Origin of the sequence: Paractinoplanes polyasparticus (assembly GCF_019710575.1) — a bacterium.
Lineage (GTDB): Bacteria > Actinomycetota > Actinomycetes > Mycobacteriales > Micromonosporaceae > Actinoplanes > Actinoplanes polyasparticus.
In genome coordinates this window covers 1-54981 of sequence record NZ_JAHWFK010000020.1, presented here as the reverse complement: position 1 = coordinate 54981, position 54981 = coordinate 1, and the positions used below count along the sequence as shown (strand labels likewise).

The following is a 54981-nucleotide window of genomic DNA, read 5'->3' as shown; positions in this document are numbered from 1 at the left end:
CTATGCCTCGCCCGCCGCGCCCTACGATGAGTCGTGGACTGGCTCGACCAACTACTCTCCGCGTTCTACCACGCCAAGTGGCAGGTGACGGCGGACCAGGCGATCTACTACCGCGAGATCGTCGGCAACGCCTTCGGGCTGGGCTCGGCGCTGTTCGGCATGCGCCGCAACGTCTGGGCGTGGCCGGTCGGCATCGTCGGCAACGTGCTGCTGTTCACCGTCTTCGCGGGCCAGGCCATCGGCAACGACCAGGGCACGCCCCTGTTCGGCCAGGCCGCGCGGCAGGTCTTCTTCGTCGTGGCCAGCGTGTACGGCTGGTGGCGGTGGAACCAGAACCGCAAGCGCAACTCCGACGGCGTGGCCGTGAAGCCGCACTGGGCCACCGCCCGCCAGCGCGTCGTCTACGGCAGCCTGGCCCTGTTCGCGGTGGTCCTGTGCTTCTACGTGTTCCAGGCGGTCGGCGCCGGCTTCGAGGTCCCGTGGTGGTACTACCTGGCCGACTCGTGGATCTTCGTCGGGTCCATGCTGGCCACCTACGCGCTGGCCCGCGGCTGGGTCGAGTTCTGGCTCTGCTGGATCGCCGTCGACCTGGTCGGCGTGCCCGAGTTGCTGCACTTCCGCTACTACCCGTCGGCGATCCTCTACGGCGTCTACGCCGTGTTCGTGATCTGGGGTTTCGTGGTGTGGCTGCGCATCTCCCGGGCCGAGCAGGAAACGCCCGCCGGGCAGGCGGCCCCGTCGGCTCAGACCTCCGCCGTCAGCTCGTAGACCCCTACGAGCGGGCCGTGACCTCGTGGCCTCGGGCCCGGTCGCAGCGGTCCAGCTCCCGCGACAACGCCGCGATGTCCAGGCGGTCCTTCGACCGACGCAGCGTCTTCTTGTAGCGCAGAACGTCGTCGAGCCGCGCGAAGGGCAGCCCCTCGAAGTGCTCGGCGTGGTCGATCAGCTCATCGGCGTCGTACTCGTCGGAGATCCACCCACGCGAGAACTGGATGTGGCCGCCGCAGAACTCGACCACGCTGGCGCCGTTGATGTTTCCGGGTCGCGGCTTGCCCTCCTGGTGGACCCGGACCCGGTCCCAGGTCTCGCCGCGTGCGACGACGTCCAGGTCCCGTACTTCGTCGCGCAGCCCATGGGCCAGAAGCGGACCGCTGCCGAAGATGACGAAGTCGCGGCTGTCGAGCCCGAGTTCCTTCTTGAGCTCGAGGAAACGACGAATCAGCTTGTCCTCGGACAACGCCTTTCGCCGCTGCGCCACGCTCATCGTCAGTCCAGCCCCTATTCGCTGCGGCACCCGGTCGAGATCATACGCGCCGTCGACCCGCCTACCGCCTCCTCAGCCAGGAGCGAGGCCTTTCCATCGGGAGCTTTTTCTTCTCGAGTTTCCGCAGGGCACGAATGATCTTCGCTCGTTGCTTCGGTGTAGCGCCCTCGAGCGCGCGTCCGAAACGCCGCGTCAGCCACCTCTGCTCGATCCACGCACAGCACACCGGTGCGATCGCCCTCACCCCCACGGCCACGGCCAACGCGGCGGCGGCGAAACCTGACCCGTGATCCGCGAGGACAGCGACCAGATCCGAGGACATCGCAGGCTCCCCGTCACGTGACCGTCAGATTGCCGTCGGCGATGTCACGCAACGCCGACGGCTGGCTGATGGTCACCGTCTGACGCCCGGTGGCGACGACGTCCGCCGCCTTCAACCGGGCGATGATCTTCTTGACCGAGTCGAGCTTCTTCGCGCCCACCAGGGTCGCGATGTCCTGTTGATTGAATCGGAGCAGGACGCTCCCGTCGTCGGCCGGCTCACCCAGCCCGCTGTCGATCAGCTCGACCAGCCTCTTGGCGAGCTGCTGCTCAATCGCCAGTTCCGACTCGACGTTACGTCTGGTGGCGCGGTCGGCCAGATCGTCGGTCATCGCCAGCAGCGCGTGCATGGCTCGGGGGTGGTCATAGAGGAATCTGAGCCAGACCGGCCCGGGCAGATAAAGCGCCTCGACGTCGCTGAACGCGATGATGCTGGCCATCCGGGCCTGTCCCCGGATGACCGCCATCTCGCCGACGATCGCCCCCGGCCCCCGGATGTCGATGATCCTGGGTGGGCTGCCCCGCATGGCCTTCACGTGCCCCTTGGTGATCAGCAGCGCGAAATCGCCCGGCTCGCCCTCCAAAAAGAACGGCTGACCTGCGGAGCGGCTCACGGGGCGCCCGAAGCTTTTCAGCTCGTCGGACTCCTCCACGCTGAGAAGAGGCATCCTTACCATGTGCAGAGTGTAAAACTACCCTCAACATGAGGGGATGAATCATCCGAGCAAGCACAGATAGTGGAAATTGGACGTGCCGCCGAGCAAGCACCCGTGCGGGAGCCCTGCACGGTCGAGGCCGAGGAAGCCCCTGGCCAAAGCCAGGAAAGGGCACCCTCGGCCTCGGCCGTCCAAGCGCGGGGAAAGCGGCTACCCAGCAGAAGGCCCGACGTTGGTACGGGAGCGAACGATCTCGGCCACGTGGGCGACGGCCTCGTCGACCGGGACGCCGTTGCGCTGTGAGCCGTCGCGGTAGCGGAAGGACACCGTTCCGGCGGCCACGTCGTCGTCGCCGGCGATGGCCATGAACGGGATCTTCTGCTGCTGCGCGGTTCGGATCTTCTTCTGCATGCGGTCGTCCGAGTAGTCGACCTCGGCGCGGATGCCGGCGGCCCGCAGCTTCGCCACGAACTCGGCCAGATAGCCCGCGTGGTCGTCGCGGATCGGGATGCCCACGACCTGGACGGGGGCCAGCCAGGCCGGGAAGGCGCCGGCGTAGTGCTCCACGAGCACGCCGAAGAAGCGCTCGATCGAGCCGAACTTCGCCGAGTGGATCATGACGGGCTCTTGCCGGGTGCCGTCGGCGGCCTGGAATTCCAGGCCGAAGCGGGCGGGCTGGTTGAAGTCGTACTGGATGGTCGACATCTGCCAGGTGCGGCCGATCGCGTCCTTGGCCTGGACGCTGATCTTCGGGCCGTAGAAGGCGGCGCCGCCCGGGTCGAGGACGAGCTCGAGTCCGGATTCGACGGCCACGTCCTCGAGGACCTTGGTGGCGACGGCCCACTGCTCGTCCGTACCGATGAACTTGTCGCTCTTCGGGTCGCGGGTCGACAGCTCGAGGTAGTAGTCGTCGAGGCCGAAGTCGCGCAGCAGGGAGAGCACGAAGTTCAGCAGGTGCTTGATCTCGCCCGGGGCCTGCTCGGCCGTCACGTACGAGTGGGAGTCGTCCTGGGTGAGGCCGCGGACCCGGGTGAGGCCGTGGACCACGCCGCTCTTCTCGTAGCGGTAGACCGTGCCGAACTCGAAGAAGCGCAGCGGCAGCTCACGGTAGGACCGCCCGCGCGACTTGAAGATCAAGTTGTGCATCGGGCAGTTCATGGCCTTGAGGTAGTAGTCGGCCCCCTCCAGCTGCATCGGAGGGAACATCGTGTCCTTGTAGTACGGCAGGTGCCCGGAGGTGTGGAACAACCCCTCCTTGGTGATGTGCGGCGAGCTGACGTACTGGAAGCCCTCCTCGATGTGGCGGGCGCGGACGTAGTCCTCCATCTCGCGCTTGATGATGCCGCCCTTGGGGTGGAAGACGACCAGCCCGGAGCCGATCTCGTCGGGGAACGAGAACAGGTCGAGCTCGGTGCCGAGCTTGCGGTGGTCGCGGCGCTCGGCCTCGGCCAGGCGGTTCAGGTACGCCTTGAGCTCGTCGCGCGACGGCCAGGCGGTGCCGTAGATGCGCTGGAGCTGCGGGTTCTTCTCGGAGCCGCGCCAGTAGGCGGCGGCCGAGCGCATCAGCTTGAACGCGGGGATGAAGCGGGTGGTCGGCAGGTGAGGGCCGCGGCACAGGTCGCCCCAGACGCGCTTGCCCTCCTTGTCGAGGTTGTCGTAATGGGTCAGCTCGCCGGCGCCGACCGTGCTCAGCTCGGCGTCGTCGACGTCGCCCTTGATGTCGACCAGCTCGAGCTTGTACGGCTCGCCGGCCAGCTCGACCTTGGCCTCGTCGAGCGACTTGTACTCGCGACGACGGAACGTCTGCCCGGCCTTGACGATCTCCTGCATCCGCTTCTCGAGCTTCGTGAGGTCTTCCGGCTGGAACGGCTTCGGCACGTCGAAGTCGTAGTAGAAGCCGTTGTCGATGGGCGGGCCGATGCCCAGCTTGGCCTCGGGGAAGATGTCCTGCACGGCCTGGGCCAGCACGTGCGCGGCCGAGTGGCGCAGCACGTTCAGTCCGTCGGGTTCGTCGATCGCGACCGGCGTGGCGTCGGTGTCGAGCTCGGGCCGCCAGTCGAGGTCACGCAGGCGGCCACCGGCGTCGCGGACGACGACGATCGCCTTGGGGCCGGTCGTCGGCAGGCCGGCTGCGGCCACCGCATCGGCGGCCGTAGTCCCGGCCGGGACGACGAGAGGGTCGGCCACAGCGGGGGTACGGGTTGCGGACACGGTGATCTCCTTCTGGTACGGGACAGCCCATCAGAACCTTGACGATGCTATCCGCCCGGAAATTCCCCCGGCCCCGCGCGACCCGGTTTTCACCGCTGGGCGAGTTGCGCCTGGAGTTCCGAGCCCGGTTCGTACGCCAGCAGGTGCCGCCCCTCGGACCGGCGTTCCAGGTCGGTGATGGCGGCCAGCCGCCGGTCGAGGTCGAGCTGGGCCCGGTTCATCGCGCCGTCGTGCTGCTCCTCCTGACGGGCGCGGGTGGCCAGCAGGTCGTCCTTGGCCCGGCGCAGCAGGATGCGGTTGGCGGTGTCGCGGTCGCTCGGCGGCAGGCCCCGCGCGGCCCCGATGATCGTGGGGAACTCGGCGATCGCCCGCTCCTGGTGCAGGGAGTGCAGGCCCTTCCAGTAGTCGGCCTGGCTGGTGTCGATCCAGTTGGCCAGGGCCAGGATCGAGACGTCGTCGAACCGCGACTGCTCGGCGTCGGGCAGTACGTCCTCACGAAACGTGTGCTCGCCGAGTGCGGCGGCCGCCTTCCGATCGATGTCGTTGACCGCCGCCAGGACTTCGCCGATCTGCCGGGCGTACGCGTCGACGGCCCCCGCCCCGGCGGCGACCGCGATCGGCGCGGTGATCACGCCCGCCTCCAGGTCGACCCGCAACCCGGCCGCCCGCGCCTCCTCGACCAGTTCCAGCAGCCGGCGCCGCCCCTGCCCCAGATCGAGCGCGAAGTCACGGATGATCCAGGCGATCGCGGCGCAGTGCGTCTGCCCGTTGCCGACCTGCACGCGAAGCTCGGCCGCCCTGTCCTGCGCGGCCTGCGAGCTAGGCCCGGCCGGCCAGTGGTTCGGCAGCTCACGAGTGTCCCGGCCGAGGTCTTCCACGGCGGCGTCGAGCGTACGGGCCAACCGGTCCCAGTGCCGGGCCACCGTCTCGAGCCGTCCGGTGTCAGCGTCGAGCAGCCCCCGCAGCGTGATCGTCATGACGTCATCCCGGCTTCCCGGCGACCTGGATGCGGTCGGCCGCGCCCTGATCGGTGGCCACGAAATCCCCGGCCGCCGCGCGCAGCTCGCCGCCGTAGTCGCGGACCAGCCCGGCCAGCCCTTCGACCGTGATCTGCCAGAAACGGGCCGCGTGGGCCATCGAGTTCTCACACACCTCGGCGCCCTCGACAGCGCCCTGCCCCGCGTACTCCCACCCGGGAATCAGCGCGGCCGCCCCGGCGATCTCGTCGCCGATCTCCGTCACCGCCACGCCCATCGCCCGCACCGCAGGCGCATCGATGCTGGTCATGTCATCCATCGATCAACCGCCATCCCATCGAGCTCCGACTCCGCAACCTACACGGCGCCATCACGCCTCCTGGTTCACCCGACGCGGGCCGATGCGCTGTCCGTCTACCGTGTGGTGATGATCGGAGCGCCCGACCCGACCGAGGTCCTGGCGGCCCTGCTGGATCGGTCGGTGGCCCGGATCGCGGAGTTGACGGCGGACGGCCCTTCCTTCGATCGAACCGGGGTCGTGCAGGTCGCGGATGTGTGGTGCAACAACTCCGGGCCGCTCTTCGGGGCGTTGACTGCTCCGCGGCGGCAACGGGCCGCATGCGGACGGACCGCCCTCGAGTGGATGGCCGCGCTCGGGTCGGAGCGCCGGCAGTGGGTGGTCGAGCAGGCGGCCGTTGCCGGCTACTCGCTCGAGACGTTGCCGCCGGCCGCGCCGGAGCGTCATCGCGACTGTCGCGGCCTCGTGCACCCGGGTGTGCAGCCGCTGAGCGCGAGTCTCGGGGAGGACTACGACCTCGGACGGGCGTGCATCGACTCCATCCGCGTCGAGCGAGCCGGGGCGGGGCTCCGCGGCTATGTCGGGTTCGAGGTTCCGCGGCGGTACGGCGTGCCCGGCGCGGCGAAGGTGCAGCTGTATCTGACCGGCGTGGGTGACTGCCGGTTCGACGACGGCGACGGGGACGGGGTCGCCCTGACGGTCGGCGAGGACGGTGCAGACGTGAAGTTCGGCCACCGCGGATTCGCGCGCGCGGCTTCGGCCGAGGTCACGATCGAGGACAGTTCGTGGCATCTGTCGCGGGCCGGGCGGGTGGCCGACGCGACGACGCCACCGTGGCAGCCGCAGGAGGAGACCGGGCTGCGCCAGCCGTCCGGGGCGGCCTACAGCGCCGCGTTCGCCCTGTACGAGGTGATGCTGCGGATCAGGATGGTTCGGTACGCGAAGATGGTCGGCGCTGTTCCGCTGGCGGAGCTGGCCGAGCTGCTGGCCGACGCCGGTTCGGCGGCGAGAAGCGCGGCCCGCCGGCCGTGGGGGTTTCGCGAGCGTGCCTTCGCCCGGCTGGCGGAGCGGTGGAGCCGCCGGGTCGAGCGACCGCATCGGCCACCGGCGGCGCCCGGCGACCATCTCACCCTGGCGGGCTTCGGCACGGGCGTCATGCTCAACTCCGCCGTACGCAATGAGAAGGGGACCTGGGAGCTGCGCTCAGCCGAGCTGCCTCGCCCCGAACGGTTCAGCCTGACCGTGCGGGATCACTGCATCGCCGTGGACGGCGAGTGGTCGAACGAGGCCGGGCACCGGAACACGTGAAGGCGTAGCCGCGGCCTCAGGTGGTGAGCACGGCGGCGAGGCCGTCGGCGCGCGGGTCGCTGCCCGCGTCGAGGGTTCCGGAGCGCAGCCGGGCGAGCTGCACGTGGCCCGCGTCGTCGTGCGGGCCCGCGGTGGTCGTGACCGTGAGGCCGGCCGGGTCGAGCGGGGGCAGGCCGGGCTCGACGATCAGGTCGTCGCCGCGGACGATCCATCGTGGACGGCTGACCAGTTCGGCGGCGTCCGCGGTGAGCACGTCGGGGGCCAGCTGGGCCAGGATCCAGGGCTGGGCCCGGCCACCCTGGCAGCCCAGCGCGACCACGCCGCCCGGGGTCAGCGCGATCGTCGGGCACAGGGTGTGCGGCGGGCGCAGACCGCCGCCGAAGTGCGCGGGATGGGCCGGGTCGAGGCTGAAGGACGTGCCACGGTTGTGCAGCACCACACCGGTCGCCGGTTCGAGCAGGCCCGCGCCGAAGCTCTCGAAGACGCTCTGGATGATCGTCACCGCGTTGCCCTCGTCGTCGGTGGCGGTGACGGCCACCGTGTCGCCGGTGGGTTTCGGGGGCTCGGGTCGAGGGTCGAAGGCTTCCCGCGTACGCAGGAGAAGCCCGTCGATCGAGACCGGCCCGCCGCGGGGGTCGCCGAGCAGCGCGTTGCGAGCGGCCTGAGCGCGACGGCTGTCGGCCACCAGTGACCGCGAGCCGACGACCGCGAGGAACGTGGCGCCCTGCACCGGCGGCGGCGCGGCATGCCAGGCCACGTCCCCGACCGTACGGCTCAGCGGCGCCCCCACCTCGGCCGCGTGCGCGGCGAAGTCAGCTGCCGACAGCGCGCTGCCCAGCGATCGCAGCCCGGCGACCAGCCTGCGGTTGAGCGGACCGGCATAGAAGGACCGCCAGTCCCGGGCGATCCCGGTCAGGGTCTCGGCCAGCGCCGGCTGCACGAGAGTGGGCCCGAGCAGCACCGCGGCCAGACCGGGGTCGGCCCGGATGACGTCGAGGCCCTGGCTGATCGCCGTACGCAATCCCTTGCTCTTCTCGACGCCGCCGGCCGCGAACCCGATGGCCGGGGCGAGCAACGCGCCGAGCGGAAGCCGGGCGCCCAGCGACTGCACCGCGGCCCAGCCCGCGACCACTCCCGGCACGGTCACCGTCTGCGGCCCGCGCAACGGCATGCTTTCCACCCGCGCGTCCAGGGCAGCCGCGCCGATCGACAGCACAGCCCGCACGGCCGACCCGGCCGGCCGCACCATGGCCACCAGATCGCCACCCACCGAACACTGATGCGGATAGACGACGGCCAGCGCCCCCGCCGCGGCCAGCGCCGCATCGAACGCGTTGCCCCCGTCCGCGACAACCGCGCGCGCAGCCTCGATCGCGGCCGGATGAGGCGCAGCCACGGCGACAGACATACCGGCGACCCTACGGCCGAGCCACCGGCGACGCACGTGCAGACACCGGCAGGATGGCTCCATGCGAACTGTGGAGACCGAGCGACTGGTGCTGCGCGGGTGGCGGGACGACGACCTGGACGGGCTCGCCGCGATCAACGCGGATCCGGAGGTGATGCGCTACATCCTCGACGGCTCGGTGCGGGACCGGGAGCAGAGCGCCGAAGGGCTGCGGAAGATGCGACGCGACTGGGCGGAACAGGGCTTCGGCCTGTTCGCCGTCGAGCGGCGGGGCGAGCTGATCGGGTGGGCGGGGCTCGCGGTTCCGGCGTTCCTGCCCGAGGTGCTACCGGCGGTCGAGATCGGGTGGCGGCTGGGGCGGCCGTTCTGGGGCCACGGGTATGCCACCGAGGCGGCCGCGGCTGCATTGCGGTTCGGGTTCGAGGAGGCCGGCCTCGATCGCATCATCAGCATCCGGCACGTGGAGAACACGCGGTCGGCCCGGGTGATGGAGAAGCTCGGCCTGGCGCACGACTTCGACACCGTCGTGCCGGGGCACGGCCAGCCCGTAGCCGTGCACGGCGGCGTCAGACCGTGAGCGGGGTAGCGACGTCCAGCTGGTCGTGGTCGATCAGCCAGCGGACGGCTTCGAGGATCGCCTGTTCCGGCTCGTATGCGGGGGCGTAGCCGAGCAGGGCGCGCGCCTTGTCGATGCTGAAGTAGTGGTCGCGGACGAGGTGTTCCCAACTGGTCTCGGCCGCCTCGTCGCCGGCCGTACGGCGGAAATCGACCCAGCTCACCGGGCGCAGCCGGGCCTCCTGACCGAACCACGAGGCGGCGATCCGGGCGTACCCGCGGACGTTGAGGGCGGACGGGGCGACGGCGCTGAAGTCCTCACCCGCGGCGGCCTCGCGCCGGTCGATGGCGGCCTCGAAGATCTGGGCCACGTCGTCGGCGTGAACGTGGTGCATGAACTCGGTGCCGATGCCCGGGACGTCGAGCGGGTCCCCGGCCGACAACGTGCGCCACACCGCGGGGTCGACGTTGCCGAGCGGACCGATCGGATGCCACCCCGGGCCGACGATGTGCCCGGGGTGCACCGACGTGGTGACCAGCCCGCCGGATCTGGTCTCCTCCTTGAGCATCCGGGCGATGGCGTCCTTCGCGATGCCGTACTCGCCTAGGGGCGGCGGGCCGTTCTCCTCGGTGACGGGCAGCTTCAGGCTGGGCCCGGCACGCCAGATGGATCCGCAGTGCAACAGGTGCCCGGTCTGCCCGCGCAGCCGGTCGACGAGGGCGATCGCCGATTCCAGGGTGAAGCAGATCAGGTCGACCACGACGTCGGGCTGGAGCCCCGACACGGTTTCCGGGAACGCCGGGTCGTCGCGGTCGGCCGTCACGGGCCGCACCTGCGACCAGGCCGGGTCGTCGACGTAGTGGGACCGCTGCCCCCGGCTGACGTTGACCACCTCGTGGCCGGCTCGCACCAGCCGGGGAACCAGGAACGTGCCGATGTGCCCGCTGCCGCCGACCACCACGATTCTCACCGGCTCAGGCTAACCCCCGGGTGTCCACCGCAGCAGAAATTCTTCGTCGCTCTCCGACTCGAGCCGGCACCCCAGACGCTCGTACAGCCGACGGGCCCGGGGATTGTCCTTCTCGACGCCGATGAGGAGCGGAATGCCCTCGCGGGCCGCGACATCCTGGAGGCCGCGGATGATCGACGTGCCGATGCCGCGGCCCTGCACCGACGGCAGCAGCTGGATCCCGGCCAGTTGGAGGGCGGATTCCCGCCGTACCACCCGGAGCCGGCCCACCACCTCGTCGTCCAGCAGGATCACCGAGAGCTCGCTGCCCGGGCTCGGCTCCCGGCTCCACTCGGCGAATCCTTCGCGCCATTCCGCGTCCTGCTCGGGGCTCCGCTCCGGCCAGCGGCCCTGCGCCTTGGTGGCCGCCATGACGATGTCGGCGAGCACGTAGGCATCGTCGGCCGTGGCCGGGCGCACCTTCATCCGGCCAGCGCCGACCGCGTGGCGTCGACGAAGGTCCAGAAGCTCGGCAGCGTCGTGTTCTTTCTTCCCGTACGCGTGTTGGTGCCGAACATCCGCGTGCGAAGCGGCGTGGTCATCTCGAGCTGCACGCCGGACCTCCGCAGGCTGAGGTTCACGATGTTGTCGGCGTCGGCGCCGCTCAACGGGGGCACGGTGTCGGCGTCGATCGCGGTCACACCGGCGGTTTCGTACGCCCCGAGCAGCGCCGCCTTGAGGCCTGCGTCCCGGCCCCCGACCAGCACGGCGGCCGCATCGGCGCCCAGCCCGGCCTGACCCGGCGAGCAGCCGTGCAACGACAGCACCCGGCGGCTGCCGGCCACCGTGGCCAACGCGACCGGGTCGTCGCAGCTCGTCGACGTGACGTGCAGCGCCGCGTTGCCCGACGACCGGATGCCCTCGAACATCCAGTAGTCGTAGACCGGCCCACCGGTCGCGCCGCCGGCCGGGTGGTAACCGGCGATGGCCAGGCACAGCTCGGACGTGCCGGGTTCGATGCCGCCGCCGTGCAGGGCCACGATCGCCGTGCCGGGGTAGTTGCCGCCGGGGCCGTCGCTGTCGTCGAGGGCCGCGTGCCGCCGGAAGCGCCGGGCGTAGTCGACTCCCTCGCTGAGGTTGCTGTAGAGGTCGGTGTTCGACTCGTACGCGTCGGCGGGCCGGGCTCCGGCGCGGAACACGCCCAGGGCAGCACGGCGGGTGAGAGGCGACACGCTAAGCATCGATGGACCTGACAATCTCGTCGACCCCGCGCTTCAGCAAACGGCTCAGCAGCGGGCGCAGCTCGGCCGGATGCAGGTTGAGCGCGTCGAACTCGTCGGCCGTGGCCCAATGCAGTTCGAAACTGTTGAGCGTGCCGTGCTCGCGGGCCTCGTCGCCGGACAGCACCGGCTCGCCGGACACCTGTTTCATGAGGAAATAGGTGGCCGGGCGGCCGTTGTGCTCACCGGCCCACAGCCGGCGGTCGACGATCGCGCGCAGGGTGGTTTCCTCGGTGAGTTCGCGCAGCGCGGCCGCCTGCGCCGACGCGCCCGGCTCGACGCCTCCGCCGGGCAGCACCGCGTACCGGTGACCGGCGCACGTGGTCGCGCCGGCCGGGCACATCACGCAGGGGTGCGGGCGACGCAGGTACCGCTTGATGACCAGCACGCGCGGACCGGAGCGGACGACGGCCACGGCACGGGGAATCGGCATACGGTCAGCATGGACGATGCGCCCGGCCGCCGGAAGGACGCGAGAGCGGTCAGGGGTACACGCCCAGCTCGGTCAGCGCGGTGGCCAGGCGGTCGAGGTCGTCGTGCGTGCTGCCCAGGCCCCAGCTGGCGCGCAGCAGGCCGCCGGTGTCGCAGGTGCCGGCGCCGCCCAGGCGGCGGACCAGCGGGTGGGCGCAGAACAGCCCGGCCCGTACGCCGATGCCGTAGTCCCGGGCCAGCCGGTCGGCCACCCCGGCCGGATCGGGGACCGCGAACGAGACGATGCCGACGCGAGGCGCCCGGCCGCCGAAGAGGGAGACGCCGCCGCCGAGTGCGGCCAGCAGGCTCTGCTCGTGTTCGAGGAGGGCCACGCGGTCGGCCCGCAGCAGGGCCTCACAGACGGCGGCGAGCGAGATCGCGCCGACCAGGTTGGGGGTGCCACCCTCGTGCCGGGCCGGGCCGGTGGCCCAGACGACATCGCCGGGCGCGTCGCCGACGGAAGCGCTGGCCCCGCCGCCGCGCAGGTACGGCTCGGCGGCGTCGAGCCAGTCGCCGCGGCCGGCCAGCACACCCGCGCCGAACGGGGCGTACAGCTTGTGACCCGAGAAGGCCAGGTAGTCGGCGCCCAGGTCGTCCAGGTCGACCGGCACGTGCGGGGCGAGCTGGGCCGCGTCGACGAGCACCCGGGCCCCGTGCGCGTGGGCGATGTCGGCCAGTCGGCGGACCGGCCAGATCTCGCCCGTCACATTGCTGGCACCGGTCACGGCGAGCAGGGCCGGACCCCGTACGGAGGAAAGCGCGGCCCGCACTGCCTCGACCGCCTCGTCGGGGGTGGCCGGAGCCGGCAGGCGCACGGGCGAGGGCCAGGGCAACAGGTTGGCGTGGTGCTCACCGTCGAAGACGATGGTCGTGGTGCCGGCGGGCAGCGCCCGGGCCAGCAGGTTCAGCGCGTCGGTGGTGTTGCGGGTGAAAATCACGGCGTCCCCGTCGCGGGCGCCGACGAACTCGGCCACGGTCTCGCGGGCCCGCTCGTACTCGAAGGTCGAGCGCTGGGAGCGCAGGCCGGCGCCGCGGTGGACGCTGCCGTAGTACGGGAGCAGGTCGCGTACGGCGTCGGCGGCGGCACGCACGGCCGGCGCGGACGCCGCGTAGTCGAGGTGGGCGAAGCGGATGTCGCCGCCGGGCACCGGGACGGTCAGGTCGGCGCCGACGATGTCGAGGAGATCGGACATGGCTCTGCCTCCGGAGAAGCTCGCGCTTGCCCACGCCCGGTCGGGCGCAGGCCAGGTCTTCACCCGGGGCACCCCATCGCGAACGCAAGGGTTGCCGGCCAGCGAGCCGGGGCTTGACGCTGGCGCTCATGACCTTCGTGACGCAGCCTAACATTCTCTATCGCCTATAGGCTAAGTAGGGATATGGTCGGCCCATGAGCAACCAGACCTGGGCCGAATGGCACGCCGGCCACGAGCGCAACCTGGCCGACCCGCACGGATTCCTGGCCATCACCAGCCTCAACTTCCTCGACGCGACCCCGCGGCACTTCCCCGACGCGCCCGGCGAGTGGAGCACCGGCCCCGACGGCGTCACCGTCGAGCTGGCCGACGGCGAGTCGCTGACCGTCGACGGCGCCGAGGTCACCGGGCGGCACAACTTCGGCGTCCTGCCCGAGCGGGGCGGGGTCTTCCCCGGCTTCGGCGACGCGGTCGTCGAGGTGGCCAAGCGCGGCGGCTTCGACATCATCCGGCCGCGCCACCCCTCGAACGAGCTGCGACTGCAATTCCACGGCGTCCCGGCCTACGAGCCCACCGAGAAGTGGGAGCTGACCGGACGCTACGTGCCGTTCGACGAACCACGCGACGTCACCGTGGGCGCAGCGGTCGAAGGACTGGAGCACGTGTACGAGTCGCCGGGCCGCGTCGACTTCGAGGCGCCGACGGCACGGTCACGCTCGACTTCAACCGTGCCACCAACCTGGTCTGCGCCTACACGGACTTCGCCACCTGCCCACTGCCCCCGGCGGAGAACCGGCTGCCGGTCGCGGTCGAAGCGGGCGAGAAGATCCCGTACGAGCGTCAACCGTGACCGACGCGCTCGTCATCGGCGCGCCATCGCTCCCCCGCTTCAGACTTCGGTGCGCCAGCTGAACTCGGGTTCGTAGCCGAGCAGGCGGCGGGCCTTGTCGATGGAGAGCAGGGTCTCGTGTTCGCCCAGCTCCTTCGTGATCGGCAGGTCGGGGAAGACCTCGGCGGCCAGGGCGGCGCTGGAGCGGCTCATCACCGTGTCGGCGTTGGCGATCACGAAGATCTCGACGCCGGGTTCGGAGTAGGCCAGCGCCTTGCGGACCGCCTGGGCGCCGTCGCGGGCGTCGATGTAGCCCCAGGCGTTCCAGCTTCGCAGGTGGGGGTCGGCGTCGTAGCCGGGGAAGGCCGCGTAGTCGTGCGGCTCCATGACGTTGGAGAAGCGCAGGCCGATCATCGTCAGCTCGGGGTCCCAGCGGCAGAACTGGGCCGCCATCTGCTCTTCGAGGTGCTTGCCCAGCGAGTACGCCGAGTTGGGGCGGGCCTCGCAGTTCTCGTCGGCCGGCAGGTACGGCGGTGGGGTGCTCGCGAACGGCAGGCCGAGCACGGTCTCGCTGGACGCCCAGACGACCGTCTTGATGCCGGCCACCCGGGCTGCCTCGAAGACGTTGTAGGTGGCGGGCACGTTGTTGTGGAAGATCGCGGCGTTGGGCCGCAGCCCGGGCGCCGGGATGGCGGCCAGGTGCACGACGGCGTCGATGCCGTCGTAGCGGTCGTCGACCGCGGTCAGCGCGCCGACCACCTGGCCGAAGTCGGCGAGGTCGACCCGCACGTCGGCGGACGGCGCCGAGTCGAGGTTGACGACCTGCCGGCCGTGGTCGAGCAGATCCTGCACTACGGCGCGGCCGAGTTTGCCGCTGCCACCGGTCACCGCGATACGAGCCATGACCACCTTTCTACTCCCGCGTGAGGTGCTCCCGCAGGGCGGCCATGATCTCGCCCGCCGCTTCGAGCTGGGCCGGGGTCAGCGCGTCCACGAATATCTCCCGGATGTCGCGCAGGTGGGGTCGGTTGACCTGCTGAAAGATCGCCCGGCCGGCCGGCGCCAGCACGGCCTCGGCGCCGCGGTTGTCGGTCAGGCACTCCTCGCGCCGGATCAGGCCCCGCTTCTCCATGCGGCCGAGGTGGTGGGAGAGGCGGCTGCGTTCCCAGCCGACGGCGGTCGCCAGCTCGGACGAGCGCAGCCGCTCGCCGGGCGCCTCGCTGAGGGCGAGGAGCACCGTGTAGTCACCCGGCGAGAGCCCGTCCTTCTGCAGGCGGGCGGCCATGGCTGACCTGACCAGCTCGCCGGTCTCGATGAAATCACGCCAGACCCGTAGTTCCTCGCGGGTCGGGAAGCGCCGAGTGGCCACGGCCACACCTCCTGTAGTTGACGTGTCAATCGTAGCGGGCATAATTGACACGTCAATCAGCTTGGAGGCTTACATGAGTGACATCACCTTCGGCCTCGACACGTTCGGCGACGTGCCGGAGGACGACAACGGCAATCTGCTCTCGTACGGCGCGGCGATCCGCCAGGTCGTCGACGAGGCTGTCCTCGCCGACGAGCTGGGCGTCGACGTCATCGCGCTCGGCGAGCACCACCGCCCCGAGTACGCGATCTCCTCCCCCGAGACCGTGCTCGCCGGCATCGCCGGCCGCACGAAGAACATCCGGCTCGCTTCCGGCGTGACGGTGCTGAGCTCGGACGATCCCGTACGGGTGTTCCAGCGCTTCGCCACTCTCGACGGCCTGTCCAACGGCCGCGCCGAGGTGATCCTGGGCCGCGGCTCGTTCACCGAGTCGTTCCCGCTGTTCGGCTACGACATGGCCGACTACGACGTGCTCTTCGAGGAGAAGATCGAGCTGTTCGCCGAGCTGCTCAAGGAGAAGCCGGTCACCTGGAGCGGCACGACCCGCGCAGCGCTGACCGATGCCGACGTCTTTCCCAAGACCGACTCGGGTCACCTCTCCACCTGGGTGGGCGTCGGTGGATCCCCGCAGTCGGTGGTCCGCACGGCGCGGTACGGTCTGCCCCTGATGCTCGCGATCATCGGTGGCTCCCCCGACCGCTTCGCCCCGTACGTCGATCTCTATCGCCGTGCCGCCGACCAGCTCGGCACCGTGGCCCACCCGGTCGGCATGCACTCGCCGGGGTTCGTCGCGGACACCGACGAGGAGGCCAAGGAAGTGTTCTACCCGCGTTACAAGGTCATGCGTGACCGGATCGGCAAGCTGCGCGGCTGGCCCCCGCTGCGCAAGCAGGAGTTCGACCACGAGGTCGAGCACGGCTCGCTCTACATCGGCTCGCCCGAGACGGTGGCCCGCAAGATGGCCAAGGCGATCAAGACGCTCGGCGTCGGCCGCTTCGACCTGATCTACGTGGCCGGATCGACGCCCGCGAGCGCCCGCCTGCGCGCCGTCGAGCTGTACGGCAGCAAGGTGCTCCCGATGACCCGCGACCTGCTGGCGGCCTGAGCCATGGCGACAATCGGCATCCTCGGCGCCGGCAAGGTCGGCACCGTCCTGGCCCGGCTGGCCGTGGCCGCCGGGCACCAGGTGCTCATCGCCGGGTCGGGCGACGTCTCGAAGATCAGGTTGATCATCGGGGTGCTGGTGCCCGGGGCCGAGCCCACCACGGCCCGGGACGCGGCCGTCCGGCCCGACATCGTGGTGCTCGCGCTGCCGCTGGGCAAGCACCAGAGCCTCCCGGTCGACGCGCTGCGCGGCAAGCTCGTCGTCGACGCCATGAACTACTGGTGGGAGGTCGACGGCATCCGCGACGACCTCACCGACCCCCGCACGTCGTCGAGCGAGATCGTCCAGGCGTTCCTGCCCGATTCGCGGATCGTGAAGGCCTTCAACCACATGGGCTACCACGACCTCGAGGAGGGCGCGCTGCCGGCGGGCGCGCCCGGTCGCAAGGCGATCGCGGTGGCGGGGGACGGCGAGGCCGACGTCGCCGCTGTCGCGGCGCTCGTCGACGGGCTGGGCTTCGATCCGGTGATTGCCGGGTCGCTGTCCCAGGGCGTACGGCTGGAGCCCGGCACCGAGGCGTTCGGCGCCAACGTCGCGGCGGCCGAGTTGCGCGCCATGCTCGACCGTTTCCCGGCCTCCGAGCGGGGGCGGGAAGTGGCCGAAGCACGCGCCGCCGGGGGCTGAATCCGTACGGTCCGTGACGCCAAACCCATTCGGGCCGTGGCGGGCGACACCTGCCGACACGCCACCCGAAGGGGGTATCGGCGCGCAGAATGAGCCGGTGAGCCAAGAAGCGCCCCATCACGGCCACTCGACGCTGAAGGCCGCCGTGGTGATCGGCGCCCTCGGCGTGGTGTTCGGCGACATCGGCACCAGCCCGATCTACACGATCCAGACCGTCTTCAACCCGGCCGACCCGCACCCCGTGCCGATCAGCGAGGGCAACATCCTCGGCGTCGTGTCGACCATCTTCTGGTCGGTCATGATCATCGTGACGCTGACGTACATCACCCTGGTCATGCGGGTCAACAACGACGGCGAGGGCGGCATCATGGCCCTCATCACGCTGCTACGCCGCTGGGGGTCGTCCAATCGCCGGCGCAGCGCGGTGTTCCTGGCTGCCCTGGGCGTCTTCGGCGCCTCGCTGTTCTTCGGCGACAGCATGATCACCCCGGCCATCTCGGTGCTGTCGGCGGTCGAGGGCCTCGAAACCGTCCGGCCCGGGCTCCAGAGCATCGTCGTGCCGCTCACCGCCGTGATCATCGTGGTCCTGTTCGCGTTCCAGCGGCACGGCACGGCCGCGGTGGGCCGGTTCTTCGGCCCGGTGATGATCGCCTGGTTCACGGCCATCGGCGCGGCCGGCATCTGGGGGATCGCGCGGGAACCCCGCATCCTCGAGGCGCTGTCCCCGACGTACGCGATCGGTTTTCTCGCCGGGCACTTCCACATCGCGTTCTTCGCGCTCGCCGCCATCGTCCTCTCCGTCACCGGCGCCGAGGCGATCTACGCCGACATGGGGCATTTCGGCCGGAAGGCCATCGTGATCGGCTGGCTGAGCCTCGTGCTGCCGGCGAGCACGCTCAGCTACCTCGGCCAGGGCGCGCTGCTGCTCGGCGACGAGAGCAAGGTCACGAGCCCGTTCTTTCTGCTGGTGCCGGACTGGGCCCGGTTGCCCCTGGTGATCCTGGCCACCGCGGCCACCGTCATCGCGGCCCAGGCGGTCATCACCGGCGCCTACTCGGTGGCGTCCCAGGCCGGTCAGCTCGGTTACCTTCCGCGGTTGCGCGTCGTCCACACGTCGGAGTCGGCGTTCGGCCAGATCTACGTCCCGTGGATCAACTGGCTGCTCATGGTCTCGGTGCTGGTGCTGGTCTTCGCCTTCCGCAGCTCGGCCGCCCTGGCCTACGCGTTCGGCATGGCCGTCGTGGCCACGATCACCATCACCACGCTGCTCTTCTTCTATCTGGCCCGGGTGCGCTGGAAGACGCCGCTGTGGGCGGTGGTCATCGGTGGCGGTCTGCTGCTCGCCATCGACCTGCTCTTCGTCAGCGCCAACCTCACCAAACTCGTGCACGGAGCCTGGCTGCCGCTGCTGATCGGTCTCACCGCGTTCACCGTCATGACCACGTGGCAGCGTGGCCGGGCGATCGTGACCGCGGAACGTGACCGCGCCGAGGGCTCGCTGAGCGAGTTCGTCGACGACATCCAGAACCGCGAACCGCCGCTGAGCCGGGTGCCCGGCACGGCGATCTTCCTGAACCGCGGCAAGCAGACCGCCCCGCTCGCGCTGCGGGCCAACGTCGAGCACAACCACGTCCGGCACGAGCACGTGGTCGTCCTGTCGATCGAAACCCTGCCCGTGCCGCGGCTCGCCGACGATCAGCGGATCCTCGTCGACCACCTGGGCCACGCGGGCGACGGCATCACCCACGTTTCCGCGCGCTACGGCTACATGGAGACGCCGGACGTGCCGGCCCTGCTGCAGATGCTCGACGCCGAGCTGACCGAGGGCCAGATCTCGGTCGACCAGGCGTCCTACTTCCTGTCGAAGATCGAGCTCGGCCGGGGCCCGTCGCCGACCATGGCGCCCTGGCGCAAGCGCCTGTTCATCGCCACGTCGTACATCACGGCCGACGCCGCCGAATACTTCAGCCTGCCTCGCGACCACACAGTGATCATGGGTTCGCGAATAGAGGTCTGAAATACCGGAGCGTCGCCTCCGTCTTGGTCACCTGGGGCTCGTCGTCCGGAACGATGCCGTGCGCCCGCAACGCGCTCGACGTCTCGGCCGCCACCTGGGCCGCCTTGGCCGACGGGCAGCGCGTGGACAGCTCGGCGATCGACGACCCGTCCGGGAACGTCCACTCCTCGGCCACCAGCGGATGGTCGGAGGCCGCGAGCTCGAACCGGCAGCGCCGCACCTCGACCGGGCCCAACGTCAGCAGGCTGTCGAGAGGCACATTGGCGTACGCCGTGAGAAGGCGCCGCTGGCGACCGGAGAGCAGCCGAGCGAGCGGCTTGCGGGCCGCGACCGTGCGCTCGACCTCGTGCCGCCCGAGGGTGCGCTTGAGCGCCCCCGAACAGGCGTAGTTGTCGGGCAGCGCGTCGATCTCGACCGCGAACCCGTTGTCGTTGCGCAGCCACCCCGGCAGCGCCTTGGGCAGCACCGGGCGCAGCTTCACGACAGCGTCGCTCGGGCGCCCCTTGGTGCTGCGCAGGCGCACGATGAGCCCGTGCTGCTGAAGGGCGAGGTCGGCCGTGTCCAGAAAGTAGATCCGGCGGGTTGTGCCGCATTTCACATCAGCACCGAGGGAACGCAGATCGGCGGAGGAAACCGCCACTTTGAGCTCGACCTTGGGTGCCTGCTTGCTCATCGGAGGTTGCCAGAAACACCTGGTCATTACTGCTTCAGTCACTGCACGCCCGCGTTCCCGGTGGTCCGACATGCCGACCCGCATTGCCCGAATCGGCGAAACAAAACATTCCCCTTTTTCTCGATCGAAAACCTGTTGACAATGGGCGGAAAAGCCAGTCAATTTACCCTGAGTTAACCTGACAAACCCTTGGCGTTCACCGCGCCAGCCATCATACCCCCGGCCTGTGACACAGGCCGTTTGTCCGGTTTCAGGTTCGGTGCCCCTCCGTGATACTGACTGCCGCCATTCGCCCGACGCCGTCAGGAGCGCCCGTGGAGCCCGAACCTCGGAAGATCGAGACGTCGATCAGCGACAGCCACGGCATCCTGGTCGGCGACGGCGGCATCCAGTTCAACTACGCCGGCCGCGCGACGGCCGGGGACAACGTCATCGACCAGTTCGCCCCGCGATACGCCGCCGGGCAGCTTCGTGCGATGCCGTTCCGCGCCGCCTTCCAAGTCCTCGCGGAAGCTCCGGTCGACAAGGCGGCCGCGGTCCTGCGGCTGTTGCTCGCCTCCAGCGATGCCCTCGTCGTCGCGTTGATTGCCGAGATGCATCCGGAACGAGTCCGAGCGCTGGTCGACGCCGGCGGCGCGGAACTCGAAGTTCTGCGCGACATACGAGAAGCGGACGACCAGATCTCCGACTGCCTCGACACGCTGCACCCGGCTCTCGGCGCCGAGCAGGGCGGCCTTCGTCGCGTGGCACCCTCCCCGCGCGGGAACACCGGCTTCTACCGCCGCTTCGAGCACGGCGCCATTTTCTGGTCCTCCGTCGGCGGCGCCGTACCCCTGAGCAGTCCCTTCTTCGACTTCCACGGGGACGCGGGCGGAACCGGCGGCCGGCTCGGCTTCCCCATCGACGTCAGCCGGCCGGTGACGGGAAGAGGCGTCGTGACGGAGGCTCACCGGCAGGATTTCGAGTTCGACGAGCACTCTCGCCGTACCTCCGCCTACTGCACTACGGAGTACGGCGTCTTCGCCACCTGGGGCGGCATCGGCGAGCACTACGACCGGCGGGGAGGTCCCGACAGGTTCGGCTTTCCCACCGGGCCGGAAGTCGTGATCGGCCCGACGCGCCGACGCGGCACCGGGGACAGCGGCTGGATCCAGGCCTTCGAGAAGGGCAGCATCGCCTACACCGATTCCACCTCGGCCATCGAGATCATGTCCCCGGTGCGGGACTACTACGACGCCAACGGCGGCGCGGCCGGCCGGCTCGGCTTCCCGCGCGGATCGTCACACGTGGCCGGCCGTTCGCCCCAGGGCACCGACGGCCGGTTCCAGCGTTTCGAGGGCGCCTGGGATTATCCCGACGATCTGCTCGCCGCATGCATCGGCTTCGGCCATCCTGGCGGCGCCTCCGTTTACACCTCAGTCCACGGCACGCACAAGGTCGACGGCGGCATCGGCATCCTCTACGAACGCATGGGCGGCACCGCCGGTTGGCTGGGCTTCCCCACCGAGGGCTCGCAGAAGGCCGACGACCAGCGCCGGACACAAGGCTTCGAGGGCGGCGCCATCTACTGGTGCCCCGAACACAACGCAGTTCCCGTCCGCATGGACGTCCTGGCTCTCCTGCACCCCGACATCGGCTTTCCCACCCACGCCGAGCAGCCGATCGGCGCCGGCCCCGACACCATCCAGTTCTTCGAGGCGGGCATTGTCACCCGCCGCTCAACCGGCCTCACCGTCTGGCACCCCTGACAGCGCACAACCAGCGCTCACCTCATGCGAGGGGCAACACCATGCCTGCCGCGTTGCCTCGCTGGTGGCAGCCTGTTCATAGACCGCGGCAGCCCGCCAGGCCTCCGCCGGCAGCTGCGCATCATGGGGTCGAGCCGTCCGAAGACGTCCCGCGTGCGGCGAACGGTCGGCCGGCACCCAACCCATCGGCTTCCCCCATCGGTGAACGTGCCGCGGATTGTGCCACCGCCCACCGACACTTTTCCGGCGTTCGAGCTACCGAAAAGAACCAGGGGCGAAACCTTCAAGCACGGACCGCCCTTCGCCGATGAGGAGTCGAGCAAGCGCGGGCGTGCCGCGCTGGTCGAAGAAGCGAAGGGTTCCCCCACCGTGCGCCTCCCCCGAAGCGTGGCGGCCGGACTGGCCGCCGCCGTATTGTGCGGCAGCCTGACCGGCTGCAGCAGCCTCAAGCAGCTCACCAGCAGCAGCAAACCGCTGATAGGCGAGAGCAGCCCCAGCGCGTCGCCTTCCCCCACACCCAGCGCCGGCGCCAGCGCTCAGGCGGTCAAGCTTCCCGTCCGGGCCAGCGGCCCGCTGGACACCGGCACGGTCACCCACAGCCTCAAGCAGGGCACCTTCTCGGTGCAGCTGACCTACTGGACCTCGGACAACGCCAAGCTCTACAGCGCCGAGACGCTCAAGACCATCAACGTCGCGGCCCATGTCGAGGACGCCGACGACACCCACCGCATCACCATCAGCACGTTCCAGGTGGTCCAGGACGACGGTACGAAGCGGGTCACCGCCGCCACCGACAACGGCAGATTCGATGTCACCCCGCCCTACCCCTACAACACCGTGGTGACGCTGCCGGCGGCGACCACCGGAGCAACGACGCTCACGCTCACGATCCGGCTGGACCTGTTGGTGGAGACGGCGCCGAAGTCGGGCAGCTACTACCGCTCCACCGCACTCGACACCCTGACCCTGCCGTTGCTCACGAATGGTGCTCCCCGATGACCGAGTCCAGCCCCGGCCTGCGCCGGGCCACCGACCGCCAGATCCTGCTGCCCCGCAGCGCCAAGGCCGGCCCGCTCGCGCTTCCCCCGGCCGTGCCGCAGCTGCACGAGCTCGAGGCCGTCGAGACCATCTCCGGCGAGATCGCGGCGGCCTCGACCACCGCCACTCCCCGCAACGCCACGATCAGCTGCATCATCCCCTGCTACAACGAGCAGGACACGATCGCCGACGTGCTGAAGAGCCTGCTGGCTCAGACCCGGCTGCCGGACGTCATCCACGTCGTCATCAACAACACCGACGACGACACCCCCGAGATCGCCCGCGGTTTCGAGGGCCGGCACACCCGTTCGGTGAAGGGCGAGGAGTTCGTCACCACGGTGCACGTCCACGACATGGGCGTGAACCCCGACAAGAAGGTCGGCGCGCTCAACTACGGCTACTTCCTGTCGCGGGGCTACGACTACATCCTCGGCGTCGACGGCGACACGACGCTCGCCCGCGACACCGTGGAGCGGCTCGAGCTGGAGATGACGGACGACCCCCGGATCGGCGGGCTCAGCGCCATCTACAGCATCGACAAGAACCGCAAAGGCCTGATGGCGCGGTTCCTGGTGGCCGGGCAGCGGGCGCAGTTCGCCGCGTTCAACATGGACAACCTGCTTCGCGGCCGCAACATGGCCGTGTTGGGCGGCCAGTGCAGCCTGTTCAACATGCGGGCGCTCGAGACGGTCATGGTCCGCCACTACCAGCAGGCGCCGTGGGTCCGCGACAGCGAGGTCGAGGACAGCAAGCTGTCGCTCCAGATCAAGGACGCGGGCTTCAGCACGAAGATCAGCGCGACCGCCCGGGCGTACGTGGGCCCGATGACCAACCTCCGGGCGCTGCACGGCCAGCAGGTGAAGTGGAACTTCGGCGCCATCGACCTGTTCTGGCCGGGCCAGCGCGGTGACAGCAAGGGTCAGCCGCTGCACCCCAACCTGCGGCTGCGGTGGTTCGAGAACATCTCGATGGCGTTCAACATCATTTCGCGGCTGGGCTTCCTGCTGCTGCTGGTGGCCGCGCTGTCGATCGACGCCTTCGTGTTCAACCCGATCTGGCTCATCCCGCCGGCCATCGCGATGCTGCTCAACCTGCGCCTCGCACTGTCCATGAAGGACAAGAGCGCCTCCGACATCCTCTATGCGGCGCTCTTCATCCCGGCCGAGCTCTACATGTTCGTACGGATGGGACACTTCGTCTCGGCCTGGGCGCAGTTCCTGGCCAAGACCGATCAGGACAACTGGGCCGCCCAGGCCAACGCGGAGAAGGGCAAGGGCTCGGCCTACGTCATGCCGCTGGTCGTGCTGATCGCCGTCATGGGCGGGGCCATCTTCGCCTGGACCCAGCAGAGCGTGGGCGTGCAGTCGGCGATCCTCTCGCTCGGCTGGCCGTTGCTCTACATCGCCACCATCGCCCAGTCCGTGTTCATGCTGCGCAAGCTGGTGCGCCGCCACCGCGGCTTCGCGGTCTGAGGTAGCTACAGGGCCGCCTGGACAAGATCGGTGAACCCGTTGGCCAGCAGAATCACCGCGATCGAGGTCAGCAGGATGCCGGCCACCCGGTCCAGGATCATGCCGATGCGGGGCGAGACGCGCCGCTCGACGTGCCCCGACACATAGAGCGTCAGCCCGGTGACGATGGCGTAGGCGAGAGCGGCGAGCGACAGCAACAGTCGCTCGCCGTTGTCGTTCGCGTCCGCCGACGCGGCCACCCCGAACGCGAACGTCGTGCCGCCGACGGTCAGCGGGAAGGTCAGCGGCGTGAAGAGCACCGAGCGCCACGGAACGTCCGGCACAGCGCCTTCATCCGGCGCGGGTGAGGCGACGGTCCCGCGCATCATCGGCACAGCGGCCAGCAACAGCGCGATCCCACCGGTCGCGGTCAGCGCCGCCGTGCTGATGCCGAGCAGCACGAGCAGCGGCTCGCCGACCCAGATCGCCATCAGCACGAAGACGACCACGTTGGCCGTCAACCCCAGCGCGAGCCGCAACTGCTCGGACTGGGCGTAGGGCCGGACGATCGGCAGGTACGACGCCAGCGCGGCGACCGGGCTGTAGAGGGCGAACAGCGCCAGGAACAGCACCAGCGCGCTGTGCTCCAACATCGGAGGTCAGAAATCCACGGCGTCGCGGATCAGCGGGCAGGTCATGCAGTGCCCCCCGCCGCGGCCCCGGCCGAGTTCCGCGCCGACGATCGTGATGACCTCCACCCCCGCCTTGCGCAGCAGCGTGTTGGTCAGCGTGTTCCGGTCGTACGTGAAGACCTTGCCCGGTTCTAGCGCGACCGCGTTGTTGCCGCTGTCCCACTGCTGGCGCTCGGACTGGTAGACGTCGCCGCCGGTCTCGATGACCCGGAGCTCCTTCAGGCCGAGCGACTCCGCGACGACGTCGACGAACGTCCGCGAGCCCTCGTCGGTGGCTTCGATCCCGTGCGCGTTGTCGCTGGGGCGCAACGAGAACGCGTGGATGCCGTCCACAATGGCCGGATAGAGCGTCGCGATGTCACGGTCGGCAAAGGTGAACACCGTGTCCAGGTGCATGGCGGCGCGCAACTTGGGCATGCCGGCCACGACGACCCGCTCGGCGGCGCCCTGGTCGAAGAGGGCCTTGGCCACCTGGGTGATGGCCTGTCGCGAGGTGCGCTCGCTCATGCCGACCAGCACGATCCCGTTGCCGACCGGCATCACGTCGCCGCCCTCGAAGGTGGCCAGGCCCCAGTCCCGCTCCGGGTCGCCCCACCAGACGGTCGAGCCGGCGAAGTCCGGGTGGAACTCGTAGATCGCCTTCATCAGCAGCGTCTCGTCGTGGCGCGCGGGCCAGTACAACGGATTCAGCGTCACCCCGCCGTAGAGCCAGCACGTGGTGTCCCGCGTGTAGAGCGTGTTCGGCAGCGGCGGCATCAGATACTCCCGTACGCCGGTCGATTCCCGCGCCAGAGCGACGTACCCGGACCGGAAGTCGGCCGGCAGATCCGACGTGGCCAGGCCGCCGATCAGATAGACGGCCAGCTCGCGGGGGCTGAGCGAGGAGAGGAAGGCGCGGGTGTCGTCGACCAGCCCGATGCCCACCTCGTTCGGGACGATCTTGCGCTCGAGCAGCCAGGACCGGGCGTCCGGGATGGCCATCGTCTGCTCCAGCAGCTCGTGCAGCTCAACCACCTCGACGCCGCGCTCGCGCAGCTTGTTGACGAAGTCGGCGTGGTCGCGCTGCGCGTTCTCCACCCACATGACGTCGTCGAAGAGCAGATCGTCGGCGTTGCTGGGGGTGAGCCGGCGGTGGGCCAGCCCGGGCGAGCAGACGAGCACCTTGCGAAGCCGGCCGACCTCGGAGTGGACGCCGTAGGGGGTGGATTCGGTCATGATCGACTCCTAGGGTCAGATGGAGATCCAGCCCGCGGCCAGGGCCACGATGCCGGCGACCGCCCCGACGACCGAGACGGCCAGGATGACCAGTTCGCGCGGCGAGAAGAGCTGTCGGCCCTGCTCGCCGGGCCATCACGAACAGGATCGTGGCCGGGGCGTAGACGATGAACGAGACCAGCAGGAACTTGGGACCCGCCGCGAACAGCAGGAACAGGGTGTACGCGGTGGCGATCAGCGGGATCGTGAGCGCGCGTCCGCGGCCCAGCTTGACCGCGTACGCCGCCGCCAGCAGGAACGGGACCAGGCTGAGAGCGCTGGTCAGGTCGAGCGCGAAGTTGAAGGCGTCCTCGGAGAAGTACGTGACGATCAGGACGATCTGGATCAGGATCGTGGTCAGCAGCAACGAGTTGAAGGGCACGTCGGCGCCCCGGGTGCGGCCCAGGAAGCGCGGCATGTCGTCGTCACGCGCGGCCACGAAGAGCACCTCGGCCGCCATCAGCGTCCACGCGAGGTAGGCGCCCAGCACCGACACGATCAGGCCCACGCTGACCAGCACCTTGCCCCACGTGCCGAAGGCGGCGTCGAGCACCCCGCCCATCGACGGCTGTCGCAGCTGGGCGATCTCCTGGTACGGCAGAACGCCGTACGAGACGACGGTGACCGAGGCGAAGACGGCGAACACGCTCAGAAAGCCGAGGACGGTCGCGCGGCCGACGTCCTCGCGCCGGGCGGCGTGCCGGGAGTAGACGCTGGCCCCCTCGACCCCCAGGAACACGAAGACGGTGACCAGCATGGTCCCGCGCACCTGGTCGAACAGCGAGCCCAGATCGCTGCCGCCGCGCAGGTTGTCGGCGAACACCTGCGGGTCGAGCGCGAACAGGGCGAGAAACACGAAGGCGATGATCGGCACCAGCTTGGCCACCGTGACCACGCGGTTGATGACGGCCGCGTCCTTGACCCCGCGCTGCACGAGATAGAAGAACGCCCAGACCCCCACGGTGGAGCAGACGACGGCCAGGACAGTGTCGCCCTCGCCCAGCGCCGGGGCGATCGTGCCGATGGTCGACATGATGAGCACCCAGTAGGTGACGTTGCCGACGCACGCGCTCGCCCAGTACCCGAACGCGGAGAAGAAACCGAGATACTCGCCGAAACCCGCCTTGGCGTACGCATAGACGCCCGCGTCCAGCTCGGGCTTGCGTACGGCGAGAGTCTGGAACACGAAGGCCAGCATCAGCATGCCGGCCCCCGCGATCACCCACGCGATCAGCGAGCCGAGCACCGCCGTCTCCTGCGCGAACCGCCGCGGCAGCGAGAACACCCCCGCGCCGACCATCGACCCGACGACCATCGCCGTCATGGTCATCAGCGTCAGCTTCTGCGGCAGGCTGACCGCCGGCACAGTGCCGGTGGTGCCCATGGCGTCCTCCCTCGGCAACCGATTCCGGTCACGGCGACTGTCCCGTGCGGGGAGCAGGCCCGGCATCACCCGCCGGGGATGAACGTCGTGGCACGAATAAGCCGCCGATCCCGGGGAATGCGCGGCCCATGACGACGACCACCACCACGGCTGCCGCCATGGCCGGACTGACCGACGCCGACGCCGCGCTGCTGCAGCTCGGCAGAACGCTGAAGGAAAGCGGTTACAGCTTCACGACTGTCACACCGGCCACTCATGAGCGGGTCAATCGCCGCCCCGGCAACGCCACCGCGGGCAACCTGCGTGACGTGTTCGGCTGGAGCCGGCCGTTCGCCCCCGATCTGCTGCCCGGGCCGATCGCCGACCTGCTCCGCACGGCCGGCGCGGTCGACACCAGCGGTGAGCTCTGGCGGAGCCGGGTGCGCTTCTCCTCGTACGACGGGGAGCTGTTCGTGCATTCGGCGTTCCCGACCGACGCGCCCGACTCGGTGTTCCTCGGCCCCGACACCTACCGGATGGCCGACGCCGCCGCGGCCTGCGCGAGCAGCCGCTCCGTCACGCGCGCGGTCGACATCGGCTGCGGCACGGGCGCCGGAGCGATCACCGTCGCCAAGCGCGCGCCCGGCTCCGAGGTGGTCGCGGTCGACATCAACGACAACGCCCTCCGGTACGCCCGCATCAACGCCGCACTGGCCGGCGCCGACCGGGTGCGTCCCGTCCGCAGCAACCTGCTCGACGACGTCGACGGCTCCTTCGACCTGATCGTCTCCAACCCGCCGTTCATGATCGACCCGGCCGGCCGCACCTACCGCGACGGCGGCGGCCCCGGCGGCCACGAGTTGTCGCTCGCCATCATCGACGTCGCGGCGAAGCGCCTGTCCCCCGGCGGTTCGCTGGTGCTGTTCAGCGGCTGCGGCATCGTCGACGGGCGCGACCCACTGCGCGAGGCGGCGGCCCAGCGGCTGGCCGGCGCCGGCCTGAACTGGGCCTATCGCGAGGTCGACCCGGACGTGTACGACGAGGAGCTGGACGGCCCCGCCTACGCCCGGGCCGAACGCATCGCGGTGGTGCTGCTGACCGCCACCCGTCCGCGATGACGCTCACCCTCGGCGTCGAGGAGGAGTTCCTGCTGCTCGACCCGGACACCGGCGAGAACGCGCCGATGGCCGAGAAGGTCTACGCCGACCTGCCCGCCGAGCTACGTCACCGCAGCCGCCGCGAGTTCCGGCCCAGCATGGTCGAGATGGTCACCGACGTCTGCACCGGCCTGGACGAGCTGCGCGACCAGTTGCTGACCGCCCGCCGGGCCACGGCCGCGGCGGCCACCGCCACCGGCACCCGGCTCGTGGCGATCGGAGCCACCCCGGTCGCCGAGCCGGTCCGCGAGCCGATGGACGACACCCGCTTCCGCCGGATCGTGGACCACTACGGCCCGATCGCGCGTGATCCCGCGGTCTGCGGCTGCCACGTCCACGTCGGCGTCCCCGACCGGGCCCTGGCCGTGCGCATCTGCACCCGGATGCGCCCCTGGCTGCCGGTGATCCAGGCGCTGGCCGCCAACTCCCCGCTGCATCTGGGCGCGGACACCGGCTACGCCAGCTGGCGCTCGATCCAGCTCGACCGCTGGCCCAGCCTGGGCCCGTGGCCGCACCTGGCTTCGGTGGACGACTACAAGCGCACGGTCGAGACCCTGATCGCCTCGGGCGTGATGATGGACCACAGCATGCTGTTCTGGTTCTCCCGCCCCTCGGCGAACTTTCCCACGGTCGAGGTCCGGGTCGCCGACGTCTGTCTCGAAGCGGCCGACACCGTGCTGATCGCCGCCCTGGTGCGCGGCCTGGTCGACACCATGGCATCCCTGCCGTCCGAGCCGGTGGCGATCCCGGACGTGGTGCTGGAAGCGGCCCATTGGAATGCCGCCCGCGGGGGCGTGGAGGGCACCCTGCTCGACCCGCGCTCGGCCCGGCCGCGTCCGGCCTGGGACCTGGTCGCCGAACTGCTCGACCTGGTCACCCCGTCGCTCGACCAGCACGGCGACCTCGACGTCGTGACGGCCGAACTCGACCGGCTACGCCGCGACGGCACCGGCGCCGCCCGCCAGCGGCGCCTGCTCGAAGCGGGCGGTGTCGTCCCGGCGCTGACATCTGTGGGTGACGCGACCGTCGCCGGATGATCAGGCCAGACGGCGCCAGAAGTGGGCCAGGGTGGCGGCGCCGTTGAGGAGCATCTGGATCGAGACCCGTTCGTCGTCGTGCCAGCGGTCCTCCGGGAGGCCGATCCCGAAGAAGAGGTCCGGGGCGCCGAGCTTGCGGGCGAGCAGTTCCGCCGGACCGCCGCCGGCGTTGCCCATGCGGCCGGGGCGCCGGCCGAAACCCTCCTCCATCGCGGCCGCCAGCACGGCCAGCGCGGGCAGGTCGCCCGGCGTGCGGTAGGGCTCCTGGGAGATCTGCTCCGAGATGGTCAGGTCGTAGTCGACCCTGTCGTCGAGGCGGGACGCCACCCACTGCCGCAGCTGTTTCTCGACCGTGGCGGCCCGCTGCCCCGCCGACGTACGGATGCTGAGCCGCGCCGTGGCCACCGCCGGCACCGCCGCCCGGGGCAGTCCGGTGGGGTGTCAGGTAGTCATGCACCCGGCCCGACTACCCGTGAAGGGCCCGCTCATGCCCGGAGCGCCTGCTCGAACCGGTCCGCGTCCCACTTCTGAGCCAGCGCCTGCCGCACCAGCTCGGCCTGGGTCGGCGGGGCCAGTCAGCCGATGGGCTGGTCGCGGTCGAGGTCGGCCGGGAACGCGTAGCCCTCGGCGGACGCGGCGATCACGTTGTCGACCGAACCGCCGTACGTCCGGAGCACCGGGTAGAGGGCGGCAACCATGGCCGTACGGTCGACGGCCTCCATCGCGCGGCCGAAGCCCGACGAGATCTGCAGGAGGTTGGCCATCCGGCGCACGCCGGTGGATCTGTTGGTGCCCGCCCCGTGGAACACGGCAGGGTTGAAGAAGACGGCGTCGCCCTTGCTCAAAGGCAGCTGCACGCGATGGACGTCGAAATAGCCTGTGAATTCGGGCTGGTGGAAGGCGATGTAGCCGGTTGACCACGTTGACCTGCGAGGTCACCTGATATCCGGCGCCCAGCCAGGCCTCGCAGACCAGGGCCAGGGTGTCGTTCTCGTAGTACCCGGCGAACGCGGCCGGATCGCGCAGCGCGAACTTGTCGAGCGCGCCCCACACCCGGTCGTTGGCGCCGGGCTGCGCGAAATGGTCTCCACCCCGTACGCCGGAAGCCTTCTGCTCCTCGATCAGCGCGGTGAAGACAGCCGTCGCGCGGTCGACCACCGCCGGCTCGAACGCCCCCCGGAAGACCACGATGCCGGGCCCGTCGCGCAGCGCCCGGATGAGCTCACCCTGGATCTCGCGGGTGCCCGGCAGCGACCCGGGATAGATGAGCACGTTCTCGACGACGTCGGTGGCGTGCGGGTAGTCGGTCAGTTCCGTCTTTCGCTCGCAGACCGCCCGGAAATCCTCCAGGTCGCAGTCGGCGGCGGTGAACCAGGTTGTCATAGCAGTCACGCTAGGTCGCCGGCCGCACGTTCCTGGTCGACGTCGTGGTGCAGGCGCCGCCCCGCTTCTCGGCGGCGATCCGCGCGGCGATGGAGGCGGAACTGCCCGGGTTGCGCCCGGCGGTGTTCCGCGCCCGTTCCACCTGACCGACGGTCCCTCCGTACGCGAAGTCGTCGCGGCCCTCGATCGGGCCGGGCGCAACGGTTCACACGGCGTCATCCTGAAGGCCCCCGACCGCCCGGAGGCCGCCGCCGGTGCTCTGCCCGCGCCGCTCGTCACGCTGGTCACCGACCTGCCGCGTAGTCCCCGCATCACGTACGCCGGCCTCGACAACCATGCCGCCGGGGCTACCGCCGCCTATCTGATCGACCAGTGGCTCGGTGAGCGCCCGGGCGACGTGCTCGTGGTGCGGGGCCGGGGCACGTTCCGGGGCGAGGACGAGCGGGAGGCCGGCTTCCGCGCCGAGACTCACCGCCGCGTCGTCGAGGTCACCGACGCGGAGGACCGGGCGGATGCCCTACGACGGGAGATCGGCGACCTGCTTGCGGCCGGCCCGCCGGTGCGGGCGATCTATTCGCTCTACGCCGGCGCGGGCGGCAACACGGCCATGGTCGAGGCGTTCCGGGATCACCCGTACGACTTCTTCATCGCACACGACCTCGACCGGGAGAACACGGCCCTGCTACGCGAGCGCAAGCTTTCGGCTGTGCTGCACCACGATCTCCGCACCGACCTGCGCCGGGCCTGCCACGCCATCCTGCAGGCACACGGCGTGCTGCCCGGCCCGATCCGCACCAACCCGTCGGCGGTGCAGGTGATCACGCCGCACAACGCCCCACCGGTCGAGTTCTGACCCACACCTTGACTCACACCCTGGGGTACGGGTTTAGGGTCGCGGCATGCGGGTGGGCGAGCTGGCGCGACGGACCGGCACGACGGTGCGCGCGCTGCGCTACTACGAGGCGGCCGGCCTGGTCGTCCCGCGCCGGCTGAGCAACGGCTACCGCGAGTACGAGCCGGTGGCCGAACGCCAGGTCGCCCAGATCCGCGAGCTGATGGCCCTGGGCCTGACCGTCGAACAGACCCGCCCGTTCGTCGAGTCGATCGGCAACGGCGACGACGTGTGCGCCGCCGCCGTGGCCACGTTCCGCAGCACGGTCAGCGGCCTCCAGCGGCGGATCGGCGAGCTGATGGCCCAGCGCGACGCGCTCGACGCCCGCATCGACGCCGCGGCCCGCCAGGTCGTGACCGGCCCGCCGACAGCCGGCTCGCTGCTCGGGACGAGCCTGCCGCCGCTGCGCTTCCACGCCACCGACGGACGCCCGGTCGACCTGGGCGCCCTCGGCCCCGGCCGTACGGTCGTGTTTGTCTATCCGCTGACCGGCCGCCCCGGCGTCGACCTGCCGCGCGGCCTGCTCGAGGTGGCCGGCGCCCGCGGCTGCACCGACCAGGCCATCTGGTTGCGCGACCACCACGCCGAGATCCTGGCCGCCGGCGCCGCTCGCGTATACGGCCTGTCCGCCCAGTCGACCGGCTACCAGCGCGAACTGGTGCACCGGCTGCGCCTGCCCTACCCGCTGATCCCCGACCCGCGGCTGACCCTGGCCGAGGCGGCCGGCCTGCCCACGCTGACCGCGGGCGACATGACCCTCTACGACCGGCTCACCCTGGTGGTCGCGGACGACGTGGTCGAGCACGTCTTCCACCCGATCCCCGACCCGGCATCGCACGCGCTCGAGGTGATGCGCTGGCTCACCCAGCGCCGCCGGGCCGCGGCCTGAGGACCTGGTGTCGCGAACACGATCGTGGTCGGCATCGCCGTAGTGGCTGTTCTTGCGCTTAGCATGTGGTCACTCCCTGTCCGACCTGTGCGGAAAGCCCGACCGGCGCCGCCAAGAAATCACCGAAGAGGCGCGGGTGCGGTTCGAGGTTCTGGGGCCGGTACGGGTGTGCACGAGCGACGGCGAGGCGGCGACCCTGGCCCCGAAACCACGGGCCCTGCTGGCCGTGCTTCTCGCCGCGGCGGGCCGGCCGGTCACCGTGGAGCGGCTGCTGAGCGAGTTGTGGCCCGAGGGCGCCCCGTCGACGGCCACGGCGACGCTGCAGATGCACGTGTCGGCTCTCCGCAAGGTGGTCGGTGACCGGGTGGGCACCGCCCCGGGTGGCTACCGGCTCGACCTCGTGGGGGCGTTCTTCGACGCGGCCGAGTTCGAGACGGGCGGCGACCTCGGGCTGTGGCGGGGTGACCCGTACGAGGGGGTGGCCGCGGGACCAGCCGTGTCGGCCGCCGCCGCCCGGCTGGCCGAGCTGCGGCTGACCGCCCGCAACGAGTGGGCGCAGCGGGCCCTGGCCGACGGCCGGCACGTGGCCGCGGCGACCGAGCTGGCCGGATGGGCGGCCGAGCAACCGACCGCCGAGGGCCTGGTCAAACAGCTCATGCTGGCGCTCTACCGGTCCGGCCGGGCCGGTGACGCGCTTTCCGCGTACGACCGCACGGCCGCTGCCCTGGACGACCTGGGCGCTCGCCCCGGCCCGGAACTGGACGCGCTGGCCGCCGCCGTCCGCCGCCAGGACCCCACCCTCGACCGTCCCGCGCACGGCGTCCCAGCTCAGCGCAACCGGTTCATCGGCCGTCGGGCCGAGCTCGACCGGGCCATCGGCCTGCTCGGCACCGCCCGTCTGCTCACCGTCGTCGGGCCGGGCGGGGCCGGCAAGACCCGGCTCAGCCTCGAACTGGCGCGGGAGCTGGCCGCGGACCACGACACCGTCCACATTGTCGAGCTGGCCGAGCACCGCGACGGACCCCTCGGCGCCCGGCTGGCCGCGGCCACCGGTATCCGCGAGGAGCCCGGCACACCGATTCTGGAAACGGTGACCCGCCTGCTCACCGGGCGGGTGCTGCTGGTGCTGGACAACTGCGAGCACGTCCGGCCGCAGGCAGCCGAACTGGTTCACACGCTGCTGGCCACCTGCCCGGGCGTCCGCGTGCTGACGACCAGCCGGGAGCAGCTGGGCCTGAGCGGCGAGGTGATCTTCACGTTGGGCGGCCTCGCCACGCCCGCGCCGGGCTCGGCCGACCCGCACACCGACGCCGTGCGGCTGCTGGCCGACCGGGTCGCGGCCGCCCGTGGCGGCGCCGGGCTGGCTCCGGCCGAGCTGGCCGTGGCGGCCGAGCTGTGCCGCCGGCTCGACGGCCTGCCGCTGGCGATCGAGCTGGCCGCGGCCCGCCTGCGCGCGCTGCCGCTGTCCGAGATCGTGTCCCGCCTCGACCGCCGGTTCGACCTGCTGACCGGCTCGTCGCCGGTGCAGCGCCACCAGACGATGCGGGCCGCCATCGACTGGGGTTACGAGCTGCTCGACGTGCCGCAGCAGGAGCTGCTGCGGCGGCTGGGGGTCTTCGCCGGCGGGTTCGACCTGGCGGCGGCGGCCGAGGTGGCCGGGGCCGATCCGCTCGAACCGCTGACCCAGCTGGTCGATCGGTCCATGGTGGAGTGGCGGGACGGCCGCTACCGGCTGATCGAGACGATTCGCGAGTACGCCCGGGAGAGGCTGGGACCGGCCGAGCGCTCCGAGGCCTTCGGCCGCCTGGTCGCGTACTGGATCGGGCGGCTGGCCGAGCCGCCGCCGGTGGACGGGCCCGCGCACACCGGGTGGCTGGCCGCGACGGCGGCCGAGCACGACACGATCGTGGCCGCCCTCAACTGGGCTCTGCGCGAGGGCGACCCCGCGGACGGCCTGCGGATAGCCGCCGCCATGTGGTGGTACTGGTGGATCTCGGGACGCATGGCCGAGGGCCTTACCTGGCTCGACCAGGCTCTGGCGGCCTCGGCCGAGCCGTCCGCGCTGCGGGCCCGGGCTCTGCGGGCGGCGGCGGCGCTGGCCCGCAACTCGGGCGACCTGGTGGCGGCCCGGCGGCTGGGCGAGGAGGGCCTGGCGGTCTTCCGGGCGCTCGACGACCGTACGGGAATGGTGGCCGCCCTGAACAACCTGCTGATCACCGCCCAGGCCCAGGAGGACTACCCGGCCTCCCTGGCGTTCGGCCACGAGGCGCTGGAGCTGGCCGAGCAGGCGTCGGACGCCCGGATGGTGGCGGCCGCGTCGAACAACACGGCCGGGACGCTGCGTTGCCTGGGCCGGCTGGACGAGGCCGAGCCGCTGTTCACCCGCGCGCTGAACGGTTTCCGCGCCCTCGGCGACCGCCGCGGGGAGGCGGCCGCCCTGTCCAACCTGTCGACGACCGACCGCCGTCGTGGCCGCTACGAGCCGGCCCGCCGGGCGATGCGCGAGGCCCTCGCGGTCTACACCGAGCTGGGTATCGCCGAGGGGCAGCTGGACGCGGTGGAGGGCCTGGCCCAGCTGGACGTGCTCGAAGGCGACGCCGAGGGCGGGCTCCGGCTGCTGGCGGTGGCCGAGCGGGAGCGCACAGAACTGGGCGCGCCCACCTTCACCCCCGACGAGATCGCCGACCGCGACCGCGCCGAGGCAGCCGCGCGGGATGCGCTCGGCCCGGCCGCCGTGGCCCGCGCCTACCGGGACGCCACCGCCACCACCCTCGAGAGCGCGGTCGCGCAGCTGCTCGCGTGACCTTTGGGGTTTCTTTGGCGCCTCCCCGCAGAGTTCGGCCCATGAGAAAAAGCCTCGTCGCCCTGACCGCCCTCGTCGCCGTCTCTCTCACCAGCGCGTGCAGCCTGCTGGAGCCGGCCGTCGCCGCGACGTCTCCCACTCCGGCCGCCAGCCCCACGGGCAGCGCCGACTCCGGTTTCGGGTCCGTACGGGACTCCGGTGACATCCCCGACCCGTGCACGCTGCTCGACCGGGCCGAGGTCGTCGACCTCACCGGTCGCGAGATCACCCAGATCGACGAGGACGGCGCCGAGCCGGGCGAGGCCACCCGCTACTGTCAGTGGCAGCAGTCCGGCGGCCAGCTCGCCGTCTTCCTGAGCCGCACCAGCCCGGCCGACTTCCAGGTCACCGTGGCCGATGCCGAGCCGGTCGACGGGGTGGGCGAGGACGCCTTCGCGCACTCCGGCCACCTGTACGTCCTCTACGGCACCGTGCAGCTCGACGTCTACTCGCGCGGCGCCTCCGACACCCGGAATCTGGCCGACGCCAAGCAGGTCGCCCGGACGCTGCTGCCGCGGATCTGACCTACCATGACGCATGGTCACCGACGGGTTCCGGCGCCGGCGGGAACCCGTCGCCCGCGCCCTGTCCCGGGTGCTGCCCGGCGACGTGCTCTGGTTCGCCGAGACGGCCGAGCCCGTGTTCGCGCTGACGTTCGACGACGGGCCGCACCCCGGCACCACCCCTCAGCTTCTGGACGTGTTGCGCCGGCACGGCGCCCGGGCGACGTTCTTCCTCATCGGTGAACGGGTCGCGGCGCACGGGGAACTGGTCGGGCGGATCGTCGCCGAGGGGCACGAGATCGCCAACCACCTCATGCGCGACGAACGTTCCGTGCTCGTACCCGGCGATCGGTTCCGGCGCGATCTGGCCGAGGTCAACCAGTTGCTCACGCGGTACGGCACGGTCCGGTGGTTCCGGCCCGGTTCCGGCTTCTACACGCCGCGGATGCTGCGGTCGGCGGCCGGGCTGGGCCTGCGCGCGGTGCTCGGCACCCTCGTCGCCGCGCACACCGGCGGGCCGGGCGACGAGGCGATCGCCGGCGACCTGGTCGACGCCGTCCGACCGGGGTCGATCGTCGTGCTGCACGAGGGCACCGCGCGGCGCAGCGGCGTGGCGGCCACGACCGACGAGCTGCTGACGGGCCTGGCCGCGCGTGGCCTGCGGGCCGTGACGGTGTCGGAGCTCGTCGAAAGCTAGAGAAGGCCGCGGCGGTGTGCGGCCGAGACGGCGGAGGCCCTGTCCGGCACCTCGAGCTTGGCGTAGATGTGCAGCAGATGGGTCTTGACCGTGGCCTCGCTGATGAACAGGGCGGCCGCCGTCTCGCGGTTGGTGCGGCCCTCGGCCACCAGGGCCAGGATCTCGCGTTCGCGGGCGCTGAGCCGGGTGGTGGGTGCGGGCCGGCCCGGGCGTACGCGGGCCAGCAGCACCGCCGCGACCGAGGGGGACAGCACGGTCTCGCCCTTGGCGGCGGCCCGCACGGCACGGAACAGCTCCTCGCGGGGCGCGTCCTTGAGCAGGTAGCCGATGGCGCCGGCCTCGACCGCGGGCAGCACGTCGGAATCGGTGTCGTGGGTGGTCAGCACGAGCACCCGGGCGGTGGGCACGCGTTCGAGCAGCAGCCGGATCAGCGCGCCGCCGCTCGGCTCGGGCAGGCGCAGGTCGGTCAGCACCACGTCCGGGCGCGCCGCCTCGACCACGGTCAGCGCCTCGGAGCCGGTGGCGGCCTCGCCCACGATCGCGAAGTCGGGCTGGGTGCCCAGCATGCCGCGCAACCCGTCCCGGACGACCGGGTGGTCGTCGACGACCACGAGCCGGAGCGCCGCCATCACGCCGGCCCGATCGCCGGCACGGTCACGCTGACCGCCGTCCCGGCCCCGGGCGACGACTCGATCGCGACCGTGCCGGCGAGCGCCTCGACCCGCTGGCGCAGCGCGACCAGCCCGAACCCGCCGGCCCGGGACACGTCGAAACCCGTGCCGTCATCCCGTACGTCCAGCACGATGACATCCTCCATGTAGGACAGGGTGACGTCGGCCCGGCCGGCTCGCGCGTGCCGGCCCACGTTGGCCAGCGCCTCCTGGGCCGCCCGGAGCAGGGTCACCTCGACCTCCGAATGCGCCGGCGCGGGCGTGCCGGTCACGGTGAAACTCGCGGGCACGTCCTGCTGCCCGCTCCAGGTCGTCACGGCCAGCCGTACGGCGTCACCCAGCCGGGCGTCCTGCAGCGGCCCCGGCCGCAGCGCGTCGATCGACCGGCGCACCTCGTCGAGGCTGGTGCGGGCCAGCGTACGGGCATTGTCGAGCCGCCGTTCCTGCTCGGGCCGAACCTCGCCCAGCGCCTCGAGCTGCGTGACGATGCCCGTCAGCCCCTGAGCCACGGTGTCATGGATCTCGCGGGCCAGCCGGGCCCGTTCCTCGGCGACGCCGGCCTGCCGGCTGAGCCGGGCGTTCTCGGCGGCCATGGCGACCAGCTCGCTGTTGACCTCGCGCCGCCGGATGGCCTCCCGTTCCATCACCCGGATCATCGTGCCGAACAGCGCCGCCAGCGGCGTGACGATACCGACGTTGATCAGGATCGAGGTCAGCCCGGCCTCGGACGCCACCAGCAGCGGGAGGTTGGCCGCGAGCAGTCCCAGGTAGGCGTACCACCCCGGCAGGGCCACGAAGGCGAGCACGTAGCAGGCCGGGACGAACAGCTGGAACGCCTCGTCCCGCTCCAGCAGCAGGTAGGTCCAGCCGAGCACCCCCGCGAAGTAGACCGCCATGACCCACGGCCGGCGCTCCCACCAGTCGGGGTGGGCCAGGACGAACCACCAGTGCCAGACGGCGAACCCGGCCGCAACGGCCAGCGTCACCAGCTGCTGCGGCCACCCGGCCCCGCCGATCAACAGTGAGATCCCGTACGAGAGAACCAGCAACCCGTACGGGAGCAATGCCCACGCCTGGTTCCACCGGTGTTCCCGGCGCAGCTCCTCCGGCATCTCGGTCACACCGTCATCTTGCCTCTGCGGTACGTCAGCCGGCGCAACACAATTTCGGCCGGCCCACGCCATCCGGCCCGCCGCAACAGGTCGGCCAGCGCGACCGACACCAGCCACGTTCCCAGGGCCAGCAGCGCCACGACGCCGGTGCTGATCGTCGCGCCCAGCCCGAGCGTCCACGGCGCCAGCAGCGCCACGAACACCACCGACTGGAACAGGTAGCAGCTGAGCGACCGCTGCCCCGTGGCGGCCAGCGCGGTCACCACCGGCCCCCGCGCCCGGATCGCCAGCAGACCGATCAGCGCCGCATAACCCAGACCACCGGCCACACCGGTCACCGCGTGCAGCGCCGAGATTCCCCACAGCGCGAGCGTCGTGTCCGGCGCCCAGAAGTGCCCGACCGCCAGCCCCGCCGGCAGCCCGCCCACGACCGCCGTCGTCAACCCGGCCACCGCCGTCCGGACCAGCAGCGTCCGGTGCGCCGCCGGATCGGCGAGGACGCCCCGCCGCGCGGCCCAGGTGCCGACCAGGACGGCGCTGCCCACGCCGAGCACGCCGGCCGGCGTCATCAGCCACTCGAACGGCCGCAGAGCCATGGCCCGCCACGGATCGGCCGTCTCGAACGACCAGAAGAACGACCGCTCCCCCGACGGCGGCGCCATGTAGGCCGCGCCCTGCACCAGCGCGACCACGAAAAGCCAGCAGCCCGCCGCGATCAGCAGCTTCCGGTCGGACACCCCCGTGAGCGCGACCAGGATGAAGCCGGCCACGCCGTACAGCCCGAGGATGTCCCCCGGGAACAGCAGCAGGGCGTGCGCGAACCCGAACGCGACGAGCCACCAGCTACGCCGCCGCAGCAATCTCTTCGCGTCGGCGAGCGACGCGCCGGCGGCGCGCTGCCTCTGCATGATCTGCACCACCCCGTACGCGAAAAGGGCCGCGAACATCGGATAAGCCCGGCCGTCCACGGTGGTCACCGTGACGACGCTGACGATCCGGTCCACGAGCCCGTCCCCCACGATGTGCTGCCGCACCCCGTAGGGCCTCGCATAGAGGTAAACGACCGAGTTGGCCAGCGCGATGAGCGCCAGCATGAGCCCCCGCGCGAGGTCGGGCGCCAACGCCCGCTCCCGCACGCCAACCGGCCCGGCCATGGCAGATACAAGCTCGACAGTCATGCCCTCAGTTTTCGGCCGCCCGGCCCCGCCCGAATCGACCGATGTACTGCTCCCCCGCGTCCACCGCCTCGTCCGCCAATCCACCGATCGACGTATGGCGGACGACCGGCCGCGTCGCATCGGCGCGCCGGGCCCCTTGCTCTCCGCGGAGGCCATGACGGCCCAGGCTCCGGCCCGCCCCGCTGTCATTGCGCCGGGCGACCGGAGCACGTCGATCAAATTGCGGAATGATCTCGATCCGAAGATATCTCGGGAATTGCCGACGCATTTCCGGCGCGATTACCGTGCGTTATTGAGTCTTCACTGATACGCGGGCGGTGGCCGCGGGATCCCCGTGGCAGAAGGGACCCCGCATCCCGAACGGTCGCGCGGCCGTGAGACCGATGCCGGGATTGCCATCCGCCCCTACGATGCAAAACCTGAACCGCGCGCACAAGGCCCTGAGCTGGATCTGCGCTCCTGGCCCCCAAGGCGTTCAAGCCCATACCCGCCGACCGCCCCGCGCGGGAACTGGCCGAGTACCTCCGCGAGTTGATCCGCTCGACCAACCTCACGCTCGAGCGGACAGCCCAGAAGTCGGGGCTGCCGAAGAGCACCATGAGCACCACGGTGAACGGCACCGCCAAGGGCCGGCAGTCCGTGCAGGATCTGCTGGACGCGCTGGCCGCGGTCGGCCGCGAACTCACCACAGAGGAACTGGACAAGGTCTGGCAGCTGTACGAGGTCGGCCGCCGCAATCTGGTCGCCCAGCAGGAGGAGAAGAAGGCCCGGCAGCGCGCAGACGCACCCATGCTGCGCAGACATTGCCGAGCCCCCGCGCCGTGGACGCCCGCGAGGAAGTCGACCTCGAAGACTGGATCGGCAGCCTCGGCCGCGCCCAACCCCGGTACAGCGCGGATGACATTCCCACCGCAGCCCGGCCGGCACCGATCACTCTCGCCGACAGCACTCCTCCCGCCGGCCGACGGGGGCCGCTCGCCCTTGCCGACCCGGCCAACATCGCCGCCGGATCGGCACTGCCCATTTCCTCCACTCCGGGCGCCGGGCCCACGTCGGGCCGGAGGACTCCGCTCCGCCTGATTCCCGCCGTGTCGAACGCTTCGAGCGAGGACCCGGAGGACCGGCCTCGTCGTGGATTCCGGGCCCTGCTGCGACGCTGGATCGAAGAGTGACCGCAGCAGCGTGGGCCACGACCGCGGCCGTGGTCGTGGCCCTGGCCGGTCTCTGGTTCACGATCTACAAGTTCCGCCACGGCCGATCGAAGCTCCTGGTCTGGAGCGTCTCGCAGAACACCGCACTCATTCCCCGGACCGGCGAGATCGACCGGACCGGCATGACTTTCAGCTGGCAGGGCACCTCGGCCGGCGACCCGCGGGTCATCGTCGTCCGGCTGGCGAACCGCGGACGCATCGAACTGAAGAAGTCGGACCTCGCGACCCGCCTCGTGCTGGACGTCTCACCGGCGAAGTTGCTGACCGCGGCGGTGACCTTTCACGCGGACGGGAGCACCAAGGACCGCAGGGTCGCGCCGAGGAAGGTCACGGCCTCCGCGATCGAACTGGATCCGCCGATCCTCAACCCCAGGGACTCCCTGACCTTCGAGGTGCTGATCGACGGGGACCCCGGCGAGGTGGACCTCGCGCTGTCAGCTGCCGGTTTCCAGGTACGCCGGGCCGACCGCGGACGCTCCGCGCGGCCGACCGGGCCGGACGCTGTCGACGGGCGGTCGTCAGCGCTGGGCGCGGCCCGGAACTGAGCGGTCGCTCGGCGCCGGCGCGGGGCGGTCAGCGCTTGGTGCAGACCGGGACCGAGCGGGCGATGTTGTTCGTGCCGTAGGCGACCGAGATCGTGAAGCAGTAGTTCAGCTGCTCGTTGAGGCCGTAGACGACGTAGTCGGCGCTGCCCGCGGGGAGCTGCTGGAACGGCTTCTGCGGCTGGCCGGCCCGGCCGCCGGAGACCAGCACCGGGCCCTCCGAGTTCCTCGGGTACGTCCACTGGAGCAGGACGCTGTCGCGGCTGTCGCGCAGCTTGACGGCGGTGGGGGCGCCCGGGTCGGCCTTGGGTGGACGGGTGGTGGGCTTGGCCGGCGCGGCCGCGGCCGGTGACGAGGCCGCGGGGGCAGGGGTGGTGAGGGCGGCGGCCGGGTTTTCGTTGCCGTTGGCGTCGGGCAGGGTCAGGGCGACCACGGCCACGGCGGCGGCCACACCGGCCACCAGGACGGCGGCCAGCAGGAAGGGCTGACGGCGGCGACCGACGGGGGCGGGGGCGGGCTCCGTCCGTACGGGAAGATGCTGCGAGTTCGGTGGGAGCGTGTAGGTGCTCGCGGGAGCCGAACCGACCGGCTGAGGGCGGCCGTCGGGGCCGTAGTCGGGAGCGCGACGGCCGGGGACCGGCGGCGGGGTGTCGGCGCGGGCGTGACGGCCGGTCAGGTCGCCGGGCGCCTGGTGCACGTCGGCCAGGTAGAGCGGCTGCTGGTAGACCGAGCCGTTGGGGTCGGTGGGGCGGTTGTCGGGCGGCGGCTGCGCGGGGTCGGCGGACGGGTCGGGCTCGGGCACCGTGGGACGCCGCGGGAACGGCAGGGTGCGTACGCCGGGCGCACCCACCGTGGTGACGCCGGGGCCGTCGGACTGCTCGACGCGGCCGCAGACGTGCTTGCCGGTGACCGGAGCGGCGGCGAGGGCTGTGACCTGGCGGACCAGCGGGTGGTCGGAGGGCAGGTAACGCGCGCACAACTCTTGCGCCTGGGCCAGGTGCTCGTGGGATTCGGCGTCGCGGCCGCATTCGCGTTCCATCGCGCCCAACCGGGCCAGCATCTTGATGCCGGGGGCGGACGCTTCGCCGTACCGCTTGACGTGCCGCCGCCAGGCCGCCGTGAGCCGGGACCGGGCCGCGGTGCAGTGACCGGCCGCGTGCTCGGCGGTGGCCAGGTCGGCCTCGGCCGCGAGCACCCGCGGCGAGTCGGGGCCGTCGATTTCGGCGAGGTCGCCGACGAGCTGGCGGTAGACCTGGGCGGCCCGGCCGAAGTGGCCGACGCGCTGGAGCACGGCGGCGTGGGTGGCGGCGGCGCCGACCGTACGGTCGTGGTGGGGGCCGTGCAGGCGTTCCTCGGCGACGTGGGCGTACTCGGCCCACAGCCGGGCCCCGTGGGCGTCGCCCAGCGCGATCAGGATGCGGGCGTGCAACGCGGCCGCCAGGGCCAGGTCAGCGGTGGCGTGACGGGGGTCGGTGACGTCGACCGGATCGAGCACATTGGCCAGCACCCGGCGCGCACCGGCAAGATCGCCTTCAGACGTCAGCGTCTGGGCGCGCGCGGTGAGTTCGGCGAGCTGCGGAGGGGCCACGTTTCCCATAGTGCTCACGTGACCACTGTAGGTACAAGTGCAAGGTTGCGAACTCCTCGCTTCTCGGACACTGTAGAACTCGCATATGTCCTCTTCATCGATCGCCACCGTCAAGCGGGAACTGCTGGTCAGGCACCTCGAGGCCTGGGCGCCCGCCGCGTTGCACCGTGCCCGGCGGGTGATTTACGCCCACGGCTATGCCGACAGCGACGCCGGCGTCTCGGCCGAGGCGGCCATGCGGGTGCTGGCTGAGCAGTCCGATCTCGTCCGGGGCCGGGAATTGATCATGGTGGCCACCGGCGACGACCTGGGGGCGATCGACCCGCGGCTCAAGACGATCTCCGCCGAATCGGGCGCGGGGGCCGGGCTGGCCGTGCACACGATCTCGGGCGGAACGGACGGACGGCTGCCGGTCGGCCTCAAGGCGGTCGGGGCTCAACGCGTACCCGTGCTGGGGTTTCTCGACGCATCGGGCAGCATGCCGCCCGCGCCGGCCACCGTGGCCGCGCTGACCGCCGGCAAACCGTCCGAGATGCTGCTGGTGCTGCCGCCGGGCTCGTCGGCCGACGCCTACCGAGCCGGTTGGCCGCTGTTCACGCAGGTCGAGCTGGCCGACTCGGAGGAACCGGGCGAGCTGCTGGTCTACGCCACCACGGCCGGCAAGAGCCTCGAGGGCTTCAAGGAGGCGCTGTGGTCGGTCGACGAGTTCGCGGGGGTCCGCTACCGCGATCCCGGCGACCCGGAGCGGCACCTGATCGACATCTCGCTGACGCCGCATCCCGGTCCGCTGCGCCGCGAACTGCTGTCCCATCTGGCCGAGGCGGGCGAGGCGACGGTGACCGAGCTGCGCACGTTCGCGCTGACCGAGACGGTCTATCGGGCCGCGGACGCCACGCGGGTGCTGCACACGCTGGTCGACGCGGGGACAGTCACCCGCCGGCCGTCACACGGGCGGCTCGGCGGGGACGTCGTCATATCTGCTTAGGAGCGGCTCTTGTCCTTGTCCTGCTTCCACGAGAACGGGCCGGGCAGGTCATAGCGGTGTGCGCGGCTGCGCGAGTTCCACGACCAGCGGCCGATCTTGAGGCTCCACGAGGAGTAACCGTTCTCGGTGAAGTTCAGGATCAACGGGCCGAACTTCTTACGCTTGCGGAAAACGAGGCCCATCGGTACGTCCCTCCCAAAGGTTCGTTCGGACGTCCGAATGATTCCCGGTGGGAGAAATTGGCAAACGTCAGCGCGGCTGCCACGCGTCGGGGCGCGTGGTCAGCTTGCGGACGTGCGCCGGCATCCGCCCGCTGATGAGCTCGGCCAGATTCACCTCGTCGACCACTTCGCGTACGGCGGCTCGGACCGCGACCCAGAGATTGGGCAGGTTTTCCGCCGCGCCGGTGTATCGGGTCTCTTCAGGACGCAGGCCACGCACCCCGGCCAGCGGGCCGTCGACCGCACGCAGGATCTGGCCGATCGTCACGTCCCGCGGGGATTGTGACAATGTGTAGCCGCCCTCGGCGCCGCGCTGAGCTCGGACGACACCGGCCCGGCGCAGATCGGCGAGCACCGCCTCGAGGAACTTGCGGGGCATTTCCTGGTCTTGAGCGATGGCTTGGGCGGACATCAGTGCCGGGTAGGCCCTCGCCAGACTGAGCGCGGCCCGGACCGCGTAGTCGCCGCGCGCGGAGATCTGCACCCATTCATCATGCCCTCTCCGCGCCACCGAGTCGCACATACCCCACGGTTTTGTGGGAATTACCCTCAGTCAGATGATCGTCGCTGGGCCGGGATCGCGGCGTGCGGCTCGGCCGTGACCTGGGAACGGAAGTGGCCCGGGCTCATGCCGACCTCGCGGTGGAAGAAGCGGCCGAAGTTCGTGGGCTCGGGAAACCCCAGGTGGCGACCCACCTCGGCCACCGAGAGCGGGGTGCAGGCGAGCAGCCGGCGGGCCTCCAGCGCGACGCGGTCGTCGACCACCTGCTTGGCGGTGCGGCCGGTCACGGCCAGGCAGGCCCGGGTCAGCGTACGCACGGAGCAGCCCAGTTCCTCGGCGTAGTCCTCGACCCGGCGGCTGTGCGGGTGGCCTGCTTCGAGCAGCCCGCGGAACCGGGTGTACGTGCGGCTCTCGGGACCCGACGCGTCGGCCGCGGCCAGCAGAGCGATCCGCAGCAGCAGCACCCGCAGCTGGTGGCGCAGCAGGTCGGCCGCGATCGGCCCCGGCGGGTGCCGTTCGCAGTCGACGGCGAGCTGGGCGAACTCGTTGATCACCGCATCCTCGTCCTCGCCGCGCAGCTGCCAGCGGCTGTGCAGATGCGCCTCGTCGCCGGCCAGCCTCTCCTCGAAGGTGACGACCGAGGCGGTCAGCCCGTTGCGGCCGACCCGCAACGCCTGGCCGGGACGAATCCAGAGCAGGGTGCCGGGCCGGCACGAGTGCCCGAAGAAGTCGACCTCGACCGTGCCGTGACCGGCCGTGGCCAGCAGCAGGACGTGGAAGGGAAGCCGGCTCGGCGGCTGGGCCGAGGTAGCGTCCAGAGCGCAGGTGCCGACGCCCGCCCAGCCGGGCGGGCGGAACGTGGTCGTCGCGGCCTCGAGCCGCGGAGCAGCAATGGACATCGCGCCGACGGTAACTGGCTCTGACCAGCGATGCACCCGTTCAAAACGCAGCTTGGGCGAATGGTCGCCGCTCCGCTTGAATTCTGGGGGCCAATGTCCGGTTTTGAGATTTAAGTTCCGTATACGGAAAAGCGACCCGTACGGACCGGCAGTGTCCGTGCGAGTCGCCCCCGTCGCTTTCCTTCGCTATCGGCCGGCGAGCAACCGATTCACCGCCGCATCAACGTCCAGGTGTTCCGATTCCCGGCCCCGCGGCACCACCACATAGGTGCGACGGAGGAATCGGACAAGAACGCTGCGAGGCACCTCGAACAGCGCATTGCCGTCCGGAGACGACAAAGCAAGAGCAACGAAGTCGCCCCGCGGCGTGGCCCACGGCCACACCCGGACGTCTCCGATACCCGCGGGCTCATCGAGCCCGGTCACGAGCAGCTCCCGCGCAAAGGACCAGCTCACGGCTTCCCCACCGGCTGATTCTGCGTGGAACAACACGTGTACCGCATAAGGGTCGGCTGGGTCGTAACGCAGGCTGGCACGCACGGGCAGTGCCGTGGCATCAGGCGCTACGAGCCGCAGTGAGGTCTCGACCTCGACGGTCGTTGGACGAATGGTACTCATGGACGAACTCCCCCCGGCACCGCTGCGAGGCTGGTGAACCCCGCGTTTCCCATACTCAGGTGATCCCTGTCGTTACGCTCCGCCATACGCTGATCTCACCCAGTAGTGGGAAGACGGTTCCGAAAACCCTTTCGCACAAGACGTAAAGCGATATCTTGTACTGTTCTGCCCCAAGTACTCGGTTCCGCCCGGCGTCGGGTGGTCCAGCAGTTGACTTACTCCGGTAACGTCCATTCCTCCCGGGTAGTGACGGGGCTCCGGGACACTGGGGGATGAAATGACTGCGAAACCAGACCAAGACCAAGCCCGTCCGGGTGTGCTGGACAGGATCCGAGCCAACCCGACGGGCCGGCTCGCGCTCAAAATCACCATCGCCGTCCTGGGCGCCATCGTCGTCGCCGTCGGCATCGTGGCGATCCCCCTGCCCGGCCCCGGCTGGGCGATCGTCATCGCCGGCCTGGCGATCTGGGCCGTGGAGTTCGCCTGGGCCCGCCACCTGCTCGAGTTCACGAAGAAGCACGTCCTCTCCTGGACGCACTGGATAGGCCGCCAGTCCTGGCCGGTGAAAGCCCTCGTCGGCCTCGCGACCTTCATCTTCGTGAGCGCCGTCGTCTACCTCTCGGTCCGCGTCAGCCTCGGCATCGACCTGATCGACAAGGCGCGCGAGTACCTCGCGTGACCCCTGCTCGCGGATTCCGGAGCCGGTCTAGTACAGTCTGAGTTCGTTGAGGGCGATTAGCTCAGCGGGAGAGCGCTCCGTTCACACCGGAGAGGTCACTGGTTCGATCCCAGTATCGCCCACCAGCTCAGAGGCCACATCCGATCGATGGATTAGGCCACATCCGATCGATGGATGTGGCCTCCTTTCATCACTGGGTGACTATCTGGGTGACTAAGCCCCAGGATTGCCGTCGGCGAAGATCCGATCCATAGCCGCCGCACCCGTGAGCAAGACGGGTCGCAGTTGATGGCGGTACACCTTCTCGGTGACCGAGGTGCCGGAGTGACCGCAAAGGTCGGCGATGTCCTTGAGCGAGACCCCACCGTCTGACAGCAGTGACACGAAGCTGTGACGGAGCTCCCGAGGGGTCCAGTCGGCCGGGTTCAGGCCAGCAGCCTTGGTGATTCGGCGGAATGCGCGACGGACATTAGCGGCGTCGAGCGCGGTGCCGATCGAGGAAGCGAAGACCAGGTCGAGCGCGTGCCAGGCACAGCCGGCCTTTTCGCGGTCCTGGTCTTGCAGGGTGCGATGTACCCGCAGCGCGACCACGCCCCGCAGAGGGATGGCGACGGTGCGCCGAGATTTGCGGGTCTTGGTGTCCCCACCCTCCCGCACGGAGTGCCACACCTGGATAAAAGGCGGCATGGGGTCATCATCGTTCGGGCGGCCGTCGAGGTCGACGCGTGCCCAGGTGAGCGCGCGGAGTTCTTCGGTGCGGGCCCCGGTGAGCAGCGATAGCACGACATAGGCATAGAGGCGGGAGTCTTCAGCTGCGCTCAAGAGCGCTTTCGCAGCATCGAGGGTGAGCGACTTGGAGGGGCGTCCGGCTTTGCCGGTAGGTACGCCACAGAGGGCGACGACGTTGCGCTTGACCTTGTCCCGGGCCATAGCCCGGGTGACGACACGATTGAGGCACTCGTACACACGCTGCACGGTGCTCGTGCTGAGGTTCTTGGCGAGCTGGAGCAACCAGCGATCGACCTCGGTGGCGGTGAGATCGCGCAGCTTGCGGGCACCTAGGCCCGCAACAATGTGCTTACACAGATGGCGGTTTTTGTCGACGGTGCTCGCGGCACGGTCAGTCAGACCGTAGGTGAGCCAGTCTTCGACGGCCTGGGCGACGGTGTAGCCCGTCTGTGCTTGAGAGAGCCCGTCCTCGTACTCGCGGATCTTCTCGCGGAGGGCAGCGTGGGCCTCAGTCTTGGTCTTGCCGCTGGCTCTGCGGACGATGCGCTTGCCTGCCGGGGTGTAGCCGACTGTCACGGAGGCGATCCAGCGTTGACGCGCTTCGTCTCAGTGCAGTCCGCCATCGCCACGGCTTCGGCGCTTGGTCATGCGGCGACTCCTTTCGTGCTCTCCCGTTCCAGTAGGGAGACGTATTCGGTGATGGCCGACTCGGGCACGAGTCGGGTGCGGCCCTCTTTGACGGTGCGCAGTCGGCCGGACCGGATGAGCTCGTAGATCACGGAGCGGCTGAGGCTGAGTTGCCGCATGGCTTCGGGGATGCGGTACAGCGCCTTCCGCTGGGGTTCGGTCAACGGCGTTCCTTCCTGGGTGGGCGGTGAGGTCAGGCGGCTTGCAGGAGCGGGACTACGGCGGAGCCGGTTTCGTTGGCCAGTTCCTCGCGGCCGGTTTCGTGTCGGGCGCGGGCCATAGCGGCGGCGGTGTTGGCGAGCAGGGCGTCGCCGTTGTTGTGCCAGCCGACTCCGGCGAAGGTCAGGGTGCCGACGACGAGCGTGGTCTCGTCGAGGTGGTCGACGGTGTGGATGGTGCCGGGGTCGGTGGCGGGCTGGTCTTCGGTGCGGCGGTAGACGATGCGGGTGTCTCGGAGGGTGGCGAAGCGCACGACGCGGCGGCGGGTTTTGGTGAGGAAGTGTCCGGCGAAGCCGAACCGGTGGGCCCATCGACGCAGCCGTGCATACGGGTTGGTGGCCGTGCCGCCGTTGGCGGTTTTGGTGTCAAGGTTGGCTTGACGTTCGGCGACGCAGACAGGGCAGGCCCGGTAGCGGGTGTGGGTGCCGCAGTCCGGGCAGTCCCAGGGTTCGCCGAACGGACCGCCGGTCGTGGTACGGGGCCGGTCGCCGGGCGGCCGGGTCCGCGAGGCCGGGTTGGGGGTAGGGCGCCCGATGCGCCAGCAGGCGGCGACGAGTCGGGCGATGTGGTCGCCGTCGGGGTCGTATTGGTCGATGGTGTCGTCGGTGATGCGGGTGGAGGAGAAGCCGGTGGCCTCCGTCGATTTGGTGGTGTACTTGGCGAGATAGCCGGCCTTTTGCGAGGCGAGCTGTTCGCCGACCATGTCGTCGGTGATGCTGCCGTCCCCGGCGAGGGCGAGCGCCTGAATGTCGAAGCCTTTGTCCGGGTCCCCCCACCGGATGTCCCAGCCTTGCGGCCGGTCAGGATGCGCCGGGGTGGTGAAGGAGATCGTCCGCACCGCGTGGCGGAAGGCGGCGATGATGTCGTCGACGTCGAGGCCGGGCGGGGGGATGAGGACGGCGTCGGGGTCGTCGGGGTGCACGCCGTCGAGGCGGACCAGGGCGTGGAAGTGCACGACGGCGCGGCGTTGCATCTCGGCGGCTTTGCCGTGGGTGAGCTGCGCCGGGGCAACCATGCGGATCTTGCCATTCGGGGTGGTTTTGGCGACCGGGGGCAGGCCGCGGGCTTTGCAGAGTTGGGCGAGGTAGCGGTCGGCGGCTTGTTTGGTGCGGTGCCACAGTTCGGTGGAGAACAGGTTCCAGACGACGTGGTGGTCGTGGTCGTAGCAGTCGAGGCACAGCGGTTGGCCGAGGGCGGGGTCGTCGGGGGTGTGGCGTCGCCAACAGACGACCGGGTGCCCGTGGTCGCACGGTGCGGGGGTGTCGCGGCGGGCGTGGCAGGGTTCGGCTGGGCAGGTGCAGCGTTTGCGGTTGGTGCAGGTGTGTTTGCGCACGACGCGGGTGTGCACGGTGCCGAAGCTGGGGGCGGTGAAGGTGGGGAACACGGCCGGGTGTTTCGCCACCGACGTCGGGATGCCTTTTCCGCCAACGAGAAACGACCGCAGGATCTGGTAGGCGTCGCGCTGGTAGGTGCGGGCGCAGGACGGGCAGACCGAGGCGAGGCGGGTGCCGCAGGCTTTGTAGATGGCGGCGTCGGGGAGCTGGTCGGTGTGCCGGGAGTCGAGCAGCCGTCCCGTGCGGGCTTCAACGGTGTCGAGGGTGCCGGACAGCCGGATCGGGCGGGTGCACCCGGCAGCGGCTTGGACGTGGGACAGCCAGTCGAAGTAGTCCGGGCTCGAGGCGCGGGCGAGGGCTTGCCCGGTGGCGGAGGAGTGGGTGGCCGGGGGTGTCCATCCGGTTGCGGCGTTCGATCCCGTACCCCGGGCAGAGTGCTCCCGGGGTGCGAGGTCCAGCGTCGAACTGGTCATGGTCAGGCAGCAATCCCGGTGTTGTCAGTCGGGGGCTGCGGGCCGTGGTGGCCGGTGTGGGTGAAGGTCACGGTGCGTTCGATGACGGTGATCCGGCAGGCCGGGCACCGCTGTTCGCGGGGCACGTGACGTCGGCAGTCGATGACGGCGGTAGTGCCGCCGCAGGAGACGGTGACCGGGTTGCGGCAGGTGCCGCTGGGTGCGATGGCGACGATGGTGCGCCGGGTGTCGTAGGGGTGCGGCTCGGCCGGGTTGGCCGGGCAGGTGTGGGTGTGGTGGTGGACATCGACCTGGACGGCGGTCATCGGGCACCGCCGAGAGCGGGCACGGTGCCGTTGATCCGGGCCGGGTTGTCGATGGCGGTCAGCAGTTGACCGGCGACGGCCGGGGAAGTGCCCAGCCGGACGGCGAGCTCGTCGGCGGTGATCGGTTCGGTGGAGGTTTGCCGGTGCTGGACAATGAGCATGCGGGCGGCCGGGACGAGCCGGACGGGAAGGGTGTCAGTGTCGATGCCGGTGTCAGGTCGCGAGGCTATCGGGACCGGTCCCTGGGTGGCCGGCGGTTGCGTGGCCGGGGAGTCGTGGGTGTCGTGTTCCTCGTCGGTGGTTGTTTCTGTGGCCGTAGCGGGTGTGTGAGTCGGGGCGAGGACGAGTTTGACCAGGGCCATGAAGGCCAGAGCGGGAACGGCGGACAGTAGCCAGCCGGAGGGACCGGGTTTGGCAACGGCGAGCTGCGCGGCCGCCGCCAGGGCGCGCGCCCGTGCCGTCGCTGGCGCTTTGGCCCCGGGACACGCAGGCGGCCCGTCGGCTGGCGTGCAACAGCGGAGTCGGGCCGCGGCGACGACGGGGGAGAGCAGGGTTTGGCTAGGGGTGGACGTGGCCGGCAGCCGACCGGCACGGCCAGGGCGACGCGGCCGAGCTGCCGCGCCGGGCCGCAGTGCGTGTCTCGGTCGTCGGTGCCGTTCGCGGCGGCGCGCAGTGTGTCCGGGCCGCTCCTCCACCGTCAAGGGCGCTACGCGTCGCAAGCGACGGCCGCGAGCGGCCGCCCTTGAGCGGCGGAGCCTCTGCGACCCTTTGCGGTCATGAGTAGCGGTCAGCCCTGACGGCCTGCCCGCAACGTGTGCACGCCGCCGCACCCACCACCGACTTCGCCTTTCGCCGCTGCAGCGTCAAGGAAATATTGACGCCAAATACTGATTTGCGACGCGAGTCCACCGAGGTGTTACTCGACAATCAGGCCTCTAATCGAAGGAGGAAAGCAGCGACTATGCAGATCACTGCAGCAAACAAAGCGCCAGCCAGAATCAGAACCAAGGGCGACCCTGTCCGATAGTACGAAAGAATAAGGACTGCAGCTCCAGTCGTAACCAGAATTACACCGACGATCACAATCCAACGTCTCAATGAGCGGCTACTGGGCAGCCGCCAGAGGCGTCGAGGATCGAATCGACGCTGTTTGTCTTTCGACTGTATATTTTTACGTTGAAACGCAAGGCTGGCGCTGGTGATTGCTAGGAGAAAAAGCGATGTCGTCGTGAGCATCGTCGACTTCTGAATAAGTCCGGCCTGGCTTAGTGCTAGGTATACCAATGCGGCCGTGACCAGGTTTGAAACCGTGATTGCTGAGATGAAGTCACTTGCGACACCCCGCCTACCGTCCGCTTCTTTAACACCCACCAGCGGCGGTTCAGGCGGCTTCACGATGAGCAATCCTACTGACTCTGACGGCCGTCATTTTCAGGCGGCTGGTCCAGGTTTTGCTCACGCTTCCTCTGCTCCGTCTTCAATCGCTCCACTTCCTCGACGAACATTTTGAGCGCCTTCTCTTCATCATCCTCCTTAATGTACCGCCCGATGCCCAACTCCAAAGAGGACCACTCCTGCTCTATCGAGTCGGCGGTTTGTTGAAGATAGAAGCTGCGCTCTCGGAACTTGAAATATCCGGCGAAGCCAGCCGCTACGCCAACAGCAAAGCTAGACACTACCGCCGCCCATCGGGTCGAGGCGTTTTGTATCGACACCCCCGCTAAAGTTGTCGTAAGAAGAGACCCAATGATAATTACTGACTGAAGAGCATTATGCGTCTTTCTCCAGCGCGCACTTTCGTTCCGAAAGCCCAAGACATCAACAGTCACTCGATCTCGATAAGCCGATCGCCGTAAGCTGGTATTCGGCCGCAACTCGGCCGCAAGCAACGCCTTCTTTTCCCGGGCCAATGTTAGCTGTAACTCTAACTCCGGAACCGGCTCCCATCGCTTATCTTTGCGATCCATTCGGATGGAAACCGTGTAGATTAGAGCAAATGCGACGCCAACAAGAGCCACAACGAAAAGGAGAGTGAATAGGTCCTTCAGAGGCGACTTCGTTGCATATGTGCTAAATAATACAAGCACAAGCACGATGACGCCCGGCGCCGAGACCGACAGGCGAAACATTCGTCGCCAGAATTTACGTCTCGAAATCTTTTCCTCAAGCCTAAGAATGGTCTCCTGCATTTGCAAAAAGGTGTTCACTCTTGTGTCGCTCAACAGCCCTCCTAAGCTATTCCAAGCGCATCATACCGTTACGCCGGTCAATCTCTCTGTAAGAATCCGGACTCGCGCGACTCGTAGACTTGGACAGCTGGCCGGCGCGTCATGATCGTTCCCTGAGGCGGAAGAAGTCACGCGTTGCCGGTAGCTGGTCGATGCACTCCAGACCCAAGCCGCCATGTCTTGCCGACTCGATGCCCGTCTCTAGATCAACCTTGTGGGGCACTGGCTATGGCTGCGGTAGGTGTGCCAAGTCCAGACACAAGGCTTCAGCGTCTTAGGCCTAACTACTCTGGTCCGCGTGAGCGCATCGATGTGGGTCGCTGCGGCTTTTGCCGCCTTTACGCCAGTAGTCTTGAGTGTCCTTGGTTGGCGGTTCCGTGACCCCCTCGCGAGTGATCTAGGCATAGACCGAGCGCGAGTGAAGCGCCAAGCCGAGACGTTCGCGAAGTTTTGCCAGCAGGTGGGTATCAATGTTTTGGCCAACTTAATAGCTGCCGCCATCGTTTACCTGGTTGCAGTGCTTACTGGATTACTGCCGACTTCGCCCAGGACGACGCTCTTGGCGGCTTCGTTCATCTTTATGGCATCGGCGATCATTCTGTTCCCCTTCGCACGGTCAATGTCGGGTAAACGGGGATTCCTGCTGGCTGGGGTTGTTTTGATCCTGATTGGCGTAGCCGCAGTAATCGCCCCTCTTGCTTCCTCAAAGCTAGGTTGGGAAGGTGTGATCCTGCCGATTGTCGGATGGGTAACAATTATAATGGGAATTTTCTTCATCTATATTCGCCATCAGTGGGGCGATAATTAATGCGTTCTACAGGACCAGCAACGTTCACTTCCAGGAAGACTTGGCCGCGCGGCTGCAAGTAAGTAAGTGGGAGTTCCCTGCTGAAGACACCAGCACCCTGGGATGACAGCAACGCTGACAGCAACTGAGCTGGACGATGGCGGCCGGGCCAACGACGAGCCGGACGACTGTCCGAGGTCACGAACGCAGGCAGACGATGTCGGACGACTCGCCCAGGACTTACAAGCGAGGGGTCGCGGCTAGGCCGGCCAGTCCACTAACCCCTAGTCTCGATGGATGAGCCAGATCCCGTGGTGGGGAGTTCCTGTAGTCGGAGGCTGTTCGCCCTCGGTGGAGTCTTCGCCACCCAGCTGGTCGTGGTACGGCTCGACCACCTCCGAGTAAGACGAGAGGACTCCCGTCGTTGGCTGACCGACAGGCGTCGGATCTACGCGAGCCTCCTAGCTGCGGCTGAGGGGATCTACGAGCGGCTGAAGAATGAGTGGGCGACAGAGAATGACGCCAGCTCTTATCACGAAGAACTCACGTCGCTTCGAGTCCTCTGCCAGGAGATCCGACTGATGTCGACCAAGGAGGTGAATAAGGCGGCGTGGATGATCTCCGAGCAACTTGGCAAGGTGACGCTGTCATCGGAAGCGCGAGCAAAACTGGCTCTCGACGAGTGGAAAGGCGACTACAAGGAAACCGTGCGGAGATTCGTCGTGGCCGCGCGTGCTGAACTGAACTCTGACCCAGATGGATGGCAACCTCGCACCGACTGAGTGACGAACTGGGTGACAACGACCGGTGATCACGGCGGACTTCCGTGGACGACAGGGGACGAATCTGTGCAGGTCATGGGGGGATTAACCAGGCTCAACCAAGATCATAAGTTGCCTGGGGATCAAGGAGTCTTTGCGAGCAGCATCCCCTTACCAAGGCGGAGAATGACTACCAAGCTTCCTGCGCCGAGATGGCGTCATGCGACGCACTGTCAAGAATTCGCACTGGCTCCTCGCGTCCTATGCGTTGCCATCGTCTTCCCTGGCCATCAACAAACCGGACACTTAGCGAAAGCCAGTCCTTCGAACCTGGGCAGCCAGGGCCGATGTTCATCAAGTACCAATCAGACGGAGCATCATGCCAAGACCGCCGCGCGGATTCGTGAGGCGGAATATGCTCAATCAGAAATGGGCGTCCTTCTCGACCTGGGACCGGCACCTCAATGTCCCAAACTGGTTCGTCTCCGTGGTTGTAAACCACGACCGCCACGACAGACCGGTCTTCGTTGATCCAAGCGTCATCCAGCGACCTCGGAACGTGGCTACTTCCGCCCTCAGCGGCAGGATCTAGCGCCGCATAGACGAGACGCGCCTTCCGGCGCTCCTCGTCGTCGTGGATGCTTGACGCCCGTTGATCATCTAGTGCGTTGTCCATGAACGTTTGCCGGGTCTGAGTGGTCAGGCGGCCTTGAGCCGAGGCCGTCCCCAGCGTTGCT

55 protein-coding genes, 1 tRNA gene, 3 pseudogenes and 1 riboswitch are annotated in these 54981 nt (G+C 69.7%); of the genes and pseudogenes, 25 read left to right on the top strand and 34 right to left on the bottom strand.

Annotated features, from left to right (window positions below; all coding sequences use genetic code 11):
• The first annotated feature begins 33 nt into the window (after positions 1–33).
• Positions 34–768: a nicotinamide mononucleotide transporter family protein gene (locus tag KXC43_RS20610; protein WP_221377730.1), complete on the top strand. Its 735-nt coding sequence runs from the start codon at positions 34–36 to the stop codon at positions 766–768.
• A 4-nt stretch (positions 769–772) separates the two neighbouring features.
• Here the strand turns inward: KXC43_RS20610 and KXC43_RS20605 are convergent, their stop codons facing one another.
• From KXC43_RS20605 to KXC43_RS20585, 5 genes are all read right to left on the bottom strand, one after another.
• Positions 773–1264, bottom strand: a complete 492-nt coding sequence (locus KXC43_RS20605; RefSeq protein ID WP_221377729.1) for a hypothetical protein — start codon at positions 1262–1264, stop codon at positions 773–775.
• 335 nt (positions 1265–1599) lie between these two features.
• Positions 1600–2262, bottom strand: a complete 663-nt coding sequence (locus KXC43_RS20600) for a Crp/Fnr family transcriptional regulator (protein WP_221377728.1) — start codon at positions 2260–2262, stop codon at positions 1600–1602.
• A 189-nt stretch (positions 2263–2451) separates the two neighbouring features.
• A complete protein-coding gene (gene thrS, locus KXC43_RS20595) occupies positions 2452–4452 on the bottom strand; it encodes a threonine--tRNA ligase (protein ID WP_221377727.1) in 2001 nt (666 codons plus the stop codon).
• 89 nt (positions 4453–4541) lie between these two features.
• Positions 4542–5429, bottom strand: coding sequence for a hypothetical protein (locus KXC43_RS20590; RefSeq protein WP_221377726.1), 888 nt, complete (start codon positions 5427–5429; stop codon positions 4542–4544).
• Between the two features lie 4 nt (positions 5430–5433).
• Positions 5434–5739: a hypothetical protein gene (locus tag KXC43_RS20585; protein WP_221377725.1), complete on the bottom strand. Its 306-nt coding sequence runs from the start codon at positions 5737–5739 to the stop codon at positions 5434–5436.
• Positions 5740–5856: 117 nt separating this feature from the next.
• On the opposite strand from KXC43_RS20585, the gene KXC43_RS20580 reads away from it, so the two are divergent.
• On the top strand, positions 5857–7035 hold the full coding sequence (locus KXC43_RS20580; RefSeq protein ID WP_221377724.1) for a hypothetical protein: 1179 nt from the start codon (positions 5857–5859) through the stop codon (positions 7033–7035).
• Between the two features lie 16 nt (positions 7036–7051).
• On the opposite strand, the gene KXC43_RS20575 is transcribed toward KXC43_RS20580, so the two are convergent.
• Entirely contained in the window at positions 7052–8443 is a 1392-nt protein-coding gene (locus KXC43_RS20575; RefSeq protein ID WP_221377723.1) for a gamma-glutamyltransferase, read from the bottom strand.
• 61 nt (positions 8444–8504) lie between these two features.
• Here KXC43_RS20575 and KXC43_RS20570 point away from each other — a divergent pair, with 61 nt between their 5' ends.
• Complete coding sequence (locus KXC43_RS20570) at positions 8505–9020, top strand: GNAT family N-acetyltransferase (protein ID WP_221377722.1); 516 nt, start codon at positions 8505–8507, stop codon at positions 9018–9020.
• Here the strand turns inward: KXC43_RS20570 and KXC43_RS20565 are convergent.
• The 5 genes from KXC43_RS20565 to KXC43_RS20545 are packed head-to-tail and all read right to left on the bottom strand — an operon-like array spanning position 9010 to position 12892.
• Positions 9010–9969, bottom strand: coding sequence for an NAD-dependent epimerase/dehydratase family protein (locus KXC43_RS20565; RefSeq protein ID WP_221377721.1), 960 nt, complete (start codon positions 9967–9969; stop codon positions 9010–9012). The two genes, KXC43_RS20570 and KXC43_RS20565, sit on opposite strands and share 11 nt — an antisense overlap.
• Before the next feature lie 9 nt (positions 9970–9978).
• Positions 9979–10434: a GNAT family N-acetyltransferase gene (locus tag KXC43_RS20560; protein WP_221377720.1), complete on the bottom strand. Its 456-nt coding sequence runs from the start codon at positions 10432–10434 to the stop codon at positions 9979–9981.
• Positions 10431–11189 (bottom strand): poly-gamma-glutamate hydrolase family protein, encoded by a 759-nt coding sequence (locus KXC43_RS20555; RefSeq protein WP_221377719.1) that lies wholly within the window; start codon positions 11187–11189, stop codon positions 10431–10433. Before KXC43_RS20555 ends, KXC43_RS20560 begins: the two co-directional genes overlap by 4 nt.
• Complete coding sequence (locus KXC43_RS20550; protein ID WP_221377718.1) at positions 11182–11661, bottom strand: NUDIX domain-containing protein; 480 nt, start codon at positions 11659–11661, stop codon at positions 11182–11184. The genes KXC43_RS20555 and KXC43_RS20550 overlap by 8 nt, the downstream gene beginning before the upstream one ends.
• 49 nt (positions 11662–11710) lie before the next feature.
• On the bottom strand, positions 11711–12892 hold the full coding sequence (locus tag KXC43_RS20545) for an aminotransferase class V-fold PLP-dependent enzyme (RefSeq protein WP_221377717.1): 1182 nt from the start codon (positions 12890–12892) through the stop codon (positions 11711–11713).
• Between the two features lie 17 nt (positions 12893–12909).
• Positions 12910–13026, bottom strand: a riboswitch (SAM riboswitch).
• Positions 13027–13086: 60 nt separating this feature from the next.
• Here KXC43_RS20545 and KXC43_RS20540 point away from each other — a divergent pair.
• A pseudogene (locus tag KXC43_RS20540) lies at positions 13087–13742 on the top strand (DUF1684 domain-containing protein).
• 39 nt (positions 13743–13781) lie between these two features.
• On the opposite strand, the gene KXC43_RS20535 reads toward KXC43_RS20540, so the two are convergent.
• Positions 13782–14624, bottom strand: coding sequence for an NAD-dependent epimerase/dehydratase family protein (locus tag KXC43_RS20535; protein WP_221377716.1), 843 nt, complete (start codon positions 14622–14624; stop codon positions 13782–13784).
• A 10-nt stretch (positions 14625–14634) separates the two neighbouring features.
• Entirely contained in the window at positions 14635–15090 is a 456-nt protein-coding gene (locus KXC43_RS20530; RefSeq protein ID WP_308129171.1) for a MarR family winged helix-turn-helix transcriptional regulator, read from the bottom strand.
• Between the two features lie 73 nt (positions 15091–15163).
• Here KXC43_RS20530 and KXC43_RS20525 point away from each other — a divergent pair, with 73 nt between their 5' ends.
• From KXC43_RS20525 to KXC43_RS20515, 3 genes are all read left to right on the top strand, one after another.
• Complete coding sequence (locus KXC43_RS20525; protein ID WP_221377714.1) at positions 15164–16195, top strand: LLM class flavin-dependent oxidoreductase; 1032 nt, start codon at positions 15164–15166, stop codon at positions 16193–16195.
• A gap of 3 nt (positions 16196–16198) precedes the next feature.
• Positions 16199–16879, top strand: coding sequence for an NADPH-dependent F420 reductase (locus KXC43_RS20520; RefSeq protein WP_221377713.1), 681 nt, complete (start codon positions 16199–16201; stop codon positions 16877–16879).
• 97 nt (positions 16880–16976) lie between these two features.
• Complete coding sequence (locus KXC43_RS20515; protein ID WP_221377712.1) at positions 16977–18896, top strand: potassium transporter Kup; 1920 nt, start codon at positions 16977–16979, stop codon at positions 18894–18896.
• Here the strand turns inward: KXC43_RS20515 and KXC43_RS20510 are convergent.
• Complete coding sequence (locus tag KXC43_RS20510) at positions 18871–19569, bottom strand: CYTH domain-containing protein (protein WP_221377711.1); 699 nt, start codon at positions 19567–19569, stop codon at positions 18871–18873. The genes KXC43_RS20515 and KXC43_RS20510 overlap by 26 nt on opposite strands.
• Positions 19570–19883: 314 nt before the next feature.
• Here KXC43_RS20510 and KXC43_RS20505 point away from each other — a divergent pair, with 314 nt between their 5' ends.
• The 3 genes from KXC43_RS20505 to KXC43_RS20495 all read left to right on the top strand — a co-directional run bounded on the left by KXC43_RS20505 (position 19884) and on the right by KXC43_RS20495 (position 23827).
• The gene (locus KXC43_RS20505) at positions 19884–21317 is read left to right on the top strand and encodes an LGFP repeat-containing protein (protein ID WP_221377710.1); all 1434 of its coding nucleotides are present in this window, start codon (positions 19884–19886) and stop codon (positions 21315–21317) included.
• Between the two features lie 369 nt (positions 21318–21686).
• On the top strand, positions 21687–22316 hold the full coding sequence (locus KXC43_RS20500; RefSeq protein WP_308129170.1) for a hypothetical protein: 630 nt from the start codon (positions 21687–21689) through the stop codon (positions 22314–22316).
• A complete protein-coding gene (locus KXC43_RS20495; protein WP_221377709.1) occupies positions 22313–23827 on the top strand; it encodes a glycosyltransferase family 2 protein in 1515 nt (504 codons plus the stop codon). Before KXC43_RS20500 ends, KXC43_RS20495 begins: the two co-directional genes overlap by 4 nt.
• Positions 23828–23832: 5 nt before the next feature.
• On the opposite strand, the gene KXC43_RS20490 is transcribed toward KXC43_RS20495, so the two are convergent.
• The 3 genes and pseudogenes from KXC43_RS20490 to KXC43_RS51050 form a co-directional block, all read right to left on the bottom strand.
• The gene (locus KXC43_RS20490) at positions 23833–24459 is read right to left on the bottom strand and encodes a MarC family protein (RefSeq protein WP_221377708.1); all 627 of its coding nucleotides are present in this window, start codon (positions 24457–24459) and stop codon (positions 23833–23835) included.
• A gap of 6 nt (positions 24460–24465) precedes the next feature.
• Positions 24466–25713 carry an arginine deiminase gene (locus KXC43_RS20485; RefSeq protein WP_221377707.1) on the bottom strand — a complete coding sequence of 416 codons (1248 nt, stop codon included), beginning with the start codon at positions 25711–25713 and terminating at the stop codon, positions 24466–24468.
• 184 nt (positions 25714–25897) lie between these two features.
• Positions 25898–27052: pseudogene (locus KXC43_RS51050) on the bottom strand (basic amino acid/polyamine antiporter); the annotation flags it as partial.
• A gap of 212 nt (positions 27053–27264) precedes the next feature.
• Between KXC43_RS51050 and KXC43_RS20480 the strand changes: the two are divergent.
• Both KXC43_RS20480 and KXC43_RS20475 read left to right on the top strand, forming a co-directional pair.
• Positions 27265–28233: a methyltransferase gene (locus tag KXC43_RS20480; protein WP_255644462.1), complete on the top strand. Its 969-nt coding sequence runs from the start codon at positions 27265–27267 to the stop codon at positions 28231–28233.
• Positions 28230–29309: a carboxylate-amine ligase gene (locus tag KXC43_RS20475; protein WP_221377706.1), complete on the top strand. Its 1080-nt coding sequence runs from the start codon at positions 28230–28232 to the stop codon at positions 29307–29309. Before KXC43_RS20480 ends, KXC43_RS20475 begins: the two co-directional genes overlap by 4 nt.
• On the opposite strand, the gene KXC43_RS20470 is transcribed toward KXC43_RS20475, so the two are convergent.
• Both KXC43_RS20470 and KXC43_RS20465 read right to left on the bottom strand, forming a co-directional pair.
• Positions 29310–29714: a zinc-binding metallopeptidase family protein gene (locus KXC43_RS20470; protein WP_308129169.1), complete on the bottom strand. Its 405-nt coding sequence runs from the start codon at positions 29712–29714 to the stop codon at positions 29310–29312.
• 170 nt (positions 29715–29884) lie between these two features.
• Entirely contained in the window at positions 29885–30166 is a 282-nt protein-coding gene (locus KXC43_RS20465) for a phytanoyl-CoA dioxygenase family protein (RefSeq protein ID WP_221377705.1), read from the bottom strand.
• Positions 30167–30675: 509 nt separating this feature from the next.
• Here KXC43_RS20465 and KXC43_RS20460 point away from each other — a divergent pair.
• From KXC43_RS20460 to KXC43_RS20440, 5 genes are all read left to right on the top strand, one after another.
• On the top strand, positions 30676–31545 hold the full coding sequence (locus tag KXC43_RS20460; protein WP_308129168.1) for a substrate-binding domain-containing protein: 870 nt from the start codon (positions 30676–30678) through the stop codon (positions 31543–31545).
• A 46-nt stretch (positions 31546–31591) separates the two neighbouring features.
• A complete protein-coding gene (locus KXC43_RS20455; protein ID WP_221377704.1) occupies positions 31592–32473 on the top strand; it encodes a MerR family transcriptional regulator in 882 nt (293 codons plus the stop codon).
• A gap of 136 nt (positions 32474–32609) precedes the next feature.
• Positions 32610–35276 carry an AfsR/SARP family transcriptional regulator gene (locus KXC43_RS20450; protein ID WP_221377703.1) on the top strand — a complete coding sequence of 889 codons (2667 nt, stop codon included), beginning with the start codon at positions 32610–32612 and terminating at the stop codon, positions 35274–35276.
• A 41-nt stretch (positions 35277–35317) separates the two neighbouring features.
• Complete coding sequence (locus tag KXC43_RS20445; protein WP_221377702.1) at positions 35318–35839, top strand: DUF3558 family protein; 522 nt, start codon at positions 35318–35320, stop codon at positions 35837–35839.
• Positions 35840–35852: 13 nt separating this feature from the next.
• Entirely contained in the window at positions 35853–36515 is a 663-nt protein-coding gene (locus KXC43_RS20440) for a polysaccharide deacetylase family protein (protein WP_221377701.1), read from the top strand.
• On the opposite strand, the gene KXC43_RS20435 is transcribed toward KXC43_RS20440, so the two are convergent.
• From KXC43_RS20435 to KXC43_RS20425, 3 genes are read right to left on the bottom strand one after another with little or no spacing between them, the layout of a single operon-like run.
• Positions 36512–37144 carry a response regulator gene (locus KXC43_RS20435; protein ID WP_221377838.1) on the bottom strand — a complete coding sequence of 211 codons (633 nt, stop codon included), beginning with the start codon at positions 37142–37144 and terminating at the stop codon, positions 36512–36514. The genes KXC43_RS20440 and KXC43_RS20435 overlap by 4 nt on opposite strands.
• Positions 37144–38298: a sensor histidine kinase gene (locus tag KXC43_RS20430; RefSeq protein ID WP_255644474.1), complete on the bottom strand. Its 1155-nt coding sequence runs from the start codon at positions 38296–38298 to the stop codon at positions 37144–37146. The genes KXC43_RS20435 and KXC43_RS20430 overlap by 1 nt, the downstream gene beginning before the upstream one ends.
• Before the next feature lie 5 nt (positions 38299–38303).
• A complete protein-coding gene (locus tag KXC43_RS20425; protein ID WP_221377699.1) occupies positions 38304–39476 on the bottom strand; it encodes a DUF418 domain-containing protein in 1173 nt (390 codons plus the stop codon).
• Positions 39477–39570: 94 nt separating this feature from the next.
• Between KXC43_RS20425 and KXC43_RS20420 the strand changes: the two genes are divergently transcribed.
• The 3 genes from KXC43_RS20420 (at position 39571) to KXC43_RS20410 (ending at position 41232) form a co-directional block, all read left to right on the top strand.
• Positions 39571–39783, top strand: coding sequence for a hypothetical protein (locus KXC43_RS20420; RefSeq protein WP_221377698.1), 213 nt, complete (start codon positions 39571–39573; stop codon positions 39781–39783).
• Positions 39784–40297: 514 nt separating this feature from the next.
• A complete protein-coding gene (locus tag KXC43_RS20415; RefSeq protein ID WP_221377697.1) occupies positions 40298–40648 on the top strand; it encodes a hypothetical protein in 351 nt (116 codons plus the stop codon).
• Positions 40645–41232, top strand: coding sequence for a hypothetical protein (locus tag KXC43_RS20410; protein WP_221377696.1), 588 nt, complete (start codon positions 40645–40647; stop codon positions 41230–41232). Before KXC43_RS20415 ends, KXC43_RS20410 begins: the two co-directional genes overlap by 4 nt.
• A 28-nt stretch (positions 41233–41260) precedes the next feature.
• On the opposite strand, the gene KXC43_RS20405 is transcribed toward KXC43_RS20410, so the two are convergent.
• Positions 41261–42826, bottom strand: coding sequence for a tetratricopeptide repeat-containing protein (locus tag KXC43_RS20405; RefSeq protein WP_221377837.1), 1566 nt, complete (start codon positions 42824–42826; stop codon positions 41261–41263).
• 76 nt (positions 42827–42902) lie between these two features.
• Between KXC43_RS20405 and KXC43_RS20400 the strand changes: the two genes are divergently transcribed.
• Positions 42903–43802, top strand: coding sequence for a hypothetical protein (locus KXC43_RS20400; RefSeq protein ID WP_221377695.1), 900 nt, complete (start codon positions 42903–42905; stop codon positions 43800–43802).
• On the opposite strand, the gene KXC43_RS20395 is transcribed toward KXC43_RS20400, so the two are convergent.
• From KXC43_RS20395 to KXC43_RS20380, 4 genes are all read right to left on the bottom strand, one after another.
• Entirely contained in the window at positions 43799–43984 is a 186-nt protein-coding gene (locus tag KXC43_RS20395) for a DUF4236 domain-containing protein (protein ID WP_221377694.1), read from the bottom strand. The genes KXC43_RS20400 and KXC43_RS20395 overlap by 4 nt on opposite strands.
• Before the next feature lie 67 nt (positions 43985–44051).
• Positions 44052–44507 (bottom strand): RrF2 family transcriptional regulator, encoded by a 456-nt coding sequence (locus KXC43_RS20390; protein ID WP_184956002.1) that lies wholly within the window; start codon positions 44505–44507, stop codon positions 44052–44054.
• 65 nt (positions 44508–44572) lie between these two features.
• Positions 44573–45424: a helix-turn-helix transcriptional regulator gene (locus KXC43_RS20385; protein ID WP_221377693.1), complete on the bottom strand. Its 852-nt coding sequence runs from the start codon at positions 45422–45424 to the stop codon at positions 44573–44575.
• Between the two features lie 186 nt (positions 45425–45610).
• The gene (locus KXC43_RS20380; protein WP_020514863.1) at positions 45611–46042 is read right to left on the bottom strand and encodes an SsgA family sporulation/cell division regulator; all 432 of its coding nucleotides are present in this window, start codon (positions 46040–46042) and stop codon (positions 45611–45613) included.
• Between the two features lie 277 nt (positions 46043–46319).
• On the opposite strand from KXC43_RS20380, the gene KXC43_RS20375 reads away from it, so the two are divergent.
• Together KXC43_RS20375 and KXC43_RS20370 are read left to right on the top strand one after the other, a co-directional pair.
• Positions 46320–46721: a TIGR02611 family protein gene (locus KXC43_RS20375; RefSeq protein WP_221377692.1), complete on the top strand. Its 402-nt coding sequence runs from the start codon at positions 46320–46322 to the stop codon at positions 46719–46721.
• 50 nt (positions 46722–46771) lie between these two features.
• Positions 46772–46846 (top strand) — tRNA-Val (locus KXC43_RS20370).
• A gap of 88 nt (positions 46847–46934) precedes the next feature.
• Here the strand turns inward: KXC43_RS20370 and KXC43_RS20365 are convergent.
• The 7 genes and pseudogenes from KXC43_RS20365 to KXC43_RS20335 form a co-directional block, all read right to left on the bottom strand.
• A pseudogene (locus KXC43_RS20365) lies at positions 46935–48098 on the bottom strand (site-specific integrase).
• A complete protein-coding gene (locus tag KXC43_RS20360) occupies positions 48095–48301 on the bottom strand; it encodes a helix-turn-helix domain-containing protein (protein ID WP_369076955.1) in 207 nt (68 codons plus the stop codon). Before KXC43_RS20360 ends, KXC43_RS20365 begins: the two are co-directional and overlap by 4 nt.
• A 29-nt stretch (positions 48302–48330) precedes the next feature.
• The gene (locus tag KXC43_RS20355; protein WP_221377691.1) at positions 48331–50163 is read right to left on the bottom strand and encodes a replication initiator; all 1833 of its coding nucleotides are present in this window, start codon (positions 50161–50163) and stop codon (positions 48331–48333) included.
• Positions 50164–50165: 2 nt separating this feature from the next.
• Entirely contained in the window at positions 50166–50468 is a 303-nt protein-coding gene (locus tag KXC43_RS20350; RefSeq protein ID WP_221377690.1) for a hypothetical protein, read from the bottom strand.
• Positions 50465–50830 (bottom strand): hypothetical protein, encoded by a 366-nt coding sequence (locus KXC43_RS20345; RefSeq protein WP_221377855.1) that lies wholly within the window; start codon positions 50828–50830, stop codon positions 50465–50467. Before KXC43_RS20345 ends, KXC43_RS20350 begins: the two co-directional genes overlap by 4 nt.
• A gap of 565 nt (positions 50831–51395) precedes the next feature.
• Positions 51396–51863 carry a hypothetical protein gene (locus KXC43_RS20340; RefSeq protein WP_221377689.1) on the bottom strand — a complete coding sequence of 156 codons (468 nt, stop codon included), beginning with the start codon at positions 51861–51863 and terminating at the stop codon, positions 51396–51398.
• An 11-nt stretch (positions 51864–51874) separates the two neighbouring features.
• Positions 51875–52690 (bottom strand): SLATT domain-containing protein, encoded by an 816-nt coding sequence (locus KXC43_RS20335; protein ID WP_255644459.1) that lies wholly within the window; start codon positions 52688–52690, stop codon positions 51875–51877.
• A gap of 304 nt (positions 52691–52994) precedes the next feature.
• Between KXC43_RS20335 and KXC43_RS20330 the strand changes: the two genes are divergently transcribed.
• Complete coding sequence (locus tag KXC43_RS20330; RefSeq protein ID WP_221377688.1) at positions 52995–53504, top strand: hypothetical protein; 510 nt, start codon at positions 52995–52997, stop codon at positions 53502–53504.
• A gap of 560 nt (positions 53505–54064) precedes the next feature.
• Positions 54065–54265, top strand: a complete 201-nt coding sequence (locus tag KXC43_RS20325) for a hypothetical protein (protein ID WP_221377687.1) — start codon at positions 54065–54067, stop codon at positions 54263–54265.
• Positions 54266–54981: the final 716 nt, after the last annotated feature.

What these genes read in the sequence shown, in the direction of transcription:
- KXC43_RS20605 (WP_221377729.1), bottom strand. Translation starts at nt 1,264, where the DNA reads ATGAGCGTGGCGCAGCGGCGAAAGGCGTTGTCCGAGGACAAGCTGATT.
- KXC43_RS20600 (WP_221377728.1), bottom strand. Translation starts at nt 2,262, where the DNA reads ATGGTAAGGATGCCTCTTCTCAGCGTGGAGGAGTCCGACGAGCTGAAA.
- KXC43_RS20590 (WP_221377726.1), bottom strand. Translation starts at nt 5,429, where the DNA reads ATGACGATCACGCTGCGGGGGCTGCTCGACGCTGACACCGGACGGCTC.
- KXC43_RS20585 (WP_221377725.1), bottom strand. Translation starts at nt 5,739, where the DNA reads ATGACCAGCATCGATGCGCCTGCGGTGCGGGCGATGGGCGTGGCGGTG.
- KXC43_RS20580 (WP_221377724.1), top strand. Translation starts at nt 5,857, where the DNA reads ATGATCGGAGCGCCCGACCCGACCGAGGTCCTGGCGGCCCTGCTGGAT.
- KXC43_RS20575 (WP_221377723.1), bottom strand. Translation starts at nt 8,443, where the DNA reads ATGTCTGTCGCCGTGGCTGCGCCTCATCCGGCCGCGATCGAGGCTGCG.
- KXC43_RS20570 (WP_221377722.1), top strand. Translation starts at nt 8,505, where the DNA reads ATGCGAACTGTGGAGACCGAGCGACTGGTGCTGCGCGGGTGGCGGGAC.
- KXC43_RS20560 (WP_221377720.1), bottom strand. Translation starts at nt 10,434, where the DNA reads ATGAAGGTGCGCCCGGCCACGGCCGACGATGCCTACGTGCTCGCCGAC.
- KXC43_RS20555 (WP_221377719.1), bottom strand. Translation starts at nt 11,189, where the DNA reads ATGCTTAGCGTGTCGCCTCTCACCCGCCGTGCTGCCCTGGGCGTGTTC.
- KXC43_RS20550 (WP_221377718.1), bottom strand. Translation starts at nt 11,661, where the DNA reads ATGCCGATTCCCCGTGCCGTGGCCGTCGTCCGCTCCGGTCCGCGCGTG.
- KXC43_RS20545 (WP_221377717.1), bottom strand. Translation starts at nt 12,892, where the DNA reads ATGTCCGATCTCCTCGACATCGTCGGCGCCGACCTGACCGTCCCGGTG.
- KXC43_RS20535 (WP_221377716.1), bottom strand. Translation starts at nt 14,624, where the DNA reads ATGGCTCGTATCGCGGTGACCGGTGGCAGCGGCAAACTCGGCCGCGCC.
- KXC43_RS20525 (WP_221377714.1), top strand. Translation starts at nt 15,164, where the DNA reads ATGAGTGACATCACCTTCGGCCTCGACACGTTCGGCGACGTGCCGGAG.
- KXC43_RS20520 (WP_221377713.1), top strand. Translation starts at nt 16,199, where the DNA reads ATGGCGACAATCGGCATCCTCGGCGCCGGCAAGGTCGGCACCGTCCTG.
- KXC43_RS20510 (WP_221377711.1), bottom strand. Translation starts at nt 19,569, where the DNA reads ATGAGCAAGCAGGCACCCAAGGTCGAGCTCAAAGTGGCGGTTTCCTCC.
- KXC43_RS20495 (WP_221377709.1), top strand. Translation starts at nt 22,313, where the DNA reads ATGACCGAGTCCAGCCCCGGCCTGCGCCGGGCCACCGACCGCCAGATC.
- KXC43_RS20490 (WP_221377708.1), bottom strand. Translation starts at nt 24,459, where the DNA reads ATGTTGGAGCACAGCGCGCTGGTGCTGTTCCTGGCGCTGTTCGCCCTC.
- KXC43_RS20485 (WP_221377707.1), bottom strand. Translation starts at nt 25,713, where the DNA reads ATGACCGAATCCACCCCCTACGGCGTCCACTCCGAGGTCGGCCGGCTT.
- KXC43_RS20480 (WP_255644462.1), top strand. Translation starts at nt 27,265, where the DNA reads ATGACGACGACCACCACCACGGCTGCCGCCATGGCCGGACTGACCGAC.
- KXC43_RS20475 (WP_221377706.1), top strand. Translation starts at nt 28,230, where the DNA reads ATGACGCTCACCCTCGGCGTCGAGGAGGAGTTCCTGCTGCTCGACCCG.
- KXC43_RS20455 (WP_221377704.1), top strand. Translation starts at nt 31,592, where the DNA reads ATGCGGGTGGGCGAGCTGGCGCGACGGACCGGCACGACGGTGCGCGCG.
- KXC43_RS20445 (WP_221377702.1), top strand. Translation starts at nt 35,318, where the DNA reads ATGAGAAAAAGCCTCGTCGCCCTGACCGCCCTCGTCGCCGTCTCTCTC.
- KXC43_RS20440 (WP_221377701.1), top strand. Translation starts at nt 35,853, where the DNA reads ATGGTCACCGACGGGTTCCGGCGCCGGCGGGAACCCGTCGCCCGCGCC.
- KXC43_RS20435 (WP_221377838.1), bottom strand. Translation starts at nt 37,144, where the DNA reads ATGGCGGCGCTCCGGCTCGTGGTCGTCGACGACCACCCGGTCGTCCGG.
- KXC43_RS20430 (WP_255644474.1), bottom strand. Translation starts at nt 38,298, where the DNA reads ATGCCGGAGGAGCTGCGCCGGGAACACCGGTGGAACCAGGCGTGGGCA.
- KXC43_RS20425 (WP_221377699.1), bottom strand. Translation starts at nt 39,476, where the DNA reads ATGACTGTCGAGCTTGTATCTGCCATGGCCGGGCCGGTTGGCGTGCGG.
- KXC43_RS20420 (WP_221377698.1), top strand. Translation starts at nt 39,571, where the DNA reads ATGGCGGACGACCGGCCGCGTCGCATCGGCGCGCCGGGCCCCTTGCTC.
- KXC43_RS20405 (WP_221377837.1), bottom strand. Translation starts at nt 42,826, where the DNA reads ATGGGAAACGTGGCCCCTCCGCAGCTCGCCGAACTCACCGCGCGCGCC.
- KXC43_RS20400 (WP_221377695.1), top strand. Translation starts at nt 42,903, where the DNA reads ATGTCCTCTTCATCGATCGCCACCGTCAAGCGGGAACTGCTGGTCAGG.
- KXC43_RS20395 (WP_221377694.1), bottom strand. Translation starts at nt 43,984, where the DNA reads ATGGGCCTCGTTTTCCGCAAGCGTAAGAAGTTCGGCCCGTTGATCCTG.
- KXC43_RS20385 (WP_221377693.1), bottom strand. Translation starts at nt 45,424, where the DNA reads ATGTCCATTGCTGCTCCGCGGCTCGAGGCCGCGACGACCACGTTCCGC.
- KXC43_RS20380 (WP_020514863.1), bottom strand. Translation starts at nt 46,042, where the DNA reads ATGAGTACCATTCGTCCAACGACCGTCGAGGTCGAGACCTCACTGCGG.
- KXC43_RS20375 (WP_221377692.1), top strand. Translation starts at nt 46,320, where the DNA reads ATGACTGCGAAACCAGACCAAGACCAAGCCCGTCCGGGTGTGCTGGAC.
- KXC43_RS20355 (WP_221377691.1), bottom strand. Translation starts at nt 50,163, where the DNA reads ATGACCAGTTCGACGCTGGACCTCGCACCCCGGGAGCACTCTGCCCGG.
- KXC43_RS20350 (WP_221377690.1), bottom strand. Translation starts at nt 50,468, where the DNA reads ATGACCGCCGTCCAGGTCGATGTCCACCACCACACCCACACCTGCCCG.
- KXC43_RS20345 (WP_221377855.1), bottom strand. Translation starts at nt 50,830, where the DNA reads ATGGCCCTGGTCAAACTCGTCCTCGCCCCGACTCACACACCCGCTACG.
- KXC43_RS20325 (WP_221377687.1), top strand. Translation starts at nt 54,065, where the DNA reads ATGTCGACCAAGGAGGTGAATAAGGCGGCGTGGATGATCTCCGAGCAA.